42 protein-coding genes and 1 tRNA gene are annotated in these 48,053 nt (G+C 57.3%); 33 read left to right on the forward strand and 10 right to left on the reverse strand.

Going from position 1 to position 48,053, the window contains the following annotated elements:
* Positions 1 to 188: 188 nt before the first annotated feature.
* Complete coding sequence (locus CIK92_RS06800) at positions 189 to 692, forward strand: hypothetical protein (protein WP_144008045.1); 504 nt, start codon at positions 189 to 191, stop codon at positions 690 to 692.
* Between the two features lie 141 nt (positions 693 to 833).
* Here CIK92_RS06800 and CIK92_RS06805 read toward each other — a convergent pair.
* Positions 834 to 907: transfer RNA gene (locus CIK92_RS06805), tRNA-Asn, on the reverse strand.
* A 155-nt stretch (positions 908 to 1,062) separates the two neighbouring features.
* On the opposite strand from CIK92_RS06805, the gene CIK92_RS06810 reads away from it, so the two are divergent.
* The 16 genes from CIK92_RS06810 to CIK92_RS06885 all read left to right on the forward strand — a co-directional run bounded on the left by CIK92_RS06810 (position 1,063) and on the right by CIK92_RS06885 (position 18,500).
* Positions 1,063 to 2,718 carry a S41 family peptidase gene (locus CIK92_RS06810; RefSeq protein WP_094388578.1) on the forward strand — a complete coding sequence of 552 codons (1,656 nt, stop codon included), beginning with the start codon at positions 1,063 to 1,065 and terminating at the stop codon, positions 2,716 to 2,718.
* 31 nt (positions 2,719 to 2,749) lie between these two features.
* Complete coding sequence (locus CIK92_RS06815; protein WP_094388579.1) at positions 2,750 to 4,192, forward strand: lipopolysaccharide biosynthesis protein; 1,443 nt, start codon at positions 2,750 to 2,752, stop codon at positions 4,190 to 4,192.
* Entirely contained in the window at positions 4,189 to 5,178 is a 990-nt protein-coding gene (locus CIK92_RS06820) for a glycosyltransferase (RefSeq protein WP_094388580.1), read from the forward strand. Before CIK92_RS06815 ends, CIK92_RS06820 begins: the two co-directional genes overlap by 4 nt.
* Complete coding sequence (locus tag CIK92_RS14040) at positions 5,175 to 6,932, forward strand: glycosyltransferase (RefSeq protein ID WP_254046018.1); 1,758 nt, start codon at positions 5,175 to 5,177, stop codon at positions 6,930 to 6,932. The genes CIK92_RS06820 and CIK92_RS14040 overlap by 4 nt, the downstream gene beginning before the upstream one ends.
* Entirely contained in the window at positions 6,932 to 7,840 is a 909-nt protein-coding gene (locus tag CIK92_RS06830; RefSeq protein WP_094384516.1) for a glycosyltransferase, read from the forward strand. Before CIK92_RS14040 ends, CIK92_RS06830 begins: the two co-directional genes overlap by 1 nt.
* 95 nt (positions 7,841 to 7,935) lie before the next feature.
* Positions 7,936 to 9,783, forward strand: a complete 1,848-nt coding sequence (locus tag CIK92_RS06835) for a phosphoethanolamine transferase (protein ID WP_173823813.1) — start codon at positions 7,936 to 7,938, stop codon at positions 9,781 to 9,783.
* A gap of 9 nt (positions 9,784 to 9,792) precedes the next feature.
* Positions 9,793 to 10,902, forward strand: a complete 1,110-nt coding sequence (locus CIK92_RS06840; RefSeq protein WP_094388581.1) for an acyltransferase — start codon at positions 9,793 to 9,795, stop codon at positions 10,900 to 10,902.
* Positions 10,903 to 10,905: 3 nt separating this feature from the next.
* The gene (locus CIK92_RS06845) at positions 10,906 to 11,907 is read left to right on the forward strand and encodes an acyltransferase (RefSeq protein WP_094388582.1); all 1,002 of its coding nucleotides are present in this window, start codon (positions 10,906 to 10,908) and stop codon (positions 11,905 to 11,907) included.
* Positions 11,904 to 12,788, forward strand: a complete 885-nt coding sequence (locus tag CIK92_RS06850; RefSeq protein ID WP_094388583.1) for a decaprenyl-phosphate phosphoribosyltransferase — start codon at positions 11,904 to 11,906, stop codon at positions 12,786 to 12,788. The genes CIK92_RS06845 and CIK92_RS06850 overlap by 4 nt, the downstream gene beginning before the upstream one ends.
* Before the next feature lie 3 nt (positions 12,789 to 12,791).
* Positions 12,792 to 13,394 carry an HAD family hydrolase gene (locus CIK92_RS06855; protein WP_094388584.1) on the forward strand — a complete coding sequence of 201 codons (603 nt, stop codon included), beginning with the start codon at positions 12,792 to 12,794 and terminating at the stop codon, positions 13,392 to 13,394.
* Positions 13,360 to 13,764, forward strand: coding sequence for a GtrA family protein (locus CIK92_RS06860; protein WP_094388585.1), 405 nt, complete (start codon positions 13,360 to 13,362; stop codon positions 13,762 to 13,764). The genes CIK92_RS06855 and CIK92_RS06860 overlap by 35 nt, the downstream gene beginning before the upstream one ends.
* A 25-nt stretch (positions 13,765 to 13,789) precedes the next feature.
* Positions 13,790 to 15,196, forward strand: coding sequence for a DUF6080 domain-containing protein (locus tag CIK92_RS06865; protein WP_094388586.1), 1,407 nt, complete (start codon positions 13,790 to 13,792; stop codon positions 15,194 to 15,196).
* 2 nt (positions 15,197 to 15,198) lie between these two features.
* On the forward strand, positions 15,199 to 16,611 hold the full coding sequence (locus CIK92_RS06870) for a DUF6080 domain-containing protein (protein ID WP_094388587.1): 1,413 nt from the start codon (positions 15,199 to 15,201) through the stop codon (positions 16,609 to 16,611).
* Between the two features lie 141 nt (positions 16,612 to 16,752).
* Positions 16,753 to 17,280 carry a DUF177 domain-containing protein gene (locus tag CIK92_RS06875; RefSeq protein ID WP_094388588.1) on the forward strand — a complete coding sequence of 176 codons (528 nt, stop codon included), beginning with the start codon at positions 16,753 to 16,755 and terminating at the stop codon, positions 17,278 to 17,280.
* A gap of 18 nt (positions 17,281 to 17,298) precedes the next feature.
* On the forward strand, positions 17,299 to 17,484 hold the full coding sequence (rpmF, locus tag CIK92_RS06880) for a 50S ribosomal protein L32 (RefSeq protein WP_094388589.1): 186 nt from the start codon (positions 17,299 to 17,301) through the stop codon (positions 17,482 to 17,484).
* Positions 17,484 to 18,500 carry a beta-ketoacyl-ACP synthase III gene (locus tag CIK92_RS06885; protein ID WP_094384498.1) on the forward strand — a complete coding sequence of 339 codons (1,017 nt, stop codon included), beginning with the start codon at positions 17,484 to 17,486 and terminating at the stop codon, positions 18,498 to 18,500. The genes rpmF and CIK92_RS06885 overlap by 1 nt, the downstream gene beginning before the upstream one ends.
* A 558-nt stretch (positions 18,501 to 19,058) precedes the next feature.
* Here the strand turns inward: CIK92_RS06885 and CIK92_RS06890 are convergent.
* Genes CIK92_RS06890 through CIK92_RS06900 form a run of 3 tightly spaced genes read right to left on the reverse strand, consistent with a single transcriptional unit; the run spans position 19,059 to position 21,706 of the window.
* The gene (locus CIK92_RS06890) at positions 19,059 to 19,439 is read right to left on the reverse strand and encodes an MmcQ/YjbR family DNA-binding protein (RefSeq protein ID WP_094388590.1); all 381 of its coding nucleotides are present in this window, start codon (positions 19,437 to 19,439) and stop codon (positions 19,059 to 19,061) included.
* Positions 19,440 to 19,466: 27 nt separating this feature from the next.
* Positions 19,467 to 20,591: a glycosyltransferase family 4 protein gene (locus CIK92_RS06895; RefSeq protein ID WP_158214751.1), complete on the reverse strand. Its 1,125-nt coding sequence runs from the start codon at positions 20,589 to 20,591 to the stop codon at positions 19,467 to 19,469.
* Positions 20,582 to 21,706, reverse strand: coding sequence for a glycosyltransferase family 4 protein (locus tag CIK92_RS06900; protein WP_144289364.1), 1,125 nt, complete (start codon positions 21,704 to 21,706; stop codon positions 20,582 to 20,584). The genes CIK92_RS06895 and CIK92_RS06900 overlap by 10 nt, the downstream gene beginning before the upstream one ends.
* A 243-nt stretch (positions 21,707 to 21,949) precedes the next feature.
* Between CIK92_RS06900 and era the strand changes: the two genes are divergently transcribed.
* The 3 genes from era (at position 21,950) to CIK92_RS06915 (ending at position 24,693) form a co-directional block, all read left to right on the forward strand.
* A complete protein-coding gene (gene era / locus CIK92_RS06905) occupies positions 21,950 to 22,831 on the forward strand; it encodes a GTPase Era (protein WP_022309803.1) in 882 nt (293 codons plus the stop codon).
* A gap of 98 nt (positions 22,832 to 22,929) precedes the next feature.
* Positions 22,930 to 24,243: a ribosome biogenesis GTPase Der gene (gene der / locus CIK92_RS06910; protein WP_022309802.1), complete on the forward strand. Its 1,314-nt coding sequence runs from the start codon at positions 22,930 to 22,932 to the stop codon at positions 24,241 to 24,243.
* A 54-nt stretch (positions 24,244 to 24,297) separates the two neighbouring features.
* A complete protein-coding gene (locus CIK92_RS06915) occupies positions 24,298 to 24,693 on the forward strand; it encodes a hypothetical protein (protein ID WP_094384533.1) in 396 nt (131 codons plus the stop codon).
* A 196-nt stretch (positions 24,694 to 24,889) separates the two neighbouring features.
* Here CIK92_RS06915 and CIK92_RS06920 read toward each other — a convergent pair whose 3' ends face one another.
* Entirely contained in the window at positions 24,890 to 26,314 is a 1,425-nt protein-coding gene (locus tag CIK92_RS06920) for a CCA tRNA nucleotidyltransferase (RefSeq protein WP_094388593.1), read from the reverse strand.
* A 291-nt stretch (positions 26,315 to 26,605) separates the two neighbouring features.
* On the opposite strand from CIK92_RS06920, the gene CIK92_RS06925 reads away from it, so the two are divergent.
* From CIK92_RS06925 to CIK92_RS06950, 6 genes are all read left to right on the forward strand, one after another.
* Positions 26,606 to 27,019: a hypothetical protein gene (locus CIK92_RS06925; RefSeq protein ID WP_094388594.1), complete on the forward strand. Its 414-nt coding sequence runs from the start codon at positions 26,606 to 26,608 to the stop codon at positions 27,017 to 27,019.
* A gap of 80 nt (positions 27,020 to 27,099) precedes the next feature.
* Entirely contained in the window at positions 27,100 to 27,651 is a 552-nt protein-coding gene (locus CIK92_RS06930) for a DUF1599 domain-containing protein (protein WP_022309798.1), read from the forward strand.
* Positions 27,638 to 29,710, forward strand: coding sequence for a BT_3928 family protein (locus CIK92_RS06935; protein WP_094388595.1), 2,073 nt, complete (start codon positions 27,638 to 27,640; stop codon positions 29,708 to 29,710). Before CIK92_RS06930 ends, CIK92_RS06935 begins: the two co-directional genes overlap by 14 nt.
* A gap of 83 nt (positions 29,711 to 29,793) precedes the next feature.
* Entirely contained in the window at positions 29,794 to 30,426 is a 633-nt protein-coding gene (locus tag CIK92_RS06940) for an SPOR domain-containing protein (protein WP_022309796.1), read from the forward strand.
* A 19-nt stretch (positions 30,427 to 30,445) separates the two neighbouring features.
* A complete protein-coding gene (gene folE, locus CIK92_RS06945; protein ID WP_094388596.1) occupies positions 30,446 to 31,039 on the forward strand; it encodes a GTP cyclohydrolase I FolE in 594 nt (197 codons plus the stop codon).
* A gap of 20 nt (positions 31,040 to 31,059) precedes the next feature.
* The gene (locus CIK92_RS06950) at positions 31,060 to 31,815 is read left to right on the forward strand and encodes an exodeoxyribonuclease III (protein ID WP_094388609.1); all 756 of its coding nucleotides are present in this window, start codon (positions 31,060 to 31,062) and stop codon (positions 31,813 to 31,815) included.
* Between the two features lie 155 nt (positions 31,816 to 31,970).
* Here the strand turns inward: CIK92_RS06950 and CIK92_RS06955 are convergent, their stop codons facing one another.
* The 4 genes from CIK92_RS06955 to CIK92_RS06970 form a co-directional block, all read right to left on the reverse strand.
* Positions 31,971 to 32,453, reverse strand: coding sequence for an S-ribosylhomocysteine lyase (locus CIK92_RS06955; protein WP_094388597.1), 483 nt, complete (start codon positions 32,451 to 32,453; stop codon positions 31,971 to 31,973).
* Positions 32,454 to 32,470: 17 nt separating this feature from the next.
* Positions 32,471 to 33,163: a 5'-methylthioadenosine/adenosylhomocysteine nucleosidase gene (locus CIK92_RS06960; RefSeq protein ID WP_094388598.1), complete on the reverse strand. Its 693-nt coding sequence runs from the start codon at positions 33,161 to 33,163 to the stop codon at positions 32,471 to 32,473.
* A gap of 66 nt (positions 33,164 to 33,229) precedes the next feature.
* Positions 33,230 to 33,529 (reverse strand): hypothetical protein, encoded by a 300-nt coding sequence (locus CIK92_RS06965; RefSeq protein ID WP_144289365.1) that lies wholly within the window; start codon positions 33,527 to 33,529, stop codon positions 33,230 to 33,232.
* A 560-nt stretch (positions 33,530 to 34,089) separates the two neighbouring features.
* A complete protein-coding gene (locus CIK92_RS06970) occupies positions 34,090 to 34,707 on the reverse strand; it encodes a hypothetical protein (RefSeq protein ID WP_094388600.1) in 618 nt (205 codons plus the stop codon).
* A 97-nt stretch (positions 34,708 to 34,804) separates the two neighbouring features.
* Here CIK92_RS06970 and mutY point away from each other — a divergent pair, with 97 nt between their 5' ends.
* The 3 genes from mutY to CIK92_RS06985 all read left to right on the forward strand — a co-directional run bounded on the left by mutY (position 34,805) and on the right by CIK92_RS06985 (position 41,380).
* The gene (gene mutY, locus CIK92_RS06975) at positions 34,805 to 35,827 is read left to right on the forward strand and encodes an A/G-specific adenine glycosylase (protein WP_094388601.1); all 1,023 of its coding nucleotides are present in this window, start codon (positions 34,805 to 34,807) and stop codon (positions 35,825 to 35,827) included.
* A 197-nt stretch (positions 35,828 to 36,024) separates the two neighbouring features.
* Positions 36,025 to 38,526, forward strand: a complete 2,502-nt coding sequence (locus CIK92_RS06980; RefSeq protein WP_094388602.1) for a YfhO family protein — start codon at positions 36,025 to 36,027, stop codon at positions 38,524 to 38,526.
* A gap of 13 nt (positions 38,527 to 38,539) precedes the next feature.
* On the forward strand, positions 38,540 to 41,380 hold the full coding sequence (locus CIK92_RS06985) for a bifunctional fucokinase/fucose-1-phosphate guanylyltransferase (RefSeq protein ID WP_094388603.1): 2,841 nt from the start codon (positions 38,540 to 38,542) through the stop codon (positions 41,378 to 41,380).
* A gap of 551 nt (positions 41,381 to 41,931) precedes the next feature.
* Here CIK92_RS06985 and CIK92_RS06995 read toward each other — a convergent pair.
* Positions 41,932 to 42,684: a nitroreductase family protein gene (locus CIK92_RS06995; protein ID WP_094388605.1), complete on the reverse strand. Its 753-nt coding sequence runs from the start codon at positions 42,682 to 42,684 to the stop codon at positions 41,932 to 41,934.
* Positions 42,685 to 42,846: 162 nt separating this feature from the next.
* Here CIK92_RS06995 and CIK92_RS07000 point away from each other — a divergent pair, with 162 nt between their 5' ends.
* The 4 genes from CIK92_RS07000 to CIK92_RS07015 all read left to right on the forward strand — a co-directional run.
* The gene (locus tag CIK92_RS07000; RefSeq protein WP_094384467.1) at positions 42,847 to 45,414 is read left to right on the forward strand and encodes an adenosylcobalamin-dependent ribonucleoside-diphosphate reductase; all 2,568 of its coding nucleotides are present in this window, start codon (positions 42,847 to 42,849) and stop codon (positions 45,412 to 45,414) included.
* Positions 45,415 to 45,466: 52 nt separating this feature from the next.
* Positions 45,467 to 45,844 (forward strand): dihydroneopterin aldolase, encoded by a 378-nt coding sequence (gene folB, locus CIK92_RS07005; protein ID WP_022309784.1) that lies wholly within the window; start codon positions 45,467 to 45,469, stop codon positions 45,842 to 45,844.
* Between the two features lie 113 nt (positions 45,845 to 45,957).
* Positions 45,958 to 46,896: an SUMF1/EgtB/PvdO family nonheme iron enzyme gene (locus CIK92_RS07010; RefSeq protein WP_094388606.1), complete on the forward strand. Its 939-nt coding sequence runs from the start codon at positions 45,958 to 45,960 to the stop codon at positions 46,894 to 46,896.
* Positions 46,897 to 47,014: 118 nt separating this feature from the next.
* Positions 47,015 to 48,053, forward strand: a 1,039-nt coding sequence (locus CIK92_RS07015; protein WP_094388610.1) for an N-acetylmuramoyl-L-alanine amidase, incomplete at its 3' end; no start/stop codon positions are given.

Consider the following 48,053-nt stretch of genomic DNA (forward strand, 5'->3'; position numbering starts at 1 on the left):
GGGGGGGGGCAGGGTGACACAGCTGGGTTACGATGCCGAGGGACGCGTGGCGCTCACGCAGGCCTTCTACGGTGGAAGGGCTGTGGTGGAGGAGACCGCCTACACCCTCGATGGCCGTATGGGGCGCAGGACGGTGACGGCGATGGGGGCAGGCAGCGATGCGCACACGGAGGAGTACGCATACAGTTATGACGCACAGGCACGGCTCACGCGTGTCACGCAGCGACGGCCTGCCGCGCCGCATAGATTTCGACGACGGCAGCCACATAGACTACGCCTACTCGGCCGACGGGGAGAAGCTGAGGGTAGATTACTATCTCAATCCCTACACCCCGGCCGTGCCCGACGGCGAGGAGTTCGGCATAGCCTGCGACAGCAGCCAGCTGGTGCACACGTGGCGCGAGTATGCAGGCAACAGGGTCTATGAGAATGGCGTGCTCAGCCGCCTGCTCTTCGACGGTGGATATGTGTCCTTCGGCGACAGTGGAGAACCCACATACCATTATTACATCAAGGACTACTTGGGCAACAACCGCATAGTGGCCGACGCACACGGAAACGTGGAGGAGGTGAACCACTACTACCCCTATGGCGCGCTCATGGGCGACAGCCGCAATGCCACCACCCAACCCTACAAATACATAGGCAAAGAACTCGACCGCACCCACGGTGCCCGCCACCACGCCCCGTGACCAGAATTATCCCCATGGTTTATCGGGTGAGCCTTGGTTTATCGGGTGGGCGCTGTGGTGGCGCCGGCAAGTGGGACGGTGGGGAAGATACGGGAACTGCCAATAACAAAAAAGTCCTAAGGAACTCCTTAGGACTTTCAGCGCTTCAAGATGGGCTTGAACCAACGACCCCCTGATTAACAGTCAGGTGCTCTAACCAACTGAGCTATTGAAGCAGTGTGCATCATTTCTGAATTGCGAGTGCAAAGGTACAGGGTTTTTCCCAAACCTCCAAACATTTCTCCATATTTTTTTCAAAAACATCAAAAAAAAATATTTTTTCGCTCATTTCATGCCCTAATGTGCCGTGTTATTCGTACTTTTGCATATTATGAGAAAGGTATTTATAGTAATACTTCTGGCGATGGGCATCTCTGTCCACGCCCAGAACAAAGACCACAATCTTGAAGTGGCCAAAAACTTGGAAGTTTTCAACTCCATATACAAGCATCTCGACCTGCTTTATGTCGATACCCTCAACGCCAAGGAGGTGGTGGGCAATGCCATCAACGGCATGTTGCGCAGTCTGGACCCCTACACGGTGTATTACTCGGAAGACAAGACCAACGAGTTGCGCACCATGCTCACGGGCAAGTATGCGGGCATAGGCAGTATAATAAGGTGGAACTCGCAAATCAGCAACTCGGTCATCGAGGAGCCCTATGAGGGCATGCCTGCCGCCGAAGCCGGTCTGCGCAAGGGCGACGTGATACTCAGCATCGACGGCGAGTCAATGAAGGGCAAGGACAACGCCTACGTGAGCGACCATCTGCGTGGCGACGCCGGTACCACCTTCGAACTCAAGATACGCCGACCCTCTACAGGCAAGGAGATGCGGTTCAAGATTACGCGTCGGTCCATCCAGATGCCCGCAGTGCCCTATTACGGCGTGCAGCAGGGTGGAATAGGGTATATCAAGCTCAATGAATTTACAGAGAACAGCGCCAAGATTGTGCGCAACGCATTCATCGATATGCGCCACCAGCAGATTAAGGGACTTATCCTTGACCTGCGCAACAATGGCGGCGGTTCGGAACTCGAGGCAGCCAATCTGGTAAACCTCTTTGTGCCCAAGGGCGTGACCGTAGTGTCCAACCGTGGCAAGCTGAAGCGTGCCAACCACGACTACAAGACCACCAGCGAGCCCATAGACACCGTGATACCCATTGTGGTGATGGTCAACGGCAACTCTGCCTCGTCGGCAGAGATTGTCACCGGTGCCCTGCAGGACATGGACCGCGCCGTGGTGCTCGGTACCAAGACCTACGGCAAGGGTCTGGTGCAGATGCCCATCGACCTGCCTTACAACAGCGAGATGAAGGTGACCACCAGCCGTTACTACATACCCAGCGGCCGCTGCATACAGGCACGCAAGTATCGTCACAATGACGGCGGCTCGTCGGAGGTGATAGCCGACTCTACCAAGCGCAAGTTCTATACCCTCAACGGCCGCGAGGTGCTCGATGCCGGTGGCATCACGCCCGACGTGGTGGTCGAGGGCGACTCGCTGCCCAACATCGCCTACTATCTGGCGGCTGCGCGCGACTCCAACGAGGTGCTGCTCAACTACGAAGTAGACTATATCGCCAAGCACCCAACGGTGGCTCAGCCTGTCGACTTTGAACTCTCCGACGAAGACTATGCCGAGTTCAAGAAGCGTGTGCTCGACTCGGGCTTCACCTATGACCGCACCAGCGAGAAATTCCTGAAAGACCTCGAACAGCTCACCCGCTTTGAGGGATACTATGACGACGCCAAGCCCGAGTTCGAGGCGCTCAAGAAGAAGCTCAGCCACAACGTCGCCAAGGACCTCGAATACAACAAGCAGGCCATCAAGAACATCATCAACAATGACCTGATGGCTGCCTACTACTTCCAGCGCGGTGCCACCCAGAACTCGCTGCGCCACGACAAGCAGATGGACGAGGCGATGAAGCTCATTGCCGACGGCGAGCGCTATGCCAAGATACTCAACCCCAAGAAATAGCCGGAGTCCAAACTCCCTTCACTGCTGAAGCATGGCACAGACGCTGAAACAGAAAACCATAGGAGCCATAATATGGAACCTGCTCGACCGTGGCGGTCAGCAGGTCCTGCAGATGGCCATGGTCATCGTGGTAGCCAACATCCTCTGCCCCGACGACTATGCCCTCGTGGCCATGCTTGCCATCTTCACCGCCGTGGGCAATCTGGTGGTCGAGAGCGGCTTTGGCGCCGCCCTCATCCAGCGTCACGATGCCGACGACCGCCACTACTCATCGGTCTTCTGGTTCAATCTCGTGATGAGCAGCGCCCTCTATCTGTTGCTCTTGGGCTGTTCGCCCTGGATAGCGGCATACTTTGGCGAGCCCCAGTTGGTGGCACTCTCGGCGGTAGTCTTCCTGAGTCTTCCCCTCAACGCCACCATGCTCATCCAGACCACCCTGCTCAACAAGCAGATACGGTTCCGCCACCTTGCCAAGGTCAATCTGGCGGCGATGCTCGTGTCGTCACTGGCTGCCATCGTGATGGCGTTCTGCGGCTGTGGCGTGTGGACCCTGGCGTGGCAGCCCGTGATACTCGCCGGCGTGAAGAGTGGGCTGCTCTGGACCACCAACCGCTGGCGGCCCCAGTGCTACTTCAGCATGGCGATTATCCGCGACCTCTTCGGCTTCGCGTCGAGTCTGCTGCTCTCGGGCTTGCTCAACGTGGTCTTCATCAATGTCTACTCGCTTGTCATCCCGCGACTCTACCCCAAGCGCGAACTGGGCCTGTTTACCCAGGGCAACAAGATATGCGACCCCATAGTGAGTCTGGTGTACGGCAGCATACAGAACGCCACATACCCCATCTTCAGCAACATACAGAACCAGCACGACAGGCTCATCAACGCCTACCGTAAGTCGATACGCTTCACCTCATTCCTCACCTTCCCGCTGCTCATCGGCGGCGTGATGGTGGCGCCGGCGCTCTTCCGTCTGCTCTTCAAGAGCGAGTGGTGGGATGCCATACCCTTCTTCCAGCTGCTGTGCATGGGCGGCTGCTTCACCGTGCTCACCGCCATCAACAACAACTTCATCAAGGTGAGCGGGCGCTCTTCGGGCATACTGCGCATAGAGATTATCAAGATGGCACTCACCGCCGTGTCGATAGCCCTGCTTGCCCGCGAGAGCGTGCTGGCTATGGTGGCTGGTCTGATGGCGGTAAGAGGCGTGGTACACCTTATTAATATATATTACACCCAACGCTACACCGGCTATGGCATGTGGGCGCAACTCTGCGACACGGTTCCCTATCTGCTGCTGGCCATGGTAATGGCTGCCGCCGTGTGGAGTGTGGGTCTGGTGGTCGACAAGCCCTGGCTGCTGCTGCCTCTGCAGATAGTGGCGGGCGCGGCGGTATATACCCTGCTGGCCTATGCCACCGGCAGCAAGATACTCAAAGATGCCATCCGTTTACTGCTTAAGAAAGAAACATTATGAACAGAGACGTCAAGGTGAGCGTGCTGATGCTCGCCTACAACCAGCAACAATATGTCGATGAGGCCATACGCAGTGTGGTGCTCCAAGAGACCGACTTCGATTACGAACTCATCATCGGCGATGATGGCAGCAGCGATGCCACCGCCGAGCGTTGCCACGAGTGGCAGCAGCGCTATCCCGACCGCATAAGGCTGCTCGACCATAGCGACAATGTGGGTCTGGCGCGCAACTTCGTGCGCACCTACCGTGAAGCCACCGGCCGCTACATCGCCATCTGCGAGGCCGACGACTTCTGGACCGACCGCCACAAGCTGCAGATACAGGCCGACTTCCTCGACAGCCACCCCGAGTATGCCATGTGCTTCCACCGGGTGGTCAACTACTACGAGGCCAACGGCACCAAGAGTCTGAGCAATGGCGGCCAGCGTCACGAGATGACCATCAACGACATTGCCCTGTGCAACCCCATCACCAACGTGTCGGTGTGCTACCGTCGCGGCGTCTTCGGCGAACTGCCGGAGTGGATGGACCGCGTGACAAGCTATGACCTGGTGATGCATCTGCTCACCCTGCAGTATGGCAAGGTATACTACATGCACCGCGTGATGGCTGTCTATCGCAAGTTGGCCACCAGCATCTGGACCGGAGGCGACAAGGCCCGCCGCGCTGAAATCTCGCGCAAGAACCGCGACTTGCTCATCGGCTACTTCGCCGACCGCAATCCCGAGGTGTGTGACATTCTGCGTCGCGCCAACGCCCTCAACTGCATCGACATGGCCAACAGCATGGACGACTGTGGCAAGCACGAAGAGGCAGGCACCTATCTGCAGATGGTGAGCCAATACAAGCCCGACTGGAGCCCTGCCGAGATCTACAGGTACCGCCACAACATGGTCAAGAGCCAGCGCCCACGCCCCATGCGCCGTCTGCTCACCGCCTGCCGCGCCTTTGTCTCCAAGTTTATCCCATTACCACGAATACGATGACACAGAAACCCCGTTCACATATCACCCTGGTGCCTTTTGGCGGACTGGGCAACCGGCTCAAGGCCATCAGTGCCGGCATAAAGCTGGCGCGCCAGACCCATAGCGACATCGACATCTACTGGGTCGTGGACAGCGGACTGGCCTGCCGTTTCGACCAGCTCTTCCTGCCCATCGACACCGACGGCGTGAGACTCATCGAGGCCACCGCCGACGACCTCAAGCGATGGGACCGTCCCCGCCGCAAGAACTTCTACCGCCCCTACCTCTACATGCTCAGCCACGGCGTCAGGATGTTTGCCAATGTGCAGAGCGAGGACGAGATAGACCGCTGCTTTGCCGATGGCAAGACGCACAACGTGTGGATTTCGAGCTGCGTCTACTTCCCCGACAAGGACCACGTGCCCGTCGACGCCTACGACATCTTCCACCCCAGGACAGAGATACAGGCCGAGATAGACCGGATAGCCCGCGACTTCGGCGACAATACCGTGGGAGTGCACGTGCGCCGTACCGACAATGCCGGCTCTATCCAGGGCAGCAAGACCGAGGACTTCCTGGAGTGTATGGAACTGCAGCAAGCCGACACCCGTTTCTATCTCGCCACCGACGAGGAAGAGATAAAGACCCTGATGCGTGGCGAGTTTGGCGACCGCATCATCAGTATGGACGCCGAGGCATGCCGCTCTACCGCCGACGGCATACGCAACGCTGTAGTCGAGATGTATGTGCTCTCGCGTACCAGCCGCATCTTCGGTTCGCACCGTTCTACCTTCTCGGCAGCATCGGCATGTATCGGCAGGATACCTTACGAGGCGACCGACGCATCGACCGCCGACAAGTTGGAACCCTCTGCCCCCGTGGCAACGAAGATACTGACCATCATCGTGTCCTACAACTTCATGCCGTGGATAGACCGCTGTCTGGGGTCGCTCATCCACTCGCAGACTCCCACCGACATCATGGTGATAGACAACTGCTCCAAGGACGAGACCGTGGCAGAGATAGAGCGACGCTATCCCCAGGTGATGCTCGTGAGAAACAGCGAGAACCTGGGCTTTGGCCGTGCCAACAATATCGGTATGTGCTACGCCATAGACCATGGCTACGACGCCGTGCTGCTGCTGAACCAGGACGCATGGATAGACGCCGACGCCTTAGGCAGACTGGCTGAGGCGAGCCGTCGTCATCCCCGTTACGGCATACTCTCGCCCATCCACCTCACTGGCAGCGGCGACAAGATAGAGCATGGCTTCGCGGTCTACAGCGGTGTGCAGAGCAAGGACAGCCAGCCCGAGGCTCCGCTGGTGCAGGTGCCCTTCATCGATGCAGCCATCTGGTATATGCCCGTGGCAGCCCTGAAGCGTGTGGGACTCTTCGCGCCCATCTACAAGCACTACGGCGAAGACAAAGACCTGGCCAACCGCATGGCATACCATCACTACCGCATCGGATTTCTGCCCCGCGTCTATGGCAGTCATGCCCGCGAAGAGCGCAAGGTGACCCACGACGCCTTCATCCATTCCGAGTTTGTCTATCACCTCTCGCAGGAGACCAATCCCAATGAGAAGTACAAGCATATACACCGGATAAACCATCTGGCACTGTGGAAGAAGGAACTCATGGCCATCATTACCCTGCAGTGGTGGCGTCTGGGCCGTTTTGTCAGGATATGGCGCCAGCTCAAAGACCTGCAGGGCGAGATAGAGAAGACTCGCAGCGAGTCGTGCAACGTAGACATCAACAATTACAGATAATGGAAACAGCCCCAATCATACTCCTGGCTTACAACCGGCCAGAACACGTGGAGCGGGCGGTGGCTTCGCTTCTCCACAATGCCGAGGCGGCGCAGTCGGACCTCTACATCTACTGCGACGGAGCCAAGCCAGGCACCGACCCGGCACCGGTGGAACGCGTGAGGGAGATAGCCCGCAGCGTAGAGGGCTTCAGAGAGGTGCATCTCGTGATGCGTGAGCGCAACTACGGCCTCGCCGCCAACGTGATAGACAGTGTGACGCAGGTGGTCAACGCCTACGGACGCGTCATCGTGGTCGAAGACGACCTGGTGGTGGCTCCTTACTTCCTGAGGTTTATGAACGACGCCCTCGAAACCTACAAGGACGAAGAGCGCGTGGGCCATATCCAGGCCTGCGACTTCACCCACGCCCCTCTGCCCGATACCTTTCTCATCAAGTGGACCGGCAGCTGGGGTTGGGCTACCTGGAAGCGCGCCTGGCGCCACTTCAACCCCGACGGCAAGGCACTGCTCGCCGAGCTGCGTGCCCGCGGGCTCACGCGGAGATTTGATTTCAACGGCAAGTATGGCTTTACGCGTATGCTGCGCCGTCAGACCCAGGGTATCAATGACTCGTGGGCCATCCGCTGGAATGCCACGCTCTTCCTCGCCGACATCCTGTCGCTCAACGTGGGTCGCTCGCTCGTCGCCAACGAAGGCTTTGACGGCAGCGGCACCAACTGTGGTGGCGGAGGACTCTACGACTCGCTGCTCTATCCCCACCGTCTCGCTGTGGAGAAGATTGAGCCCATCGAGGAAAACCTCGAGGCGCGTAGAGAGTTTGAACGCTATTATGCCCGCACCAACTCGTTCTGGGCAAAGGCACGCCGCCGCATCATCCGTACCCTCCACGGCGACTTCGGAGCCTGAGCCATGCCCCGAAAGCGCCATAAAGCCGGCGGAAGTAGCAATTTTCTCTGCAATAACCGTCGTGGTTTGGCTTTTTTTCAGTAAGTTTGCAATCTATGGTAGAAAAAACGAAGACATTGCATGTCATTGACAGACTGTTGACCCTCCTGTTTGCCCCCATCAAGGCCAACACCCTATTCTTTGTCACCATGTACCTGCTTGGGGTGGTGGGCGAGTGGCTCACGCTGCCCAATATCAAGGGCATACACCTCTATGGCAATCTCTATCTCGAACTCTTCATCGACATCTATGTCGTCTGCGCCCTGCTTATGCTCCTTCCCGGCAAGGTAAGGATGTGGGTTCGTCGCCTTATATATATAATAGTATACAGTGTGGCCATCGTGGACATCTATTGCTTCTGGAAATTCCGGTCGACGATAACCCCCACGATGCTGCTGCTCGTCGACGAGACCGACTCGAGGGAGGCGGGCGAGTTTCTGCGCTCCTACCTCTCGCCCGAGGTGGTGTTTAGTCCGGTGGGATGGGTGTTCCTGCTCATCGGAGTTCATGCCCTCGCGGTGTGGAAGCGCCATTGGCTGAAGCAGCGGCTGTTGCCCGTAGCCGAGAAGTATGCTCCCGTGTTGGGAGGACTGGTCGTGGTGGCTGGCGTGTGGGCCACGGTGTCGAGCTGGCACAACAAGACGGCGCTGGCGAAGCTCCTCTCAGCCCGTACGATAGGCGAGGTGGAGCATACGCTCACCGACCCGCAGCACGCCGTGCTCTATACGCCCCTGTGGAGGCTCACCTTCAGCGTGTATGCCAACTCGCTCGCCGCACAGCAGATAAGCCGTCTGGTGCAGAACGTGGATAAAATACAGGTAGACACCTGCTCTTTTCGCTCACCTACCATCGTGCTGATTATCGGTGAAAGCTACGGCAAGCACCACTCCCAGCAGTATGGCTATGAGCTGCCTACGACGCCACGGCAGTCGGCTCGCGAGCGCCGCGGACGACTGGTGAAGTTTACCGACGTGGTGTCGCCGTGGAACCTCACCAGCTTTGTGTTCAAGAACACCTTCTCCCTGCACGTCATGGGACAGCCGGGCGAGTGGTGCGACTATCCCCTCTTCCCCGAGGTATTCCGCAGCGCCGGGTATCATGTCACCTTCCTCACCAACCAATTCCTGCCCAAAGCCAAGGAGGCAGTCTATGACTTCAGCGGCGGCTTCTTCCTGAACAATCCCACGCTGAGTGCCGCCCAGTTTGACACCCGCAACACCGAGGTGCACAAGTATGACGACGGACTGCTCTCGGACTATGACCAGATAGCCGACTCGACCGCCAAGAACCGTGGCAACCTCTATATCTTCCACCTCTTGGGTCAGCATGTGGCCTATCGCGACCGCTATCCCCACAAGCGCACCCACTTCTATGCGTCGGACTATGAGGAACGGCGTCCGGAGCTCTCTGCCAAGCAGCGCAAGATGGTGAGCTACTATGACAATGCCGTGCTCTATAACGACTCCATCGTCGACGCTATCTGCCACCGCTTTGACAACCAGGATGCCATCGTCATCTATATGCCCGACCACGGCGAAGAGTGCTACGAGGAAAACCGTGGCATCATCTGCCGCAACCATTCAGCCAAAATCGACTACGGACTGGCCAAGTATGAGTTTGAGATCCCCTTCTGGATTTACTGCACCCATCGTTATGCCGTGCGTCATCCACAGATATTCAAGCAGATAGTAGAAGCACGCAAGCGTCCATACATGACCGACGCGCTGCCACATCTGCTGCTCTATCTCGCCGGCATCTCCACGCCCGATTACTGCTCCCGCTACAATATCCTGAGCGATGACTACGACGCCTCGCGCCCCCGTCTGCTCAAGGGAAAGACCGACTATGACAAGCTGGTGCCGCCTGCGAAACCAGCCAACACTGTTTCCACCCCATTCAAATAACTGATAAATATGACATCCAATACTTCAGCCCAGCCCCTGCTCACCCGCGCCGAGTGCAATGTACTGAGAGGTGTGGCCATCATTGGCATTTTCCTCCACAACTTCTGCCACTGGCTCAGCCCCATTGTCAAGGAGAACGAATACACCTTCGTGCGCCACAATGTGGATGTGCTCAACCAGGTGCTGAGCCATCCCGACATCTATCTCCCTGTGCATCTGCTGTCGTTCTTCGGTCACTACGGCGTCCCGGTGTTCCTCTTCCTCAGTGCCTACGGTCTGGTGAAGAAGTATGAGGCTCCCGCCATTCCCGGAGATGGCTCCCGAGTGCCCGGGAGATGGCAGTTTGTGCGCTATCATTACCTGAAACTGCTGAAGATGATGATCGTGGGCTTCGTGGCATTTGTCCTGGTCGACGCCGTCACCCCCGGCAGCTGGCATTACACCGTCACCCAGGTGCTGGCCCAGCTGGTTATGGTCAACAACCTGCTGCCCGACCCCGACCATCAGATATGGCCCGGACCCTACTGGTTCTTCGGGCTGATGCTGCAGCTGTATATCGTCTATCGGCTGGTACTCTGCCGCCGTCACTGGGGCGTGACCGTGGCGCTGATGGTGGTCTGCGTGGGACTGCAGTTGATGATGAGTCCCGAGGGAGATGCCATCAACCGTTACCGTTACAACTTCATGGGCGGTATGCTGCCCTTCGGCCTCGGCCTGCTCTATGCCCGCTATGGCGAAGGGCTGCGACAGGAACGCTGGTCGCCATCATTGTGGGGCGCAGGCTTCATCCTGTCGTGTCTGCTCACCTATGCCTGCAGCCTGTTGTTCAGCCTGTGGGCAGTGGCTCCCGCCATCATCTGCGTCGGAGCCATCTGTATGGTCAAGTGGATAGCCGGCTGGTGGCAGAGAGTGGGCCACCCCGTGCTTTACGGGCTCGAATGGATGGGCCAGATATCAGCTGCGCTCTTCGTATGTCACCCCATAGTGCGCAAGATGCTCATCCCCATAAGTCGCCACGGCGACATCTACACCGGGTTGTTGCTCTATCTGATAGCCTCGATATGTCTGGCATGGCTCTTCCGCCTGCTGATGAACAAGATACCTAACCCTAAACTCTGAACGATGGACGCGAGACGAATAGAGTGGGCCAGCCTGTCGCGCTACCGCGGAGTGCTGATGGGCATTGCCATCATTATGATTGTGCTCTTCCACGTGGCACTGCCGCGGAGCAGCGCCTTCTTCGGGCTGAAGCGCATGGGCAACATGGGAGTGGACATCTTCTTTTTCCTGAGCGGTATCGGCTTGTGGTTTGCATGGACCAAGCGTCCCGATGTGCTCCATTTCTACCATCGCCGCCTGCTGCGCATACTGCCGGCATGGCTGCTGGCATCGACGGCGTTCTATCTGCCCGACTATCTCGGACCGCGGCGGTTCTCGTCGTCATTGCCCGACCTGATAGGCGACATTACCGTCAACTGGGACTTCTGGATACACGACGAACTGACATTCTGGTACACCCCCGCCACACTGATGCTCTATCTGTGGGCACCCTGGTTCATGAGGCTGGTCATGCGCAACCGCTGGTGGAGCCTCCTGCCCGTGCTGATGATGGCCTGGTGTGTGGCGGTGCAGTATCTGCCGCCCGTACATCAAGCTGTGGGACATATCGAGATATTCTGGAGCCGCGTGCCCATCTTCTTTATCGGCATTGTAGCCGGTCAGTGGGTCAAGGAGCAGTATGCCCTGCCCCGCGCCGCCCTGCCCGTGGTGGCTGTCACCGCCCTGCTCACGCTGGCACTCTGCATCGCGCTCGAGCAGACGGCACACGGGCGCTTCCCCATCTTCCTCGAACGCATGCTATACATCCCTCTTACCCTCGCAACCACACTCTGGCTCTGCCATTACCTGCACTGCCTGCCCCAGAGGGTAGCTGCGGCGCTGACATTCGTAGGAGGAATAAGTCTGGAGATATACCTCCTGCACTGCCACTTCATCTTGAAGTACATAGAACCGCTGGCGCTGGGCTACTGGCCCACCGCCCTTCTCTGTCTGGCCATCACCATACCCCTGGCGTGGCTGATACATCAGTTGTTGAATGTAGTAATCAAACTCCTTAGGCTATGAGAGCTAAAATTATCGGTTCCCTGCGCGTCATACGTGTACGCCATTGGGTCAAAAACTTCTTCGTCTTCATCCCCATCTTCTTCGGTGGAGCCATCTTCGATGTCGACCAGCTCGGCGCAGGTGCCGTCACGTGGATGGCGTTCTGCTTTGCGGCGTCGGCCATCTACTGTCTCAACGACATCATCGACGTTGAGGCCGACCGAGCCCATCCCGTCAAGTGTAATCGCCCCATAGCTTCGGGCGCGATATCGGTGGGCGAGGCATACCTCATGATGGGAGTGATGGTGGCACTGTCTATGGCCATGCTGTCGCTGCTCACCGAGTGGAAGGCAGTGGGCGGAATAGTGGTGTTCTACCTGGTGCTCAACGTGCTCTACTGCATACGCCTCAAGGACAAGGCCATCATCGACGTGTGTATCGTGGCGTTCGGATTTGTGCTGCGCATCCTTGCCGGAGGTTTCGCCACCGACATCGTGCTGAGCAAGTGGATTGTGCTGATGACCTTCCTGCTCACCCTCTTCCTGAGCTTTGCCAAGCGGCGCGACGATGTGCTGCGTATGGAGGCCACCGGAGTGGCGCCGCGCAAGAATACCATCCGCTACAACCTCACCTTCATCAACCAGGCCATCACCATCACCGGCTCGGTGATGCTGGTATGCTATATCATGTACACCGTGTCGCCCGAGACCCTCGCCCATTTCCATAACGACTATCTCTACCTCACCAGTGTCTTCGTTTTGCTCGGTCTGTTGAGGTATATACAGATAGCGGTGGTAGACAAGAAGAGCGGCGACCCTACCAAGGTGATACTCAAAGACCGTTCGACCCAGCTCATCGTGGCTGCGTGGTTCCTGGCGTTCCTCTTCATCATCTATATCTGACCCATGCGCCAAGTCTTTGTCTTCGATTTCGACGGCACGCTTACCCATAGCGACACGCTGATAGCCTTTATCCGCCACGCCTGTGGCCGATGGGCGATGTTGTGGGGCTTTGCGCTCTGCTCGCCATGGATAGTGCTGATGCTCATGCACCTCTATCCCAACTACAAAGCCAAGCAGAGGCTCTTTGCCCACTTCTTCGGCGGGTGGGAAGAGGCACGCTTCGATGCCGCCTGCCGCGATTTCGCCCGCAGCCATCGTCGTCTGCTGCGCCAAGAGGGACTCTGCGAGTTGGGTAGGGCACTGACAGAGGGCGCCGAGGTGGCCATCGTGAGCGCCAGCATCGACAACTGGGTGGCGCCGTTTTTCGACGAGGTCGCCGGAACCCACCGCCGGCCTGTCGTGTTGGGCACCAGGGTCGAGACCCGCGATGGCAGACTCACCGGACGCTTTGCCACGCCCAACTGCTATGGTCCCGAGAAGGTGCGCCGTATCAGAGAGGTCTTTCCCGACCGCGACAATTATCACCTGACAGCCTTCGGCGACAGCCGGGGCGACAAAGAAATGTTAGACTATGCAGACCAAGGATACTACAAGCCCTTCAGATAACCGCCGCCGCCAGACGGTGGGCGAGATTGTACGCTTTGGCATCGTGGGAGTCATCGCCACCGCCATACAGTATGGTGTCTATTGGCTCTTGTTGCCCAGGCTGGCGCCCTCGTTGGCCATGACCATCGCCTATGCCATCAGCTTCGCGTTCAACTTCACCGCCTCCATCCGTTTCACCTTCCGCGTCAAGGCCAGTGTGAGCCATGGCGCCGGCTTCGCCCTCTCCCATGCCGTCAACTATCTCCTGCAGATAGCCGTGCTCAATGTGGCGATATGGCTCGGTGTCGACGAGAGTTGGGCACCTATCCCCATGTTTGCCATCTGCGTCCCCGTCAACTTTATCCTGGTGAGATTTTTTCTCAAGAGGTAATGCCCACAGATTTACGTTACTGTCTATGACCCACAATCCTATCTCTACACCCATATCTCTGAGCCACCTGTTTCGGCTGCGCCGCGACGAGCGGTGGATGATGCTGGTTGTGGCGCTGCTGCTGGTGGCGCTCAACGCCCTCACCATCATCCATTACTACGGAGTCTTCACCCCGATTACCGACCATTACTGGAACCTCTTTGTCGGTAAGTTCCACATCTCGGGCTTTGACCCTATATCCTATTATGTCGTCTCCAATTGGGACGCACGATACAATGTGTACCGCCATCCGTTGTTGGCGTTTATGATGTGGGTACCTTACCTGCTCAACCAGGCGCTGATGTGGATGACCGGCATCAACTGTGCGCTCTTCATCATGACTGCCATCCAGGTGGCGGCGGCGTGGTATGCCTTCCTGTTCCTCTACCGTCTGCTGGTCGAGGTGATGGGACTCGCGCACACCGATGCCCGTCTGCTGTCGTTCTTCCTCTATTCCTTTGCCTTCGTCATGGTCACCGCCATGGTGCCCGACCACTTCGTGCTGTCCCTTTGCGTGCTGCTTTTTGTCCTCTATTATTCGGGCTTGCTTATCACGCGGCGCCTGCAGATGTCATTGCCGGCGGCGATAGTGCTGTTTGTGGTCACTGCCGGCATATCCCTCAACAACGGGCTGAAGGTCTTCCTCTCTGGCCTCGTGGTCAACGGCCGCCGCTTCTTCCGCCCCAAGTTCCTGCTGCTTGCTGTGGTGGTTCCCGCCTTGGTCATCTGGGTCGGCGCACGCTATGAGTATCACTATCTCGTGGCTCCCGGCGAGAACGCCCGCCATGCGGCTATAGCCCAAAAGCGTGCCGAGCAGAAGCGGGAGGCACAGCTCAAGGCGCAGCAGCCGTCTCCTGCACAGCCGGCACCAGTGGCAGCCAAGCCCAAGCCCAAGCACCAGCCCAAGAAAGGCAAGCCGTTTATGCAGGGCGAGTTTATGCGGTGGAGCGACAAGACCTCGCCGCGCGTGGCGTCGGTCGTGGAAAATCTCTTCGGCGAGTCTATCCAGCTGCACCCCGACTACTTGCTTCAGGACCAAAGCCGCTTCCGCCCCATGATTATCGAGTATCGCTGGGCGGTCAACTACGTCGTCGAGGCCATCATCGCCGCGCTCTTTCTGGCAGGCATCTGGATGGGTCGGCGCAATCGTCTGCTGTGGCTCTGTCTGTCGTGGTTCGGCCTCGATATGCTGCTCCATGTCGGGATAGGCTTTGGGCTCAACGAGATATACATCATGACTGCCCACTGGATATTCGTCATCCCCGTGGCGATGGCTGCGCTGCTGGCCCGACCCACCCGCTGGCGTCCCCTCTGCCGTGGTGTCATCGTGGCACTTACCCTCTGGCTCTATGCCTATAATGGTTATCACATCGTCAAATACATGCTATGCTGAAAATGTTCAAGATAAAACCCACCGAGCGGCTCGTCGCCGTGGTGGCTTTCGTGGTGATAGCGACGCTCAATGCCCTCGTCGTCGCCCAGTATTTCCCGCAGTTGTCTGCCCTTGGTGTCAACTATCACGACATGGCTCGCGACACGTTCCACATGTCAGGTTTCGACGCGTGGAGCTACTCCGTGGTGTCCGAGTGGAGCGGTTGGCAGTATAATATCATACGCCACCCGCTGCTTGCCATCTTCATGTACGTGCCATACCTTATCAACCAGGCCCTCATCTGGCTCACGGGCGTCAACTGTGCCGTCATCGTGGTGGCAGTGGTCGAGGTGTTCTTCGGGTTCTACGGCACCGTGTTCTTCTTCCGCATCATGCGCGAAATCGTGGGGCTCACCCGCTCCGATGCGTGGCTCCTCATGGCCTTCTTCTACTCGATGGCGTATATCATGCTCACCGTGATGGTGCCCGACCATTTCAACCTCACCCTCTGCATGATGATGGTGGTGCTCTATGTGGCTGGCCGACAGCTGCAGACGGGCGCCGCGATGAAGATATGGCAGACGGTGGTGATGTTCTTCCTCATGGCGGGCGTGTCGCTCAACAATGGCGTCAAGGTCTTTCTCTCGGCGCTCTTCGTCAATGGGCGCCGTCTCTTCCGGTGGCGCTACATGCTGCTCGCCATAGCCTTGCCGTCTGCGCTGATATGGGGCGTCGCCAAGTTGGAACACCACACTTGGGCAGAGCCTTTAGAAATAGCCGCCAAGGCCAAGCTCAAGGCTCAGGACAAGGCGTTCCGCGACAGCCTCTATAGGGCTTATGCCGACACAGCCACTACCCATGACCCCCGACTTATCCAGCAGGGAGTCAACAAGATACTCCGCCGTCTGGCTCAGGAGAAATACCGCCGCAACCATGCCAATCCCAAGATTGGCGACCCCATGTCCAAGAAGGGATTTATGGCCTGGACCGACCGCAGTACCGACCGCTGGGCGAGCATTGTCGAAAACCTCTTTGGCGAGTCCATCCAGCTCCACCGCAATGTCCTCCTCCAGGATATCCTCAAGGACAACCGTCCTATGATAGTCCCCTACGATCACTGGGGCTACTACTGCGTCGAGGCTCTTGTCGCCCTGCTCTTTGCAGCGGGCATCTGGGCGTCGCGCCGCAGCCGTTTCTTCTGGATGGCATTCTCCTGGTTCGCCTTCGACATGTTTGTCCATATCGTCTTGGGCTTCGGCATCAACGAGGTGTATATCATGACCGCCCAGTGGGCCTTCATCATCCCCCTCGCCATGGCCTACCTGCTCCGTTCTGCCCACGGCCGCATGGGCGTGGCGGTGCGCGCTGTCACCATCATGCTCGCCCTTTGGCTGTGGATTTACAATGGCAGTCTCATCGTGGGCTACCTCACCTGAACCATGCCCCCTATATATAATAAGGTATAGTATGGCGGACTGCCGACCATCGCCGAATATGCTAAAGTGCTGAATGGGAGCGTAAAATAAACTGACAATTCCTTTGCTGTTTATCTGAATTTTAGTAACTTTGCAGCCGAAATGTACAATTTGGCACCTTTGAAAATCGACTTGAAAGGTTTGCAAGAAGGTTTGACCACCGTCGACATCAAACTTGACGACGCTTTTTTTGAGGCCATTGAGGCCCCGGACATTAAGCGTGGTCAGCTTGATTTGCGATTGAAAGTCAGCCGGAATGAGAGCTTCTTTGAGTTGATGTTTGATATAAAAGGTCAGGTTATAGTACCTTGCGACCTGTGTCTCGACGACATGCTTCAGCCTGTCGCCTGTGAAGAGAGGCTCGTAGTCAAATTTGGGGACGAATACTCCGAAGACGATGACCTTGTGACTGTCAACGAGGACGAAGGAATACTCGATGTCGCATGGTTTGTCTACGAATTTATCGTTCTGAATATCCCTATCAGGCATGTGCATGCACCTGGAAAATGCAACCCTGCCATGATGAAGGTTCTTGATGAACTTTCCACCTCCCGAAGTGGTGAAGAGGATGAAGAGCATAACGTAGACCCTCGTTGGGAGGCCCTTAGGCAACTGAATATTAAAGATTAAATTAAAAATTACACAACAATGGCACATCCTAAAAGAAGACAGTCGAAGACTCGTACACTTAAGAGAAGAACTCATGACAAGGCAGTAGCTCCTACACTCGCCGTATGTCCTAACTGTGGCGCTTACTATGTATATCATACCGTTTGCAGTACTTGCGGTTACTATCGTGGTAAAGTAGCTGTCGTTAAGGAAGCAGCTGAATAATGGAGAAAATAAACGCAATTATCACAGGCATTGGTGGTTACGTGCCCGACTATATCCTCACCAATGAGGAGTTGTCGCGCATGGTCGATACCAGCGATGAATGGATAATGACTCGCGTTGGCATCAAGGAGCGCCGCATCCTCACCGAGGAAGGTCTTGGCACCAGCTATCTGGCTCGCAAGGCAGCCAAGCAGCTTATCGCCAAGACAGGCGTTGATCCTGATACCATCGACGCACTTATCGTTACCACCACCACTCCTGACTACAAGTTCCCTTCTACCGCGTCGATTGTGGTAGGCAAGTTGGGGCTGAAGAACGCTTTCGCCTTCGACTTTGAGGCTGCTTGTTGCGGATTCCTCTACTCGCTCGATGTAGCTGCATCGATGATTCAGAGTGGTCGCTACAAGAAGATAATCGTCATCGGTGCAGACAAGATGTCTTCACTAATTGATTATACTGACCGCCAGACATGTGTGCTCTTCGGCGATGGTGCCGGCGCAGTACTGGTCGAGGCTACTACAGAGGAAGGTGTGGGTGTGCAGAACTCCTATCTGCGCACTGATGGCAAGGGCCTTCCCTTCCTGCACATGAAGGCAGGTGGTTCGGTTTGTCCTGCATCTCATTTCACCGTCGATCATCGTCTGCACTACCTCTATCAGGAGGGCCGCACCGTGTTCCGCTATGCGGTAACCAACATGAGCGACGACGTGCTGGAGATACTCAAGCGCAACAACCTCAAGGGTGAGGATGTCGATTGGGTTGTACCTCACGAGGCCAATCTCCGTATCATCGAGGCTGTAGCCAAGCGTGCCGAGCTCAATCTCGACCGCGTGATGATCAATATCGACCATTATGGCAACACCAGTGCCGCCACCATTCCATTGGCCCTTTGGGACAATGAGCATCTGCTCAAGAAGGGCGACAAGATTGTGTTCACCGCCTTTGGTGCTGGCTTCGTTCATGGAGCCTCGTACTACAAGTGGGCTTACAACGGCTCGGATGTAGCAAAGAAGTAAACAGCATACCACTCTTTTTGTGGTCAATCATAAAAGCGTGTAGACAAAGCCAATCGGCAATGTCGACACGCTTTTTTCGTTCCCAAGCGCCGCCGTCGGCGGCACCCGTTCCCTCATCTTCTTCCCGATTTCCCCATAGCTTTTCACAAACAAGTGGATGGCCGCAACGTAGCACGCCGATGGTCTTTGCGATACTCCAGATGACCTTTGTCAGTCTCGTGACCATCTCTGCAGAATTTATGACCATCCCGGCGAGCGCCGAGACCACCTTTGGCGGCTCGTGTCGGAAGGCACGAGCATCCGCACCGTTCGATACGAGCATCCGTTTCGTCCGATACGAGCATCCGCGTCGTCCGATACGAGCCCGTCAGGGTGGTGACGGCGTTGGCAGTCATGTACTTTACACTTTTGGGAATTATGGCGGGGAGGGTCAGTGGCGCTGGCGGGGAGGGTCGGTGCGCTGAGTAGAAATTTCTGTGGTATGGTGGGTGCGAGCAATGTGGTGGCGGTGATGGTCGGTGCGCAGGCGGGGGCTATCAGCGTGGTTTTGGGTTTAGTCTAATCGACCACCCTCGTGTCTATGCTCGTCAGCTCGGGGTAGTCGGTGCGCTCGCGGCGTGTGAGCTTCTTGACCACTTCTCCATAGCTGTGGCGTACCATACTCTCTATCATCGCGTCGGGGAGGAGGGCGTCAAGCGCCACCTGGTTCCAGTGCTTCTTGTTCATGTGGTAGGCGCCGGCTATACCCTCATGGCGTTCGCGCAGGGCGATGGCCAGTTCGGGGTCGCACTTGAGGCTCACCAGCGTGGGGCGCTCCAGGTCAGTGAGCGCAAATATCCTGCCCCTCACGCGGAAGACCAGCGTGGTGTCGCCGAAGGGCATGTCTTCGGTCACCAGAGGCAGCGAGAGACAATAGTCGCGTAGTTGTTCGATGTCCATGATATACAGTTGCTTGTGTGATAAGAGTTAATATAGCGGTTCGATGTCATCGCCGCAGAGACAGTCGATGAAGTATCGGGCAATGCGTGGGCCGCTGACGTGCTCAATAGCCCATTGGCGGCGCCATTGACGGTCGGCGCGTATGCTGTCGAGGCGGCAGTGGCAGTCGGCGATGATGCGCGCCAGTCTTTTGGCGTCGCCGGCATGAAAGACCCTGCCCAACCTGCTGTCGCCCAGCAGGTCGGCAGCGCCACAGGCATCGCTCACGATGACATAGCTGCCGGCAAGCAACGCCTCGTTGACCACCGCTCCCCAGCCGTCGTAGACGCTCGGCAGCACCAGTACGTCGCTTCTGCCCATCCACTCTGCCATGCGGTTGTGGGGCACCGTGCCCACCATGTTGATGCGGTTGGCGAGACAGTGGGTAGCGATAAACTGCTGCAAGCTGCGCCGCTGACTGCCGTTGCCTATGATGTCGAGATGGAAAGCCACTGCGGCGTCGCCATCTCTGGTCATCAGCAGACTCTTGAGCAGGGTGAGCGGAGCCTTGTGCCACTCCAGCGAGCCCGCAAACAGCAGCCGCAGCCGCTGGTCATGGGGTGGGGGCGTGGTGATGACGGGCGTCTCGGTGCAGTAGGCGAACCGGCTCACCTGCCAGTGCTTGCTGGCCGAGCCGAAATAGTCGGCCGCCATCGCGCCTATCGCAAACACGCGCTCTATATGCACGGCGTATCTCCTGTCGCGCAGCATGAAGCGCAGGCGGTGCAGCCACAGCGGCTTGCCGTTGGCCAGCCCCAGGGCGTAGGTGTTGGGGCGCTCAGACATCATGGCACGCCTCACGGGGTAGACTATGCTCAGCCGGAGGCAATGGAACACGTAGCCGAAGGCTCTGATGCCCATGAATATATGCCAGCTCTCCGCCGCCCTCTGGTCCAGCAGCCGGCGTATGTCGTCGTCGCCGGGATGCAGATAGATGCGGCACGAGCGGTTGTTGGCGTCGTAGAGCGAGTCCCACCCCATCTGCCGGCGCTCGGGGGGTACGTCGACTTCTGCCACCACCACCACCTCGTCTACGCGAGGGTCGTCGGCGAGCCTGGTGATAAACGGCATCTGGTGGGGGCTTATACAGTTTTGCCAGAACACTATTCGCATAATCCTGTCTCCTTTCTTATCCATCGGTCAAACACCTCTGCGCGCGCCTGCCATGTGTGGTGGCTGGCGTCGATGCCCAGTCGGGTCGCGCCAGAGTCTATCAGCTTCCCTATCTGATGCGCCATGTCGTCGGCGTCGCCAGGCTGGTAGTATACGCCCTTGTCGCCCAGTGTGGCGAGCGGTTCTCCCACACGGCAGGTGACGATGGGGCGGTCGTAGGGCAGATACATATAGAGCTTGCTGGGACATCGCGCCCAGTCTTGAGGCGTGTCGTGCATCGGCGAGATGAAGGCGTCGGCAAGCGAGAAGTAGAAGTCTATCTCCTCTTCGCTCACGTATCCCGTGAGCATGATATGGCGCTCCATGCCCCGCTCCCGTATTCTCCTGCGCACCTCGTCCTCGGCGTCGCCGCGACCCATGAGGATGAGCAGCACCTCGGGGTGGCTGCTGCGCAGACGGTCTATGGCGTCGGTCATGGTCAGCGCGCCATAGTTGTCGGTGAGGCTGCCCATGTAGCAGCATATCCATCGCCCGGCATAGCGCCCGTCGGCCAACGTGGTGCGGTCTATGATGGTGGGGTGGCACACGGCGGTGTTGTAGGCGTAGGGCAGGTAGAGCATGGGCGTGCGGCACAGCATGCGGTGCGCCCGGCGCCCGAAGATGTCCATCAGATAGCGGCTGGCGCAGACCAGCGCGTCGGCCTGGACTATCGACCACAGCTCCATCGCCATCACCTTGAGCCACATCAGTCCGTGTACGTCGGCATTGTGAGACGCCAGCTCCGAGTGCTCCACCACCCGTCGGCAGCCTCGCGGCGCGGCTACCATGTTGCGCACCACCGGCGCGCTGATGTAGAGCACGTCGGGATGCAGACGGGCTACGATGGCGCTCTTGGTCCTTATCTCGTCTGTCGCCGAGTGCTGCCGGAAGAACACCAGCTCTGTGGCGTCACCACACTCCAATGCTGCGCGTTGGCGGTTCTCGGCGGTGTCTTCCAGGACTACCGCCACCTTCCATCCCAGTCCGTCGAGCGGACGCGCCATGCCCAGCGCGCGCTTGGCGGTGGCGTTGACGCGTATGTCGCCCGTGGTGACAAAACATATCTTAGGTTGCATAATCACTTTGTTGTCTGCAAGCAAAGTTATCTTTTTTCTCCCTCTCTGCCAAGCATCTCCCCGACTATTTTGTCGTGGGCGGCGATATTTCTCTGCCCGCCTATGGGTGAGCCCGACGCGCAGAGGGATGGGGCAAAGGCGTCGGCAAGCACTTTTTTGACCCCTTGCAGACTACTTTTTTGCCTCTCAGTGCCTCTATCTCAGGATTTATGGTTAATTTTGCAGCCTATTTTGGATGTAACTATGCACAAAGCAGGATTTGTAAATATCGTAGGCAACCCCAACGTGGGTAAATCTACGCTGATGAACCAGCTCGTAGGCGAGCGCATCAGCATCGCCACCTTCAAGGCCCAGACCACCCGTCACCGCATCATGGGCATCGTCAACGACGACGACTGCCAGATAGTCTTCTCTGACACTCCCGGAGTGCTCAAGCCCAACTACAAGATGCAGGAGATGATGCTGGCCTTCTCGGAGTCGGCCCTTGCCGATGCCGACGTGCTGCTCTATGTCACCGACGTGGTGGAAAATCCCGAGAAGAACGCCGACTTCCTCGCTAAGGTGGCCAAGATGACCATACCCGTGCTGCTGCTCATCAACAAGATAGACCAGAGCGACCAGAAAACCCTCGGCGACATCGTGGAGCGCTGGCACGCGCTGCTGCCCAATGCAGAGATACTGCCCGTGTCGGCCAAAAACAAGTTTGGCACCGCCCCGCTGATGAAGCGCATCAAAGAACTGCTGCCCGAGTCGCCCGCCTATTTCGGCAAAGACCAGCTCACCGACAAGCCCGCCCGCTTCTTTGTCTCCGAAATCATCCGCGAGAAGATTCTCCTGTATTATGACAAGGAGATACCCTACTCAGTAGAGGTCGCAGTGGAGCGATTCAAGGAGACCGACACCAATATACATATCAATGCCGTCATCTATGTGGAGCGCGACTCACAGAAAGGCATCGTAATCGGGCATCAGGGCGTGGCGCTCAAGAAGGTAAGCAGCGAGGCGCGCAAGGCCCTGGAGAAGTTCTTCGACAAGAAAATCTTCCTCGAGGTCTTTGTCAAGGTCGACAAGGACTGGCGCAACTCCCAGCGCGAACTGAACAACTTCGGGTACAACCCCGAATAATATATCACTCCCCCCTGATGAGACGTAGGGGGTACTCTCGCCGACCAAGGGCGAGGGCCGGAGAATGTTAAACTTCAGCAAAACAAACAAACACAGAAATGGCAAATTTAGTAGCTATCGTAGGTCGCCCCAACGTGGGCAAATCTACTCTCTTCAACCGACTCACGCAGAGTCGGCACGCCATAGTGAGCGACACGGCTGGTACTACGCGTGACCGCCAGTATGGCAAATGTTCATGGAATGGAAAAGAATTTTCGGTAGTCGATACCGGTGGATGGGTAGTCAACTCTGACGACGTCTTCGAGGACGCCATCCGCAAGCAGGTGCTCGTCGCCACCGAAGAGGCCGACCTGGTGCTCTTCCTGGTAGATGTCGAGACCGGTCTCACCGACTGGGACGAGGATGTGGCGCTCATCCTGCGCCGTGCCAAGCTGCCCGTAATCCTTGTGGCTAACAAGGTAGACAACAGTGCCGAATACTATGAGGCTGCCGAGTTCTACAGCCTCGGTCTGGGCGACCCCTTCTGCATCAGCGCCGCCACCGGTGGCGGTACGGGCGACCTGCTCGACACCATCCTCGACCGTCTGCCCTTAGAGGCCAAGGAGGATGTGGAAGACGACATCCCCCGCTTTGCCGTCGTAGGCCGACCCAATGCCGGCAAGAGCAGCATCATCAATGCCTTCATCGGCGAAGACCGCAACATCGTCACCGAGATTGCCGGCACCACCCGTGACAGTATCTACACACGGTTTGACAAGTTCGGCTTTGACTTCTATCTCGTCGATACCGCCGGTATACGCCGCAAGAACAAGGTGTCTGAGGACCTGGAGTTCTACTCCGTGATGCGCTCCATCCGTGCCATCGAGCACAGCGATGTCTGCATCCTGATGATTGACGCCACCCGAGGTATCGAGGCGCAGGATATGAACATCTTCCAGCTCATCCAGAAGAACAACAAGTCGCTTGTGGTGGTGGTCAACAAGTGGGACCTCGTGGCCGACAAGGACCAGAAGGTCATCGATACCTTCACCAACGCCATACGCAACCGCATGGCACCCTTTGTCGATTTCCCCATCATCTTCGCTTCGGCGCTCACCAAGCAGCGCATCTTCCGCGTGCTCGAGACCGCCAAGGAGGTCTACCAGAACCGCAAGGCCCACGTCGGAACATCCAAACTCAACGAGGTGATGCTGCCTATCATCGAGGCAACGCCACCCCCATCGACCAAAGGCAAGTATATCAAAATCAAGTACTGTACGCAGTTGCCCAACACGCAAATCCCTTCGTTTGTGTTCTATGCCAATCTGCCCCAGTATATCAAGGAACCTTACCGTCGCTTCCTCGAGAACAAGATACGCGAAAACTGGTCTATGCACGGATGCCCCATCAACGTGTTCATACGCCAGAAATAATAACCATAGTCTGCCCCCGGCCTTGTGTCGGGGGCAGATGCAATCACCGTCAACGTGCGCAAATTGATATTCACACTCGCGGCTGTAGTGGCCGTGCTCTTCGTGGCTTGTGGCCCTGAACCCAAGTCCGACGACGTGGTGGCGCAGACCGCCAAGGTCTATTACGACCATCTGCTCCATGGCCGGTATGACCACTTTGTCGACGGCACTTACCGCCCCGACAGTATTCCCGACAGCTATCGCGAACAGCTCATCGCCAATGCCCGTATGTATGTGGCCCAGCAGCAGAAGGAGCGTGGCGGCATCTGTGACGTCGCTGCCGTAGGCGCTCTGGTCGACACTGCGCGCCATCAGGGCAACGCCTTTGTGATGCTCACCTTCGCCGACAGCACCCGCGAGGAGATTGTGGTGCCAATGGTGTACCACAATGGGGTGTGGTATATGCGCTAAGCGGTCTCGGGCGAGGCTCGGGCAGACTTAGGCTGCGTGAGGGGCGTGAGGTGCCGACGGCATCTGTCATCACCCGTATAAACAAGCAAGAGGAAACGGCAGTCCGTTTCCTCTTGTCTTTTCTATAGCCCTGCTCCGACGGAGGCAGAGGCATTGTTGTTCTCCTATACCTTATTATATATGGGCTCTGGCCCGGTCAGACGATGCCCATGCTGCGGGCCTTCTCCATGAGTAGCGCCATGAGCGGTTCGCGCTCGTTGGGCACGCGGTTGTCGAGCACGGCGTCTTTCAGCGTCTGCTTGAGGGTGCCTACCTCGCGGCTGGGCTGCAGATGAAACATCTCCATAATCTCGTTGCCGTCGATGACGGGCTGCAGCAAGCGCTTGTAGTCGCGCTCCTTGAGGTCGGCGAGCTTCACGCGCACGGCGGCGAAGTTGTCGAGGAAGCGCTGCTTGCGCTCATGGTTCTTGCTGGTGATGTCGGCCTCGCAGAGTATCATCAGGTCGTCGATGTCGTCGCCGGCGTCATTGATGAGTCGTCTCACGGCGCTGTCGGTCACCTCTTCATCGGCTATCACGATGGGTCGCATGTGCAGGTCCACCATCTTCTGTACATACTTCATCTTGGCGTCCATCGGCAGCTTGAGTCTGCGGAAGAGCGGGGGCACCATCTTGGCGCCGATGAAGTTGTGGTTGTGGAATGTCCATCCCTGCAGAGGGTCCCAGCGCTTCGACTTGGTCTTGCCTATGTCGTGGAGCAGGGCTGCCCAGCGCAGCCAGATGTTGTCGGAGTGGCGCGCCACATTGTCCAGAACCTCGAGAGTGTGGTAGAAATTGTTCTTGTGCTTCTTGCCGTTGCGCGTCTCCACGATGTCGAGATTTGTAAGTTCGGGAATGAGTATCTGGAGCAGGCCGCAGCGGTGCAGGTCTACAAATCCCTTGCTCGGGGTGGGCGTGGCCATAATCTTGTTGAGCTCCTCCATGACACGCTCGCCACTGATAATCTTGATGCGCTCGGCATTGCGGCCCAGGGCGTCGAAGGTCTCGTCTTCGATGTAGAAGTTGAGCTGGGTGGCAAACCTGATGCAGCGCAGCATGCGCAACGGGTCGTCAGAGAAGGTGATGTCGGGGTCGAGCGGGGTGCGTATGATGCCGTCCTCCATATCGTACACGCCGTCGAAGGGGTCTACGAGCTCGCCGAAGCGGTCGTGGTTGAGGCAGATGGCAAGGGCGTTGATGGTGAAATCGCGTCTGTTCTGGTCGTCTTCCAGCGTTCCGTCCTCGACATGAGGCTTGCGGCTGTCGTGGCTGTAGCTTTCCTTGCGCGCACCCACAAATTCTACCTCGAGGTCGCGGTACTTCACCTGTGCGGTGCCGAAGTTGCGGAATACCGACAGATGCGCCTTGCGTCCCAGTTGGCCCTTGAGTTCTTCGGCCACACGGATGCCGCTTCCCACGACCACCACGTCGATGTCATTGGAAGCCCGCTCCAGAAACAGGTCGCGCACGTATCCGCCCACCACATAGCACTCCATGTGCAGGTGGTCGGCTACGCGGCCGATGGTCTTGAATATATCCTTGTCAAGTAGCTGAGCCAGCTCAGCGTCAGTATAATTTCTCATAATCTATGTCTGCTGAGGCGCGCCGTTACCTGGCGTCGCCGATAGGTTACTGCAAAGTTACTCATTTTAAGCCGTCCTCGCAAGTGGATGGCTGAAAATCTCGCCCCCGTCGGCTTGTGGGCGTCCTGGTTGCGGTCACAGACTGTGCCGGGTGGGGTGAAGCAGGCGCAGGTGTGGCCGTGCGGGTCGGCAGAATGGTCTGGGCGCAGCCAGGTCTGGTTTGGCAGTCAGCCCGAAAACTTTTATGCCATTTGTTTCCCCACCTCAGAAAAATTGTGTAAGTTTGCATGTATGAAAGCAAAGGTATTCTTTTTGACGGCAGTAGCTGCTGTGACGCTGCTGTCGTGTGGCCCCACAGAGAGTGACAATGCCGCAGCGCTTGTGGCCCAGATAGAGCAGCTCTATGCCGATGGCAAGTATCAGACGGTGCTTGACTCTATCACCTCGCTGCGCCAGCGCTATCCCAAGGAGGTTGAGGCCCGTCGCCGTGTGCTCCCCATCTGGCAGGATGCGTCGTTGCGCATCGCCCAGGCCGACATCGCCCGCACCGACTCGGCTCTCCAGGCGACCATCGCCGAGATGGAGGCTGCCAAGACCATCCGCGAGCGCAACTTCATTGGCATACGCCGCGACTCGCTGCAGGTGCGCTATGATGTGCTTGTGGGTACGGTGCGCGTGATACACCGCCGCCAACAGGAAAAATAATACGGGCACGGCAAATCGTGTCGGCAAAGTTTTGCTGTTTCTTGATAAATCAGTAACTTTGCACTACCTATTATATATATATGGCAGTAAATACAGAAGACCAGTTTAAGGATACGGTCAGCGAGTGTCGCTCGCTTTTTGAAAAGAAACTCCACGACTACGGAGCATCATGGCGCATATTGCGTCCATCATCGCTTACCGACCAGTTGTACATCAAGGCCAAGCGCATACGCTCTCTCGAGATCAAGAAAGAGTCGCTGGTAGGCGAGGGCATCCGTCCGGAGTTTATCGCCCTTATCAATTATGGCATTATAGGGCTTATCCAGCTTGCGCGAGGTTTTGCCGACAGCGTGGATATCACCCCCGCCGAGGCTCTCGGTCTCTACGACCACTATGCCGCTGAAGCCCTGGAACTCATGATACGCAAGAACCACGACTACGATGAGGCGTGGCGTTCTATGCGTGTGAGCAGTTATACCGATCTTATTCTCACCAAGATAGAACGTATCAAGGAAATCGAGGACCTGCATGGCCAGGTGCTCGTGTCTGAAGGCATAGACGCCAACTATATGGATGTAATCAACTATGCCGTATTTGGTGCCATCAAGTTGAAAGAGAGTGAACAGGCTTAAGACCATAGCGACCAATATCTGCCGTGCGGTGCTGGCAGTGACATTCATCTTCTCGGGATATGTCAAGGCCATCGACCCTCTGGGTACCCAGTACAAGATACGCGATTATCTTACGGCGCTTTCGATTGGCGACTACGTGCCCGACTGGCTCACGCTGGGTTCGTCGGTGGCGTTGGCAGCTCTCGAGTTTGCGCTGGGCATCTTCATCCTCTTCGCCATACGCCGTCGGTTTACCACCCGGGTGATACTGGCGTTTATGGCGGTGATGACCCTCATCACGGTGTGGATAGCGATAGCCAACCCCGTGAGCGACTGTGGCTGCTTCGGCGACGCCATCACCCTCACCAATGTGCAGACACTGCTCAAGAACGTGGTGCTCACGGCCTGTGCCGTAGTGGTGTGCCGCTGCCGCGAGCGTATGTTCCGCTTCGTGTCGGAGAACAACCAGTGGATAGTCGTCAACTATACCGTCATCTATATCGTAGCCACCAGCATCTACAGCCTGTACCTGCTGCCGCGCTTCGATTTCCGCCCCTATCATGTGGGAGCCAACATCCGCGAGGGTATGGAGATACCCGAGGGCGCCAAGATGCCCCGCTACGAGAATACCTTTGTGATGGAGAAAAACGGGGAGCGTCGCGAGTTTACCCTCGACAACTATCCCGACTCCACATGGACATTCGTAGAGCGCAAGAGTGAACTCGTGGAAGAAGGCTACGTGCCTCCCATCCACGACTTTACCATTACCGACAATGCTACCGGTGACGACATCACCCAGCAGATACTCGACGACAAGGGATATACCTTCCTGCTCGTCTCGCCCCATCTCGAGAGTGCCGATGATACCAATTTCGGCGACATAGACCAACTCTACGAGTACTGTCAGGCGCAAGGAGTCCCGTTCTATTGCCTCACGGCGAGTGGAGAGGACGCCATACAGCACTGGCGCGACATCACCGGAGCCGAGTACCCCTTCTGCATGAGCGACGAGACCACGCTGAAGACCGTCATACGCAGCAACCCGGGGCTGGTGCTCATCAAGGACGGCACCGTGATACGCAAGTGGAGCCACAACGGGCTGCCCAAGTCGGAAGAGCTCAACGGCCCGCTCGCCCGGATAGAGATAGGCCAGATGGACGATGTCAGCGTGGCGCGCAAGATAGCCTCCATCCTCTCCTGGTTTGTGCTGCCCCTCGTGTTGCTCGTCATTGCCGACAGACTGTGGGCCTGGAGCCGCTGGGTGAGAAACAAGGAATCAAAAATGAGATACTTTAACTTCAATAAAAACAACAAGAAAATGAGAAAGAAAATTGTAGCAGGTAACTGGAAGATGAATCTGAACCTGCAGGAGGGCGTAGCTCTCGCAAAGGAGATTAACGAGGCTTTGGTACAGGACAAGCCTAACTGCGATGTAATAATCTGTACTCCTTTCATCCACTTGGCAAGCGTAGCCCAGGTGCTCGACGCCAACGTAGTGGGTCTGGGTGCTGAAAACTGCGCCGACAAGGAGAAGGGCGCATACACCGGTGAGGTTTCTGCCGCTATGGTTAAGTCTACCGGAGCTCAGTATGTTATCCTCGGCCACTCAGAGCGTCGCGAGTATTACGGCGAGACCGCTGAGATGCTGAAGGAGAAGGTACAGCTCGCCCTCGCCAACGGTCTGAAGGTTATCTTCTGCTGCGGTGAGACTCTCGAGGAGCGCGAGGCAGAGCGTCAGAACGAGGTTGTAAAGGCCGAGCTCGACGGTTCTGTATTCAACCTCACTGCTGAGGAGTGGAAGAACATCATTCTGGCTTACGAACCCATCTGGGCTATCGGTACCGGCAAGACTGCTACTTCTGACCAGGCTCAGGAGATGCTGGCTTACATCCGTTCTATCGTTGCCGAGAAGTACGGTCAGGAAGTTGCCGACGAGACATCAATCCTCTACGGCGGTAGCTGCAAGGCTTCCAACGCTCCTGAGCTCTTCGCCAAGCCCGACATCGACGGTGGTCTTATCGGTGGCGCTTCTCTGAAGGCTGCTGACTTCAAGGGCATCATCGACGCTTGGAAGAAATAATCGCTAAACCATTACAGGGCATCTGGCTTCATGACCTACGGGTCGGGGGAAGCCCGATGCCCTTTTACTTAATCCTTAGATAAATGAGTAGATTACTTGCCATCATTCTCGTCGCCATCATCGGCTCGCTGACTTCTGCCCGCGCGCAGAATTTCATGCAACATATCCGCAAGACCGAGGCGGGCAAAGGTACTGTCACCGTGACCCAGAGTGAGGAGATAGACAGGCTCGTCAATGGCAAGGTTCAGACGCCAGCTGCCGACGCCAAGACTCAGACCAAGACCAATCACCCCACAACATCTGCCGACGCCCGTAAGCCCGGCGACAAGCCCGTGGCTGCCCACGGCGACAAGCCCCACAAGGATGCGCCCCACAGCCCATCCGCCAATCACAACGAAAACGAAGAAGAGACACCTGCCGTGGATATGAGCAAGAAGGTCATGCGCAACGGTTACAAGATTAACGGTTACCGTGTACAGGCCTACGCTGGAGGTAACACCCGCCAAGACCGTATCGCGGCTGAGCGTGTCCGCAACGCCATAAAGATGAAATTCCCTAACCAACCCGTCTACGTTCATTTCTATTCGCCCCGATGGATTTGCCGTGTGGGCAACTACCGCAACTATGAGGAAGCGGCGTGGATGCTCGGACAACTCAAGAAGATGGGTTACAAGTCGGCCACCATCGTCAAGGGAAAAATCACCGTCCAATACTGATTGCTAACAGACAACTACAATGACAATAGAACCAGAATACCGGCCCGGGCTCGACGAGCTGGCTTCCCATTATCATGATATCCTTGCCCTTCTGGGCGAAGACCCACAGCGCGAGGGGCTCCAGAAGACTCCCATGCGTGTGGCCAAAGCCATGCAAGTGCTCACCCGAGGTTACCAGCAGGACCCCAAGAAGGTGCTGACCGATGCCCTCTTTAAGGAGGAGTACAGCCAGATGGTAATCGTCAAGGATATCGACTTTTTCTCTATGTGCGAGCACCACATGTTGCCCTTCTACGGCAAGGCTCATGTAGCCTACATCCCCAATGGCTACATTACCGGACTGAGCAAGATAGCCCGGGTGGTCGATATCTTCTCTCACCGACTGCAGGTGCAGGAGCGCCTCACCCAGCAGATTAAGGAGTGCATCGACGAGACCCTACACCCGCTGGGCGTGATGGTCGTGGTCGAGGCTAAGCACATGTGTATGCAGATGCGCGGCGTCGAGAAGCAGAACTCCATCACCACCACGAGCGACTTCAGTGGCGCCTTCAACCAGGCCAAGACCCGCGAAGAGTTTATGAACCTCCTCCGTGGCGAGAGCCGCGGTTTCTAACCCTCAAACACTACGTTATGATACGACTTATCTCATGGAATGTCAATGGCCTGCGTGCCTGTGTGGGCAAGGGCTTTGAAGATATCTTCCGCGAGTTGGACGCTGACTTCTTCTGCTTGCAGGAGACCAAGATGCAGGCCGGCCAGCTCGACCTCCAGTTTGACGGCTACCACTCCTTCTGGAACTATGCCGACAAGAAGGGCTACTCCGGCACAGCCATCTACACCCGCCACGAGCCGCTGAGCGTCGCCTATGGCATAGGCATCGACGAGCACGACCACGAGGGTCGCGTCATCACGCTCGAGATGCCCCAGTTCTATCTCGTCACCGTCTATACGCCCAATTCACAGGACGAGCTGCGCCGTCTGGACTACCGCATGCAGTGGGAGCGCGACTTCCAGAACTATCTGCTCAAGCTCAACGCCCACAAGCCCGTCGTCGTCTGTGGCGACATGAATGTGGCCCACGAGGAGATAGACCTCAAGAATCCCAAGACCAACCGCCGCAACGCCGGATTTACCGACGAGGAGCGCGAGGCCATGACCCGTCTGCTCGACAGTGGCTTTGTCGACACCTTCCGCCGACTGCACCCCGACGAGGTGACCTATAGCTGGTGGTCCTACCGCTTCCGTGCCCGTGAGAAGAACACCGGGTGGCGCATCGACTACTTCCTCGTCTCCGAGAGCCTCGCCCCCCATGTGGCAGAAGCCAAGATACACACCCAGATTATGGGTAGCGACCACTGCCCCGTAGAGGTAGACCTCGACTTGGGCTGACCCGACGCCTCCGAGGCCTCTACAGCCTCGCTCTATACGACAATATCCGCAATGCCTCCCTTTTGGGCATTGCGGATATTTCTTTTCCGACCCTCTCTCAGCCTCCGGCCACGGCGCGGCTGGCGTCGCGGTCGTCAGGAGCGGTCTCTGTCGGCTTACTTGTTAGGGTAAGTCATGTTTTCGGGCTTGATGTCTGTCAGCACCTCATCCACATACTTGCGCGACTCCCATTTGGCCATCGGCAGGTCGTGCAGCAGCCAGTTGCCACAGTCTCTCGGTGCAGCGCCGGGTATCTCGCCTTCAAAGTTGGCCACAAACTCAAACGTGCGCTTCATCAGCCCCACGATATCGCTGCTCTTCAGGTCTCCTCTCAACAGCAGATAGCACCCTGTAAGACAACCCATAGGGCCCCAGTAGATGACGCGGTCGCGCCACTCTTCATCGTTGCGCAGATAGGTGGCAGCCAGATGCTCTATCGTGTGGATGGCGCCCACGTGCAGAGCCGGTTCGCGGTTGGGTTCCTTCATGCGTATGTCAAAGGTGGTGACCACCTCGCCGCCCACCTGGTCCTTGCGGCTCACATAGATGCCACGCAGCAGCTGCTCGTGGTCTATCGTAAAACTTGGTATCTTCTCCATATTTCTCTTGTTGTGATTTATTTGATGTTGTCGAGGAAGCGGCGCGTCACGCCGAATGAGTTGTCGGCCAGACGGTCCCAGAAGTCCACGTACATGGCAGCCTTGTCGTCGCGCAGCGGCACATCGCTGATGATGCGCATCGAGACAAAGGGCACGCCATAGATGTGGCAGGTCTGGGCGATGCCGCAGCTTTCCATATCCACAGCCTGGGCTTCGGGGAAGTGGCCCATGATTTCGCGCATCTTCTCGCGGCTGTTCACAAACCAGTCTCCGCTCACGATGAGGCCCTTGCGCAGCGTCACCTCGCTCTCTGCCATGGTGCGGTCTATGGCTTCTGCCACACATGCAGCGGCACTATAGCGTGTCGGCATGCCCTGCACCTGACCGTAGTCGTTGTCGTCGCCGCAGTACACGTCGTGATAGGCATACTCGGTGCCCACCACCACGTTCTGTACGTCGAGTGTGGGGTCGGCGCCGCCAGCCACGCCGGTCGATATTACCAGCTCGGGCTTGTAGCGGTTTATCATCTCCACCGTGCAGATGGCAGCGTTGACCTTGCCTATGCCGCTCTGTTGCAGTATGAGCGTGTGGCGCCCCATCTCTCCCGTCACCACGGTTCTGCCGTGATGCTCTGTGGTCGTGGCGTGGTCCAGCAGTTTTGCCAGTTGGGCAAACTCCTTGTCCATAGCCACGATTATTGCTATCTTCATAATCTCTGTCTTTAATTTGTTCTGCAAAATTACGCCAATAAGCCTATATGTGGGCCTAAATAATAGTTAAATAACCCTAACCGCCGCCTCCCTACCCATATTGGCCATGCCGGGATGCCGCGCCACGGCTGTCGCCATCTTCGGGGTAGGGCAGAAAGTCCTGCCCATGCCCTCGGCGCTCATTTCATGGTTTGATTTTACGGTTTCATGCACCGATACCACTATTTCCGAGTTTGCATTTCCCGTTTCATGCTTCGCCTTCCATTTGTTTGCATGCCCGGCAGAGTCGTCGTTGGATGCGTAGCGTCCGTTGGCAAGCTCCATTCCAGAAAATCCAAAGGGGAAGAAGCCAATAAGAGGCCCCATCCCAGCCGTTCCCAAGGCGAATGAGTGTCATACAATCACCTTAAACACAGCAAGAATGGACTTCCATACAGGGGCAGGGGAGGGGCTCCTACTCGGAACCTCCACAAGCAGCAGCAACTCTGTAGGAGTTGCGATTTCATAGCCCAGGGTTGCGGGCGCAGCCAGCTACCCTGGGTGCAGCATAAGTAATGTGGCAACTCTGAAGGAGTTGCGATTAGCCGTAGGCGTTACCCGCAGCAGGATAATGGGCTGCTATTTGGTGGAGGAGATTATTGGATTGAGAATAACGCCTTCGGCTAAGCGCAACACTTACAGCGTTGCTATCCTTTTTTGTATCAATACCCAGGGTAGAGGCGCTGCACGCCTCAACCCTGGGCTGGGGAAGCGCAACTCCTACAGAGTTGCTGGGGGTGCGTACCGTCCACAATGGGCTAATAATACCGCCGTCATGGGTAGAGGCGCTGCACGCCTCAACCCTGGGCTGGGGAAGCAGCAATTCCTACAGAGTTGCCGGGGGTGCGTAGCGTCCACGATGGGCTACTCATGCTTCTGTCATCGGCTCACTGCTCTCTGCTCAAGTGGATGACAAAACCGTTGCCGCTCAAGAAGCGGTCGGCGAAAATCTTGTAGCCGTGGCCGTTGGACAACTCGCCTTCAGGACCCTGGAACCCCAGCGCGCCCATCTCGTGGCGCAGCTTGTTCCACACCTCTTCGTCGGTCATCGAAATACTCACGAGCGGAGCCGTGGCGGGCTGGCCGGCGCCGGCTATGGCTACGAGCGTGGCCTTGTCGCTACTTACGTTGACCATGCTCCCCATCTCGTCGGCGTCGCAGCCCTGGGTGTAGATGGTGGCGCGTCCCACCTGGTAGATTTCGTTGATGGCGCTGCGCACATAGCCCATCTCGACCATCATCTCGTCCACCTTCCCGGCCTCGCGCAGTCCCTTCACCGCTGTGCCGCTCGTCTCTACGAGGTCGGCTATGTCTATGGCGCGCTCTATCGAGATACAGCGCGTCTTGATTTCCTGCTCCGTGGCAGGCTGGGCCAGAGCCGCTGCCGCCCGCTTCTCCTGCGGTGTGGCGTCGGCAGCCGAAGTCTTGGGTTTGCAACCAGTCAGCACGAGAGCCGACATGAGGGTTATGGCCCATAGCGGGCGCGAGAAGAGGGTGGTGGTCATACGCTTGATGGTTTTCTGATTATTTGCTGCGAAGATAGGCAGAAAAAGCGAGAAAGCCGCCAGTAAGGTGAAAAAAATGCGTAATTTTGTGACGATTATGGACAATAAAGCATTTTCGGCCGCTCTCTTCAAGTGGGCTCATCGCCACTGGCGCGAACTCCCTTGGCGCGGATGCGGCGACCCCTATGCCATCTGGCTTTCCGAGATTATCCTCCAGCAGACACGCATCAGCCAGGGCACGAAGTACTGGTTGCGGTTCATGCACGCCTATCCCACCGTGGCAGACCTGGCGGCCGCCAGCGAAGACGAGGTGCTCAAGCTGTGGCAAGGACTTGGTTACTACTCGCGGGCGCGCAATCTCCACGCCGCAGCGCGGCAGATAGTGGAGCGCGGAGCCTTTCCCGATACCTACCAGGAGATACGCCGTCTCAAGGGAGTGGGCGACTACACCGCTGCCGCCATCGCCTCGATGGCTTTCGGGCTGCCCCATGCCGCCGTCGACGGCAATGTCTATCGCATCCTTGCCCGCATCTTCGCCATCTCGACCCCCATCGACTCTACCCAGGGCAAGCACGAGTTTCAGCAGTTGGCCGACGCGCTCTGCCCGACCGACGAGGCAGGCCACTGGAACCAGGCCATGATGGACTTTGGCGCCCTGCAGTGCAAACCCAAAGGTCCCGGTTGCGGCAGCTGCCCATTTGACGACATGTGTGAGGCTCGCCGCCTCGGGCAGACGGCCTCCTTCCCCGTCAAGGAGGGCCGCGTGAAGCACCGCGACCGCTACTTCACCTATTATTATATTACGCGCGCGCACGAGGTGCTCTTCCACCGCCGCGGCACCGATGACATCTGGCGCTCGCTGTGGGAACCTGTGCTTGTAGAGGGCGACGCCGCATCGCTCGACGATGCCGGGCACGTGGTCAAGCATGTGCTCACCCACCAGACCATCTATGCCCAGCTCATCCGTATCGACGCCACCCGTCTGACAGACCATGAACCGCTGCCCTATGGCCTCCCGCCGATAGCGCAGCTGCTGAAGGAGTATCGCTGGGCCACCCCCGACGAGCGCGAGGGCTACGCCATGCCACGGTTGATGGACAAACTGCTCGCCGACAGGTAGCCGTCGCCGCCTGTCGCCCCTGCCGCCACGCCGACGGTGGCAGAGGATGCTCGCCAGGCCGCCGGCAGAAGGGCAAAAGTCACGTTAATTGCCGATTATGTTGGCTTATTCTCATATTTTCATTATCTTTGCAGCGATTTATAATACATTAATACTTACAGCCCTTAACGGGCGAGGAGTAAACAATACCAACAACAATGAATATACTGAAGAAATACTGGCTCGATGCAGCCGCAGTAGTTTTGTTTGCGCTGATAGCGTTTGTCTATTTCATGCCTGCCGACCTTGACGGCCGCATCCTCTACCGCCACGACTCGTCGGCGGGTCGCGGAGCTGGTCAGGAGCAGTCGGAATATCACGCCCGCACCGGTGAAGTGTCGCGCTGGACCAACGCCACATTCAGCGGTATGCCCACCTATCAGACTGCGCCGTCGTATTCGAGTACCAACGGTCTGCAGAAGGTCATGGACGCCTACCATCTGTGGCTTCCCGAGAATGTGTGGTACGTCTTTGCCTACCTCTTGGGCTTCTACATCCTGCTGCGCGCCTTCGACTTCCGCAAGGAGTTGGCTGTGCTGGGCTCCATCATCTGGGCGTTCTCGTCGTACTTCTTCATCATCATCGCCGCGGGCCATATCTGGAAGGTGATGGCACTGGCCTATCTGCCGCCCATGATTGCCGGCGTGGTGCAGGCCTATCGCGGTCGCTACCTGAGCGGCTTGCTGCTCACAGCCATCTTCACCGCTTTTGAGGTGAAGGCCAACCACGTGCAGATGACCTACTACTATCTGTTCATCATCCTCTTCATGGTGATAGCCTTCCTCGTTGAGGCCATCCGCAGCCACCGCCTCGACCGCTTTGCCAAAGCCACCGCCGTCTGCTTCGTGGGCGCCGCGCTGGGCATCTGCATCAATCTGAGCAACCTTTACCACACCTGGCAGTATGGCCAGGAGAGCATGCGCGGAAAGAGCGAGCTGGTCAAGAAGAACGCCGCCAACCAGACCAGCAGTGGACTGGACCGCGACTACATCACCCAGTGGAGCTACGGCATCGACGAGACATGGACGCTGCTCATCCCCAATGTCAAGGGAGGCGCCTCTGTGCCCCTCGCAGCCAATGAGACCGCTATGGAGAAGGCCAACCCTGAGTTCTACCCTATCTACCAGCAGATAGGACAGTACTGGGGCGAACAGCCCGGTACCAGCGGCCCCGTCTACGTGGGTGCCTTTGTGCTCATGCTCTTCGTCCTCGGTCTCTTCATCGTCAAGGGGCCCATGAAGTGGGCTCTGCTCGCAGCCACCGTGCTGAGTGTACTCCTCTCGTGGGGTCGCAACTTCATGCCCTTTACCGATTTCTTCCTCGACTACGTGCCCCTCTACGCCAAGTTCCGCACCGTGGCGTCTATCCTTGTGATAGCCGAGTTTACCATCCCTCTGCTTGCCATGATGGCGCTGCGCCGCATCGTGGAAGACCCGCAGGTGCTCACCCGCAATATGCGCTGGGTCTACGTGAGCTTCGGCCTCACCGCCGGCGTGGCTCTGCTCTTCGCCCTCATGCCCGGCTTCTTCTTCAACGACTTCATCTCTTCGTCCGAGCGTGTGGCGCTCGGCCAGGTACCCGACGAGTATCGTCACGCCCTTATGGCCAATCTCACCGAGATGCGTCAGGCCGTGATGACCGCCGACTGCTGGCGCTCGTTCTGGATTGTTACCGTGGGCGTGGTGATGCTGCTGCTCTACCGCATCAACAAGCTCAAGGCTGCCTACATGATTGCCGGCGTGGGAGTGCTCTGCTTGGTAGACATGTGGCAGGTCAACAAGCGCTACCTCAATGACGGCATGTTTGTAGAGAAGAGCGTGCGTGAGGCACCCCAGCCCATGAGCCACACCGACCAGCTCATCCTCAAGGACAAGGGTCTGGACTATCGTGTGCTCAATCTCGCCACCAATACCTTCAACGAGAACGAGACCTCTTACTACCACAAGAGCATCGGAGGCTATCATGCCGCCAAGCTGCGCCGCTACCAGGAGATGATAGAGGCTTACATCAATCCCCAGATGTCGCGTATCATGAAGGCGGTGGCCGACAGTGATGGCGACATGACCCGCGTCAACGGCGACTCGCTCTTCCCCGTGCTCAATATGCTCAACACCAAGTATATCATCGTCCCCCTGCAGGGCGGACAGACCGTGCCTCTGCTCAATCCTTATGCCTACGGCAACGCATGGTTTGTAGACCGGCTCACCTTTGCCGACAACGCCAACCAGGAGATAGAGCGCATAGGCCAGATTGACCTGCGCCACGAGGCTGTGGCCGACAAGCGCTTTGCCGACGTGCTGGGCGAGGCTGTGGCGCAAGACAAGAACTCTGTGGCCAAACTCCTCGCCTATGAGCCCAACCAGCTGACCTACGAGGTAAGCTCTGACAAGGGCGGCGTGCTCGTCTTCTCCGAGGTCTACTATCCCGGATGGACCGCCACCATCGACGGACAGCCTGCCGAGCTGGGCCGCGTCAACTACATCCTGCGCGCGCTCCGCGTGCCTGCCGGCAAGCATCAGGTCAAGCTCGCCTTCTTCCCCAAGAGCGTCGATACCACTGAGACCATAGCCTATGTGGCTTATGTGGTGCTGCTGCTCATCATCGTGGGCGGACTCTACGACACCTGGCGCCGCAAGAAGAATAATCAAACGACACATTAATACTCTATAAGATATGAAGAAACTGCTCTCCCTGCCCCCCAATCTGGTGGGATGTTTCCATGACATAACCGGTCTGTCTGATACCGAATGGTTCTGCACCAACGACCCCGTGGGCCGCAAGCTCGGCTCGGGTGGCGGCACCACCTGGTTGCTCCAGGCGTGCTACAAAGCCCATGGCAATGGCCGTAGCTTCGACGAGTGGCTCGCTGCCGACCGTCGTCTGCTGCTCCATGCCGGCGGACAGAGCCGAAGACTGCCTTCATACGCCCCTTCGGGCAAGATACTCACGCCCATTCCCGTGTTCAGATGGGAGCGCGGCCAGCGCCTGTCTCAAGACCTGCTCTCCCTGCAGGTGCCCCTCTATCAGCGCATCATGAACCAGGCGCCCGAGGGTCTGCGCACGATGATTGTCAGCGGCGATGTCTACATCCGCGCTACCCAGGCGCTCCAGCCCATCCCCGATGCCGACGTGGTGTGCTATGGCCTGTGGCTCGGACCCGAAATAGCCAAGGACCACGGCGTCTTTGTCTCTTCCCGCCAGACTCCCACCCAGCTCAAGTGTATGCTTCAGAAACCATCGATGCAGACGCTGGGTCAGCTGCAGAAAGAGCATTTCTATCTGACCGACATCGGCGTGTGGCTGTTGTCCGACCGCGCCGTCAAGGTGCTCATGCGCCGCTCTATGCGCGCCGGCGAGGTGACCAACTATGACATGTACGGCGAGTTCGGCTGCTGTCTCGGCACCGACCCCACCATCGACGACCCCGAGGTCAACGACCTCAAGGTGGCCATACTGCCTCTGCCCGGCGGAGAGTTCTATCACTTCGGTACGTCGCACGAGATAGTCTCGTCTATGCTTGACATCCAGAATATCGTCAACGACCAGCGCGAGATTATGCACCACTCGCTCAAGCCCCATCCCTCCATGTTCACCCAGAACTCTGAAGTGGAGATTAAGATTACCGAACACAACCAGAACCTCTGGATTGAAAACAGCTGTGTGAGCGCCCAGTGGACCATAGCCCATGAGAATATCATCACTGGTGTGCCCCGCAACCAGTGGAAGATAGAACTCCGTCCCGGCCAGTGTGTCGACATCGTGCCCATCGGCGACGAGAGCTACGCCATACGCCCCTATGGTTTCAACGACAAGTTCCGCGGCGACATCACCGATGGTGTGACCGAATACTTGGGTGAACCTTTCACCCGTTGGACCGAAGAGCGCGGCATCGATGCCGCCGCCATCGAGGGCAAGGACGACCTGCAGTCGGCCCGCATCTTCCCCGTGGTCGACAATATCAACGACGCCGGCCTTGTGCTGAGATGGATGCTCAACGAGCCCTATCAGCAGGGTGGCCGCGTGGTATGGAACGAGGCCCAGCGTCTCAGCGCCGACGAGATTTCGGCCCAGGCCAATCTGCGTCGTCTCGTCGAGCAGCGCAGGGAAAACCGTGCGCAGAACTGGTCGTTCCTCTCCCACAACTACGCCCACAGCGTGTTCTACCAGGTAGACCTCGACGATGCCGCCCATGAGTTTGCCGCCAACCACATAGCCGAGCCTACACCTCTGCCTGCCGACGAGCCTCTGCTCACCCGCATCCACGATGCCATGTTCCGCTCCGAGTTGCAGCGGCTCAATGGCAAGGACGGCTCCGAAAGCGAGGGCCGCGCCTTCAGTCTGCTGCGTGAAGGCCTCACCCAGACCGTGCTCGCCGAGAAGCAGCATCCCCGTCTCTCGGTCTACTCCGACCAGATAGTATGGGGTCGCAGCCCTGTGCGCATCGACATCGCCGGTGGCTGGACTGACACCCCTCCCTTCTGCCTTATGGAGGGCGGCAACGTCATCAACCTCGCCATCGAGCTCAATGGTCAGCCGCCTCTGCAGACTTATGTCAAGCCCTGCCGCGACCATCATATCATCCTGCGCAGTATCGACCTCGGCGCTTCTGAGGTCATCACCACTTTTGAAGAGCTGCGCGACTTCCACCATGTGGGCAGTCCGTTCTCAATACCCAAAGCTGCACTGGCGTTGGCGGGCTTCCTGCCCGAGTATTCGGCTGAGCAGTATCAGTCGTTGGCGCAGCAGCTTGCCGCCTTCGGCTGTGGTATCGAGGTGACGCTGCTCTCTGCTATTCCCGCAGGGTCGGGCTTGGGCACGAGCAGCCTCTTGGCGTCGACCGTACTTAGTGCCATCAACGACTTCTGTGGTCTCATGTGGGACAAGAACGAGATTGGCCGCCGCACCCTTGTGCTCGAACAGCTCCTTACCACTGGCGGCGGATGGCAAGACCAGTTTGGCGGTCTGCTCCAGGGCATCAAGCTGCTGCAGACGGGCAAGGGCTTTGACCAGAACCCAGTAGTGCGCTGGTTGCCGTCATCTCTCTACACCCAGCCCGAGTACCGCGCGTGTCATCTGCTCTACTATACGGGCATCACCCGCACCGCCAAGAAGATACTGGCAGAGATTGTGCGCCGCATGTTCCTCAACCAGCACGACGAACTGGCGTTGCTCCGCGAGATGAAGCAACATACCATCGATATGTTTGAAGCCATCCAGCGCGAGAACTTCGATGAGATGGGCCGGTTGGTCCGCAAGACCTGGCAGCAGAACCAGCTGCTCGACAGCGGTACCAACCCAGCCGAGGTGGCACGCCTCACCTCGCTCATCGATGACCTCTGCCTCGGTTACAAGTTGCCCGGAGCCGGTGGAGGTGGTTACCTCTACATGGTGGCTAAAGACCCCGAGGCTGCAGCCCGCATCAAGCAGATTCTCCGTGAGAACCGTCTCAACGCCAATGCCCGCTTCGTCGATATGTCGCTCAGTGACAAGGGTCTTCAGATAAGCCGCAGTTGAGGCCACGACATACGTAGAATCAGAACTTACTATAACAGTCAGAACGCAAATGCCCACCCCCACGGCATTTGCGTTCTGCGTTTTATCCCGTATGTCTGGCTGTGCGGAGGGCCTCGGCAGCGCGCCCCGATTTGCTTCCGCTATTCCCGTTAGTATACTCCTTCTTTCACAAGGTCATCACTTGAGTACAGAGATTATCTCCGGCGGTCACGAGGTTGTCTCGGCTGAGCAGGAGGGTAACTCTGGCGGCTCGTATCGATTGAAACGAGGGCTCGTGTCGTTTGAAACGTGAGTCCGTGCCTTTCGTTACGTGGCCTCGTGCCTTCTGATACGAGCCAGCCAAGAGCTCTCGGGCGCGAGTCAATGGGCTTCGGGCGTGAGTCAATGGGCTTTGGGCTCGACCGATATGGCTTGGCGTAAGAATATGCATGGATTGCCGTCAGCCTTGGCAGCCTTGCCGCCTGCTGCTGTTCCCTATAACAGCAGACACGGGCAAGTCTCTGTGGATAGAGGCTTGCCCGTGTCTTGTGGGGTGGGGTGCTGGGTTTGGGTTATGGCTGGCTGTCGTCGAGAAATCCCTGTCGGCGTAGCGCCTTGATGAGCGTGGCAGAGATGGCCTCGTTGTCCTTGCGCGTGTAGCGGATGTCGGTGAATATCTGGGCGAGGGTCTGCACGTTGTTGATTTCCACGAAGTGGCGGTTCTCCTCGGTGGCTTCCTTCTCGGCATAGGCGGCGTCGATGCGTTCGGGCGTATAGTCGGCGTAGGTCTCCTCGTGCACGATGGCGCTCAACGGCAGACGGTCGGTCTGCGCCGGATGCTCGTCGGGCCAACCCAGAGTGATGGTGGCGACGGGGAATACCAGCGGGGGCAGCTGCAGGGTGTCGATGATGGCCTCGGGGCAGTAGACGGTGGTGCCCAGGAAGCAGAGCCCCAGCCCCTCGGCCTCTGCCATGTTGCAGAAGGTCTGGCAGTAGAGTAGGGCGTCGGTGGCGGCATTGATGAAACTCAGCAGGTTGTCGTATCCGGGATGGCCCTGTCGCTGCTCTGCCCACAGGGTGGTACGCCTGTAGTCGGCACAGAAGGTGAGCACCACGGGGGCTTGGGTCACCATGGGCTGGGAGAAGTGGGCGGGAGCGAGCCGCGCCTTCATCTCGTCGCTGCGCGTCACTACGACCGAATATAGTTGCAGGTTGCCCATCGTCTGGGTACGTTCGGCATCGCTGAGCAGCCGATGGAGCAGCGCCTCGTCAATGGGCTGCTGGGTATAGCGGCGTATGGAACGCCTGGAAGTAAACTGTGTCATCTTTTTGGAAAACTTTTCTGCGACAAAGTTATCTAAAGTTTTCCAAAACGGAAAACAAATAATCGATTTCTTTTATGAAAAATTCCATGAAAACGCTCGCTCATGTTGAAAAAATGTAGTAGCTTTGTAGTCCGACATATTATAATAATTATCCAACTTGTTATGAGCGAACTGAAAACATATTCTTACGATGAAGCATACCGTGCCACGCTCGCCTACTTTGACGGCGATGAGCTGGCAGCCCGAGTATGGGTCAACAAGTATGCCATGAAAGACAGCGCGGGCAACATCTATGAGCAGACGCCCACAGATATGCACTGGCGAATAGCCAATGAGATCGCGCGAATAGAGAACAACTATGACAATCCGATGAGCGCCCAGGAGGTGTTCGATGTGATAGACCATTTCAGATACATAGTGCCTGCCGGCAGCCCCATGACGGGCATCGGCAACAACCATCAGGTGGCCTCGCTGAGCAACTGCTTTGTGATAGGCCTCGACGGCGATGCCGACTCTTATGGCGCCATCATGCGCATCGATGAGGAACAGGTGCAGCTCATGAAGCGCCGCGGCGGCGTGGGTCACGACCTGAGCCAGCTGCGCCCCAAGGGCTCTCCCGTCAACAACTCTGCCCTCACCTCTACCGGACTGGTGCCCTTTATGGAGCGATTCTCCAACTCTACACGTGAGGTAGCGCAGGACGGACGCCGTGGAGCGCTGATGCTCTCGGTGAGTATCAAGCACCCGGACTCTGAGGCGTTTATCGACGCCAAGATGACCGAGGGCAAGGTGACTGGCGCCAACGTGAGCGTGAAGCTCGACGACGCCTTCATGCAGGCAGCCGTCGACGGGAGCGACTATGTACAGCAGTTCCCCATCGACAGCGACCAGCCGATGATGACAAAGACCATCAATGCCCGCCAGTTGTGGGAGAAGATAGTACACAACGCATGGCAGAGCGCCGAGCCAGGTGTGCTCTTTTGGGATACCATTCTCCGCGAGAGCATCCCCGACTGCTATGCCGACCTCGGCTTCCGCACAGTGAGTACCAATCCCTGTGGCGAGATACCTCTCTGTCCCTACGACAGCTGTCGACTGCTGTGTGTCAACCTCTACAGCTACGTGGTCAACCCCTTCACCCCCGAAGCCCGTTTCGACTTCGACCTCTTCCGTCGTCATGCCCGCGCTGCCCAACGCATCATGGACGACATCGTAGACCTGGAGATGGAGAAGATAGACCAGATAATGGACAAAATCAAGCATGATCCCCAGAGCGATGAGGTCAAGGAGGCCGAGTATCATCTCTGGGAAAAGATACGCCACAAGAGCGGTCAGGGCCGTCGCATCGGTGTGGGCATCACCGCCGAGGGCGATATGCTCGCTGCCATGGGCCTGCGCTACGGCACCCAGGAGGCTACCGACTTCAGCGTCGAGGTACACCGTACCCTCGCCCTTGGCGTCTATCGTGCCTCGGTCGACATGGCGCGCGAGCGTGGCGCCTTTGCCATCTACGATGCCCACCGCGAGGAAGCCAACCCCTTCATCGGACGCATCCGTGAGGCCGACCCCGAGCTCTATGCCGATATGGTCAAGTATGGCCGTCGCAATATAGCCTGTCTTACCATTGCGCCGACAGGCACTACGTCGCTCATGACGCAGACCACTTCGGGTATCGAGCCCGTATTCATGCCCGTCTACAAGCGCCGCCGTAAGGTCAACCCCAATGACGCCGACGTGCATGTGGACTATGTAGACGAGGTAGGCGACAGCTTCGAGGAGTATATCGTCTACCACCGCAAGTTCCTCACCTGGATGGAGGTCAACGGCATGGATATCCACAAGCGTTACTCGCAGGAAGAGATAGACCAGCTGGTAGCTCGCTCGCCTTACTACAAGGCTACTGCCAATGATGTGGACTGGCTCATGAAGGTCAAGATGCAGGGCGCCATCCAGAAGTGGGTAGACCACTCTATCTCCGTGACCGTCAATCTGCCCAACGAGGTCGACGAGGCTCTCGTCAACCGTCTCTACGTCGAAGCCTGGCGCTCCGGGTGCAAGGGCTGTACCATCTATCGCGACGGCAGCCGCTCGGGCGTGATGATGTCGGTAAGCAAGAAGGACAAGAAGAAGGAGAAGAACCATCAGGCCGAGGCTGCGGCTTCGCCCTGCCAGCGTCCGGCTGTCACCGAGACCCGTCCCAAGGAACTCGTGTGCGATGTGGTGCGCTTCCAGAACAACCGCGAGAAGTGGGTGGCTTTTGTAGGACTGCTCGACGGCTATCCCTATGAAATCTTCACCGGTCTGCAGGACGATGAGGAAGGTATCGTGCTGCCCAAGACCGTCACCCGTGGCAAGATAATCAAGCAGACCAACGAGGACGGCAGCCATCGCTATGACTTCCAGTTTGAAAACAAGCGTGGTTACAAGACTACTGTCGAGGGCTTGTCTCAGAAGTTCAACCCCGAGTATTGGAACTATGCCAAGCTCATCTCGGGTGTGCTGCGCTACCGTATGCCTATCGACCACGTCATCAAACTTGTAGGTTCGCTCCAGCTTAATGATGAAAGCATTAACACTTGGAAGAACGGCGTGGAGCGCGCACTCAAGAAGTACATCGCCGACGGTACTCAGGCCAAGGGACAGATGTGCCCCGCCTGCGGACAGGAAACCCTTGTCTACCAGGAGGGCTGCCTCATCTGCACCAACTGCGGTGCCAGCCGTTGCGGTTGATGCCTTATATATAATCGTTGACACCTTATATATAATAATAGCAATCACTAAGATGAAACTCAACTCCAGTTATATTTATCTGCAAGACCTGCGCTTTCACGCCTATCACGGTGTGGAGGCGCAGGAGCGTATTGTGGGCAACGACTATCTGATGGACGTGCGCCTGCAATATCCTGTCGACCAAGCTATGCTCAGCGACAATGTGCTCGACACCGTCAACTATGCCGATGTCTACCGTGTGCTCGAACAGGAGATGCAGGTGCCCAGCAATCTGCTCGAGCGCGTGGCTTACCGCATTGCCGACCGCATCTTCCGTCGCTTCGCCTTTGTCAAGAGTATTGACATCAGACTCACCAAGCTCAACCCGCCTATGGGTACCAATATGGGTGGTGCCGGTGTGGAACTCCACTTTGACAATGACCATGCTTAGCGCCGGGAGCAGATTCTCTGCGGGGGGGAATGCCCCAAACGGTCATGGACTACGGTGCGCCTACGCCATCTTTCATTTCCACTCTCATATAAGTCAAACTAAAAGTTTTATCTATGAAATCGATTGTCATTATACTCATGTCGTGTCTGGTCGCAGTGACAGTCTCTGCGCAGGGAATTATCCGCAGACCGGCAGCAACCAAACCCAAGCCAACAGTAAGGAAACCCCAGAGTCGCGGCAGAAGTGCCGTAAGGCCCAAGCCTGCCCATCCGAAGAAGGTAGACCACATCAACTCGCTGGCAGAGCCTCTGCGCTCCCACCTCAAGAAACTCATGGCCGATATGGTGCTGGTAGAGGGCGGTACGTATATGATGGGCGACCCCAATGGAGATTGGGATAACGAGTACTGCATCGAAGTGCCGCATAAAGTTACCCTCAGATCGTTTTATATCTGCAAGTATGAGGTCACCGAGGCGCTTTGGACCGCTGTGATGGGCAGTAATCCGTCAAAGTATCCGTCGGGAGACAACTATCCGGTTGAACAAGTGAACTGGTATGACTGTCAGGACTTCGTAGAGAAGCTAAGCGAATTGACCGGACGCCACTTCCGTCTGCCTACAGAGGCCGAATGGGAGTATGCTGCACGTGGCGGCAAGCGCAGTCGTGGTTATAGATATAGCGGAAGCTACAATCTTGATGAAATAGGATGGCATGCAGGTAATGCCAAGCGGTATTCTTGGAGTTCATTGGGTGACAAGAAAGAGGTGGGAACCAAAAAGCCCAACGAACTGGGTCTTTATGATATGACTGGAAATGTGAATGAATGGTGCCAGGACAAGCATAACGATGATTATTATCGCCATAGTCCCACTACCAATCCCCAAGGACCGGATAGAAGTACATACAAAGATGGCCGTTGTTTTAGAGGTGGCTCGGTCTGGGAAGATGATAAATATGACTATTTGAAAGTATATCATCGCCCTCGTGGTGGGATGCCCCCAGAGGAAAAATATGGCCATCTCGGGCTGCGTTTGGCCATGTCTGTAAACTAATGGCTCCGTCGGGTTTATGGTAACGGCGCCGAAGACACTTAATAAATGATAAAACTTGACAGCCGCTGGCGGTTTTATGATGAATATTTGTTAATTTTGCATTGTTATTCATGTAGATATGATTAAGCGAACAGTCTTGGCTCTCTTGCTGGCGCTCCTTACCATCCCGATGATGGCCGACGGGCGCCGATTTACCCTGGTCATTGACGCCGGCCACGGCGGTCACGACTTTGGCGCACCCGGAGCCGTAACCAATGAGAAGACGCTTACCCTGCGTTATGCCCTCGCCTTCGGCCGAATGGTCGAGGAGCGTTGCCCCGATGTGCGAGTCATCTATACCCGTAAGCGTGATGTGTTTATCAAGTTGATAGACCGTGCCGAAATCGCCAACCGCAACAAGGCCGACCTCTTCATGTCATTCCATATCAACGCCGTCGAAGGCAGCCGCTCGGCACGTGGTTTCCAGACCTGGACGTTGGGCCGTGGAGCCAACACCGGCAACAAGGGCATCATGGAAAACCTCGATGTCGCCAAGCGAGAGAACTCCGTAATCTTGATGGAGAAAGACTACAAGCAGGTGTATAAAGGCATAGACCAGAACTCTGCCGAGAGCGACATCATGTTTGAGTTTATCGCCGACAAGAACCGCGAGCGCAGTGTGGAGCTTGCCAAACTCATGCAGCGAGAGGTGTGCCGCGCCACCGGACGTATCAATGCCGGCGCCCACCAGAACAATCTGGCCGTGCTGCGTCTCTCGTCGATGCCCAGCTGCCTCCTGGAACTCGGCTTCATATCCACCCCCGACGAAGAGCGTTTCCTCAACTCCGATGCAGCGCTCACCCTCTACACCCAAGGCATCTTCAACGCCTTCTTGCAGTACAAGATGCGATTTGCAGACAAGATTACCGTACCTTATAAGGCTGACGACAACACCCCGAGGGCGTTGCCGCAGATCGTACCCGACGAGTATCGCAAGCAGCAGCTTGCAGCCCAGGCACCCGCAGCCACCCCGCAGCCCCAGACAGCGATGACGCGCCAGGCAGCCACCGTAGATGCCCAGCGCCAGGCAGCCACCCCCGACACTGCCCAGGCTCCCTCCGCTCCGAAGGCCGAAGCCAAGACTTCCGCCCCTGCTCCCACAGCGCCCGCGCAAGTAC

Source organism: Prevotella sp. P4-67 (assembly GCF_002251325.1).
Taxonomy (GTDB): Bacteria; Bacteroidota; Bacteroidia; order Bacteroidales; family Bacteroidaceae; genus Prevotella.

What these genes read in the sequence shown, in the direction of transcription:
- CIK92_RS06800 (WP_144008045.1), top strand. Translation starts at nt 189, where the DNA reads ATGACGCACAGGCACGGCTCACGCGTGTCACGCAGCGACGGCCTGCCG.
- CIK92_RS06810 (WP_094388578.1), top strand. Translation starts at nt 1,063, where the DNA reads ATGAGAAAGGTATTTATAGTAATACTTCTGGCGATGGGCATCTCTGTC.
- CIK92_RS06815 (WP_094388579.1), top strand. Translation starts at nt 2,750, where the DNA reads ATGGCACAGACGCTGAAACAGAAAACCATAGGAGCCATAATATGGAAC.
- CIK92_RS06820 (WP_094388580.1), top strand. Translation starts at nt 4,189, where the DNA reads ATGAACAGAGACGTCAAGGTGAGCGTGCTGATGCTCGCCTACAACCAG.
- CIK92_RS14040 (WP_254046018.1), top strand. Translation starts at nt 5,175, where the DNA reads ATGACACAGAAACCCCGTTCACATATCACCCTGGTGCCTTTTGGCGGA.
- CIK92_RS06830 (WP_094384516.1), top strand. Translation starts at nt 6,932, where the DNA reads ATGGAAACAGCCCCAATCATACTCCTGGCTTACAACCGGCCAGAACAC.
- CIK92_RS06835 (WP_173823813.1), top strand. Translation starts at nt 7,936, where the DNA reads ATGGTAGAAAAAACGAAGACATTGCATGTCATTGACAGACTGTTGACC.
- CIK92_RS06840 (WP_094388581.1), top strand. Translation starts at nt 9,793, where the DNA reads ATGACATCCAATACTTCAGCCCAGCCCCTGCTCACCCGCGCCGAGTGC.
- CIK92_RS06845 (WP_094388582.1), top strand. Translation starts at nt 10,906, where the DNA reads ATGGACGCGAGACGAATAGAGTGGGCCAGCCTGTCGCGCTACCGCGGA.
- CIK92_RS06850 (WP_094388583.1), top strand. Translation starts at nt 11,904, where the DNA reads ATGAGAGCTAAAATTATCGGTTCCCTGCGCGTCATACGTGTACGCCAT.
- CIK92_RS06855 (WP_094388584.1), top strand. Translation starts at nt 12,792, where the DNA reads ATGCGCCAAGTCTTTGTCTTCGATTTCGACGGCACGCTTACCCATAGC.
- CIK92_RS06860 (WP_094388585.1), top strand. Translation starts at nt 13,360, where the DNA reads ATGCAGACCAAGGATACTACAAGCCCTTCAGATAACCGCCGCCGCCAG.
- CIK92_RS06865 (WP_094388586.1), top strand. Translation starts at nt 13,790, where the DNA reads ATGACCCACAATCCTATCTCTACACCCATATCTCTGAGCCACCTGTTT.
- CIK92_RS06870 (WP_094388587.1), top strand. Translation starts at nt 15,199, where the DNA reads ATGTTCAAGATAAAACCCACCGAGCGGCTCGTCGCCGTGGTGGCTTTC.
- CIK92_RS06875 (WP_094388588.1), top strand. Translation starts at nt 16,753, where the DNA reads ATGTACAATTTGGCACCTTTGAAAATCGACTTGAAAGGTTTGCAAGAA.
- rpmF (WP_094388589.1), top strand. Translation starts at nt 17,299, where the DNA reads ATGGCACATCCTAAAAGAAGACAGTCGAAGACTCGTACACTTAAGAGA.
- CIK92_RS06885 (WP_094384498.1), top strand. Translation starts at nt 17,484, where the DNA reads ATGGAGAAAATAAACGCAATTATCACAGGCATTGGTGGTTACGTGCCC.
- CIK92_RS06890 (WP_094388590.1), bottom strand. Translation starts at nt 19,439, where the DNA reads ATGGACATCGAACAACTACGCGACTATTGTCTCTCGCTGCCTCTGGTG.
- CIK92_RS06895 (WP_158214751.1), bottom strand. Translation starts at nt 20,591, where the DNA reads ATGCGAATAGTGTTCTGGCAAAACTGTATAAGCCCCCACCAGATGCCG.
- CIK92_RS06900 (WP_144289364.1), bottom strand. Translation starts at nt 21,706, where the DNA reads ATGCAACCTAAGATATGTTTTGTCACCACGGGCGACATACGCGTCAAC.
- era (WP_022309803.1), top strand. Translation starts at nt 21,950, where the DNA reads ATGCACAAAGCAGGATTTGTAAATATCGTAGGCAACCCCAACGTGGGT.
- der (WP_022309802.1), top strand. Translation starts at nt 22,930, where the DNA reads ATGGCAAATTTAGTAGCTATCGTAGGTCGCCCCAACGTGGGCAAATCT.
- CIK92_RS06920 (WP_094388593.1), bottom strand. Translation starts at nt 26,314, where the DNA reads ATGAGAAATTATACTGACGCTGAGCTGGCTCAGCTACTTGACAAGGAT.
- CIK92_RS06925 (WP_094388594.1), top strand. Translation starts at nt 26,606, where the DNA reads ATGAAAGCAAAGGTATTCTTTTTGACGGCAGTAGCTGCTGTGACGCTG.
- CIK92_RS06930 (WP_022309798.1), top strand. Translation starts at nt 27,100, where the DNA reads ATGGCAGTAAATACAGAAGACCAGTTTAAGGATACGGTCAGCGAGTGT.
- CIK92_RS06940 (WP_022309796.1), top strand. Translation starts at nt 29,794, where the DNA reads ATGAGTAGATTACTTGCCATCATTCTCGTCGCCATCATCGGCTCGCTG.
- folE (WP_094388596.1), top strand. Translation starts at nt 30,446, where the DNA reads ATGACAATAGAACCAGAATACCGGCCCGGGCTCGACGAGCTGGCTTCC.
- CIK92_RS06955 (WP_094388597.1), bottom strand. Translation starts at nt 32,453, where the DNA reads ATGGAGAAGATACCAAGTTTTACGATAGACCACGAGCAGCTGCTGCGT.
- CIK92_RS06960 (WP_094388598.1), bottom strand. Translation starts at nt 33,163, where the DNA reads ATGAAGATAGCAATAATCGTGGCTATGGACAAGGAGTTTGCCCAACTG.
- CIK92_RS06965 (WP_144289365.1), bottom strand. Translation starts at nt 33,529, where the DNA reads ATGGGGCCTCTTATTGGCTTCTTCCCCTTTGGATTTTCTGGAATGGAG.
- CIK92_RS06970 (WP_094388600.1), bottom strand. Translation starts at nt 34,707, where the DNA reads ATGACCACCACCCTCTTCTCGCGCCCGCTATGGGCCATAACCCTCATG.
- mutY (WP_094388601.1), top strand. Translation starts at nt 34,805, where the DNA reads ATGGACAATAAAGCATTTTCGGCCGCTCTCTTCAAGTGGGCTCATCGC.
- CIK92_RS06980 (WP_094388602.1), top strand. Translation starts at nt 36,025, where the DNA reads ATGAATATACTGAAGAAATACTGGCTCGATGCAGCCGCAGTAGTTTTG.
- CIK92_RS06985 (WP_094388603.1), top strand. Translation starts at nt 38,540, where the DNA reads ATGAAGAAACTGCTCTCCCTGCCCCCCAATCTGGTGGGATGTTTCCAT.
- CIK92_RS06995 (WP_094388605.1), bottom strand. Translation starts at nt 42,684, where the DNA reads ATGACACAGTTTACTTCCAGGCGTTCCATACGCCGCTATACCCAGCAG.
- CIK92_RS07000 (WP_094384467.1), top strand. Translation starts at nt 42,847, where the DNA reads ATGAGCGAACTGAAAACATATTCTTACGATGAAGCATACCGTGCCACG.
- folB (WP_022309784.1), top strand. Translation starts at nt 45,467, where the DNA reads ATGAAACTCAACTCCAGTTATATTTATCTGCAAGACCTGCGCTTTCAC.
- CIK92_RS07010 (WP_094388606.1), top strand. Translation starts at nt 45,958, where the DNA reads ATGAAATCGATTGTCATTATACTCATGTCGTGTCTGGTCGCAGTGACA.